This is a genomic window from Pseudomonas sp. Irchel 3E13 (assembly GCF_900187455.1).
In the GTDB taxonomy this organism is placed as follows: Bacteria; Pseudomonadota; Gammaproteobacteria; order Pseudomonadales; family Pseudomonadaceae; genus Aquipseudomonas.
The window spans coordinates 57,672-114,313 of the sequence record NZ_FYDX01000013.1 but is presented as its reverse complement, the minus strand read 5'-3'; the positions used below and the strand labels follow the sequence as shown (position 1 = coordinate 114,313).

52 protein-coding genes (2 of these 52 cut by a window edge) are annotated in these 56,642 nt (G+C 66.1%); 21 read left to right on the top strand and 31 right to left on the bottom strand.

Translation table 11 applies throughout. The features are described from left to right. Positions 1-9, bottom strand: partial view of a 4-oxalomesaconate tautomerase gene (locus CKW37_RS22610; RefSeq protein WP_095158489.1) — the start only. It extends 1,074 nt beyond the left edge of the window; only the first 9 of its 1,083 coding nucleotides appear in the window; it begins with the start codon at positions 7-9; the stop codon falls past the left edge of the window. 171 nt (positions 10-180) lie between these two features. On the opposite strand from CKW37_RS22610, the gene CKW37_RS22605 reads away from it, so the two are divergent. Further along, on the top strand, positions 181-1,071 hold the full coding sequence (locus CKW37_RS22605; RefSeq protein ID WP_095158488.1) for a LysR family transcriptional regulator: 891 nt from the start codon (positions 181-183) through the stop codon (positions 1,069-1,071). 48 nt (positions 1,072-1,119) lie between these two features. On the opposite strand, the gene CKW37_RS22600 is transcribed toward CKW37_RS22605, so the two are convergent. The 3 genes from CKW37_RS22600 to CKW37_RS22590 form a co-directional block, all read right to left on the bottom strand. After that, a complete protein-coding gene (locus tag CKW37_RS22600; protein ID WP_095158487.1) occupies positions 1,120-3,552 on the bottom strand; it encodes a TonB-dependent receptor in 2,433 nt (810 codons plus the stop codon). Between the two features lie 174 nt (positions 3,553-3,726). Then, entirely contained in the window at positions 3,727-4,704 is a 978-nt protein-coding gene (locus CKW37_RS22595; RefSeq protein WP_095158486.1) for a FecR domain-containing protein, read from the bottom strand. Then, on the bottom strand, positions 4,705-5,217 hold the full coding sequence (locus tag CKW37_RS22590) for a sigma-70 family RNA polymerase sigma factor (protein WP_095158485.1): 513 nt from the start codon (positions 5,215-5,217) through the stop codon (positions 4,705-4,707). Between the two features lie 127 nt (positions 5,218-5,344). On the opposite strand from CKW37_RS22590, the gene CKW37_RS22585 reads away from it, so the two are divergent. After that, positions 5,345-6,055 carry an ATP-binding cassette domain-containing protein gene (locus tag CKW37_RS22585; RefSeq protein WP_256587836.1) on the top strand — a complete coding sequence of 237 codons (711 nt, stop codon included), beginning with the start codon at positions 5,345-5,347 and terminating at the stop codon, positions 6,053-6,055. After that, a complete protein-coding gene (gene fetB / locus CKW37_RS22580) occupies positions 6,052-6,846 on the top strand; it encodes an iron export ABC transporter permease subunit FetB (protein WP_095158484.1) in 795 nt (264 codons plus the stop codon). Before CKW37_RS22585 ends, fetB begins: the two co-directional genes overlap by 4 nt. A 6-nt stretch (positions 6,847-6,852) precedes the next feature. Here the strand turns inward: fetB and CKW37_RS22575 are convergent, their stop codons facing one another. Further along, the gene (locus tag CKW37_RS22575; protein WP_095158483.1) at positions 6,853-7,941 is read right to left on the bottom strand and encodes an MBL fold metallo-hydrolase; all 1,089 of its coding nucleotides are present in this window, start codon (positions 7,939-7,941) and stop codon (positions 6,853-6,855) included. A gap of 291 nt (positions 7,942-8,232) precedes the next feature. Between CKW37_RS22575 and CKW37_RS22570 the strand changes: the two genes are divergently transcribed. The 5 genes from CKW37_RS22570 to CKW37_RS22550 all read left to right on the top strand — a co-directional run bounded on the left by CKW37_RS22570 (position 8,233) and on the right by CKW37_RS22550 (position 14,561). Then, positions 8,233-9,372, top strand: a complete 1,140-nt coding sequence (locus tag CKW37_RS22570) for a tyramine oxidase subunit B (protein WP_095158482.1) — start codon at positions 8,233-8,235, stop codon at positions 9,370-9,372. 33 nt (positions 9,373-9,405) lie between these two features. Then, positions 9,406-9,828, top strand: a complete 423-nt coding sequence (locus tag CKW37_RS22565) for a RidA family protein (protein ID WP_095158481.1) — start codon at positions 9,406-9,408, stop codon at positions 9,826-9,828. Positions 9,829-9,858: 30 nt separating this feature from the next. Next, positions 9,859-11,154: an FAD-binding oxidoreductase gene (locus CKW37_RS22560; protein WP_095158480.1), complete on the top strand. Its 1,296-nt coding sequence runs from the start codon at positions 9,859-9,861 to the stop codon at positions 11,152-11,154. A 228-nt stretch (positions 11,155-11,382) separates the two neighbouring features. Then, a complete protein-coding gene (locus tag CKW37_RS22555) occupies positions 11,383-13,008 on the top strand; it encodes a methyl-accepting chemotaxis protein (RefSeq protein WP_095158479.1) in 1,626 nt (541 codons plus the stop codon). 83 nt (positions 13,009-13,091) lie between these two features. Next, positions 13,092-14,561: a glycosyltransferase family 9 protein gene (locus CKW37_RS22550; protein ID WP_095158478.1), complete on the top strand. Its 1,470-nt coding sequence runs from the start codon at positions 13,092-13,094 to the stop codon at positions 14,559-14,561. Here CKW37_RS22550 and CKW37_RS22545 read toward each other — a convergent pair. The 14 genes from CKW37_RS22545 to CKW37_RS22485 form a co-directional block, all read right to left on the bottom strand. Next, positions 14,552-15,352: a glycosyltransferase gene (locus CKW37_RS22545; RefSeq protein ID WP_256587835.1), complete on the bottom strand. Its 801-nt coding sequence runs from the start codon at positions 15,350-15,352 to the stop codon at positions 14,552-14,554. The two genes, CKW37_RS22550 and CKW37_RS22545, sit on opposite strands and share 10 nt — an antisense overlap. Continuing rightward, positions 15,349-16,479, bottom strand: a complete 1,131-nt coding sequence (locus CKW37_RS22540; RefSeq protein WP_095158477.1) for a hypothetical protein — start codon at positions 16,477-16,479, stop codon at positions 15,349-15,351. The genes CKW37_RS22545 and CKW37_RS22540 overlap by 4 nt, the downstream gene beginning before the upstream one ends. After that, positions 16,476-17,342 carry a histidinol-phosphatase gene (locus CKW37_RS22535; RefSeq protein ID WP_095158476.1) on the bottom strand — a complete coding sequence of 289 codons (867 nt, stop codon included), beginning with the start codon at positions 17,340-17,342 and terminating at the stop codon, positions 16,476-16,478. The genes CKW37_RS22540 and CKW37_RS22535 overlap by 4 nt, the downstream gene beginning before the upstream one ends. Beyond that, positions 17,339-18,367, bottom strand: a complete 1,029-nt coding sequence (locus tag CKW37_RS22530; protein WP_095158475.1) for a radical SAM protein — start codon at positions 18,365-18,367, stop codon at positions 17,339-17,341. Before CKW37_RS22530 ends, CKW37_RS22535 begins: the two co-directional genes overlap by 4 nt. 90 nt (positions 18,368-18,457) lie before the next feature. Next, entirely contained in the window at positions 18,458-19,687 is a 1,230-nt protein-coding gene (locus CKW37_RS22525) for a hypothetical protein (RefSeq protein WP_095158474.1), read from the bottom strand. A gap of 26 nt (positions 19,688-19,713) precedes the next feature. Next, complete coding sequence (locus CKW37_RS33015) at positions 19,714-19,854, bottom strand: hypothetical protein (protein ID WP_177454471.1); 141 nt, start codon at positions 19,852-19,854, stop codon at positions 19,714-19,716. Between the two features lie 36 nt (positions 19,855-19,890). Next, on the bottom strand, positions 19,891-20,697 hold the full coding sequence (locus CKW37_RS22520) for a ubiquinol-cytochrome C chaperone family protein (protein WP_095158473.1): 807 nt from the start codon (positions 20,695-20,697) through the stop codon (positions 19,891-19,893). 38 nt (positions 20,698-20,735) lie between these two features. Then, on the bottom strand, positions 20,736-21,344 hold the full coding sequence (locus CKW37_RS22515) for a helix-turn-helix transcriptional regulator (protein WP_256587834.1): 609 nt from the start codon (positions 21,342-21,344) through the stop codon (positions 20,736-20,738). Positions 21,345-21,598: 254 nt separating this feature from the next. Beyond that, on the bottom strand, positions 21,599-22,438 hold the full coding sequence (locus CKW37_RS22510) for an alpha/beta fold hydrolase (RefSeq protein ID WP_095158471.1): 840 nt from the start codon (positions 22,436-22,438) through the stop codon (positions 21,599-21,601). After that, on the bottom strand, positions 22,431-23,654 hold the full coding sequence (locus CKW37_RS22505; protein WP_177454470.1) for an LLM class flavin-dependent oxidoreductase: 1,224 nt from the start codon (positions 23,652-23,654) through the stop codon (positions 22,431-22,433). Before CKW37_RS22505 ends, CKW37_RS22510 begins: the two co-directional genes overlap by 8 nt. Continuing rightward, positions 23,651-25,288, bottom strand: a complete 1,638-nt coding sequence (locus tag CKW37_RS22500; protein WP_095158469.1) for an ABC transporter ATP-binding protein — start codon at positions 25,286-25,288, stop codon at positions 23,651-23,653. The genes CKW37_RS22505 and CKW37_RS22500 overlap by 4 nt, the downstream gene beginning before the upstream one ends. After that, positions 25,285-26,133 (bottom strand): ABC transporter permease, encoded by an 849-nt coding sequence (locus CKW37_RS22495; protein ID WP_095158468.1) that lies wholly within the window; start codon positions 26,131-26,133, stop codon positions 25,285-25,287. The genes CKW37_RS22500 and CKW37_RS22495 overlap by 4 nt, the downstream gene beginning before the upstream one ends. Then, positions 26,130-27,122 carry an ABC transporter permease gene (locus CKW37_RS22490; RefSeq protein ID WP_095158467.1) on the bottom strand — a complete coding sequence of 331 codons (993 nt, stop codon included), beginning with the start codon at positions 27,120-27,122 and terminating at the stop codon, positions 26,130-26,132. The genes CKW37_RS22495 and CKW37_RS22490 overlap by 4 nt, the downstream gene beginning before the upstream one ends. Then, complete coding sequence (locus CKW37_RS22485) at positions 27,119-28,738, bottom strand: ABC transporter substrate-binding protein (protein WP_095158466.1); 1,620 nt, start codon at positions 28,736-28,738, stop codon at positions 27,119-27,121. Before CKW37_RS22485 ends, CKW37_RS22490 begins: the two co-directional genes overlap by 4 nt. 266 nt (positions 28,739-29,004) lie before the next feature. On the opposite strand from CKW37_RS22485, the gene CKW37_RS22480 reads away from it, so the two are divergent. Further along, a complete protein-coding gene (locus tag CKW37_RS22480; protein ID WP_095158465.1) occupies positions 29,005-30,372 on the top strand; it encodes a tetratricopeptide repeat protein in 1,368 nt (455 codons plus the stop codon). On the opposite strand, the gene CKW37_RS22475 is transcribed toward CKW37_RS22480, so the two are convergent. Further along, positions 30,359-31,363 (bottom strand): P1 family peptidase, encoded by a 1,005-nt coding sequence (locus tag CKW37_RS22475; protein WP_095158464.1) that lies wholly within the window; start codon positions 31,361-31,363, stop codon positions 30,359-30,361. The two genes, CKW37_RS22480 and CKW37_RS22475, sit on opposite strands and share 14 nt — an antisense overlap. A 307-nt stretch (positions 31,364-31,670) precedes the next feature. Here CKW37_RS22475 and CKW37_RS22470 point away from each other — a divergent pair, with 307 nt between their 5' ends. The 7 genes from CKW37_RS22470 (at position 31,671) to CKW37_RS22440 (ending at position 40,645) form a co-directional block, all read left to right on the top strand. Further along, positions 31,671-34,091, top strand: coding sequence for a TonB-dependent siderophore receptor (locus tag CKW37_RS22470; RefSeq protein ID WP_095158463.1), 2,421 nt, complete (start codon positions 31,671-31,673; stop codon positions 34,089-34,091). 61 nt (positions 34,092-34,152) lie between these two features. Next, on the top strand, positions 34,153-35,496 hold the full coding sequence (locus tag CKW37_RS22465; protein ID WP_095158462.1) for an LLM class flavin-dependent oxidoreductase: 1,344 nt from the start codon (positions 34,153-34,155) through the stop codon (positions 35,494-35,496). Further along, positions 35,493-36,431, top strand: a complete 939-nt coding sequence (locus CKW37_RS22460; RefSeq protein ID WP_095158461.1) for a 5'/3'-nucleotidase SurE — start codon at positions 35,493-35,495, stop codon at positions 36,429-36,431. Before CKW37_RS22465 ends, CKW37_RS22460 begins: the two co-directional genes overlap by 4 nt. Next, on the top strand, positions 36,428-37,444 hold the full coding sequence (locus CKW37_RS22455) for an LLM class flavin-dependent oxidoreductase (RefSeq protein WP_095158460.1): 1,017 nt from the start codon (positions 36,428-36,430) through the stop codon (positions 37,442-37,444). The genes CKW37_RS22460 and CKW37_RS22455 overlap by 4 nt, the downstream gene beginning before the upstream one ends. After that, on the top strand, positions 37,441-38,469 hold the full coding sequence (locus CKW37_RS22450) for an LLM class flavin-dependent oxidoreductase (protein ID WP_095158459.1): 1,029 nt from the start codon (positions 37,441-37,443) through the stop codon (positions 38,467-38,469). Before CKW37_RS22455 ends, CKW37_RS22450 begins: the two co-directional genes overlap by 4 nt. A gap of 39 nt (positions 38,470-38,508) precedes the next feature. Further along, complete coding sequence (locus CKW37_RS22445) at positions 38,509-39,522, top strand: LLM class flavin-dependent oxidoreductase (RefSeq protein WP_095158458.1); 1,014 nt, start codon at positions 38,509-38,511, stop codon at positions 39,520-39,522. Further along, complete coding sequence (locus CKW37_RS22440; RefSeq protein ID WP_095158457.1) at positions 39,512-40,645, top strand: LLM class flavin-dependent oxidoreductase; 1,134 nt, start codon at positions 39,512-39,514, stop codon at positions 40,643-40,645. The genes CKW37_RS22445 and CKW37_RS22440 overlap by 11 nt, the downstream gene beginning before the upstream one ends. Before the next feature lie 44 nt (positions 40,646-40,689). Here CKW37_RS22440 and CKW37_RS22435 read toward each other — a convergent pair whose 3' ends face one another. Beyond that, the gene (locus CKW37_RS22435) at positions 40,690-41,766 is read right to left on the bottom strand and encodes a sigma-54-dependent Fis family transcriptional regulator (RefSeq protein ID WP_095158456.1); all 1,077 of its coding nucleotides are present in this window, start codon (positions 41,764-41,766) and stop codon (positions 40,690-40,692) included. On the opposite strand from CKW37_RS22435, the gene CKW37_RS32595 reads away from it, so the two are divergent. The 4 genes from CKW37_RS32595 to CKW37_RS22420 all read left to right on the top strand — a co-directional run bounded on the left by CKW37_RS32595 (position 41,765) and on the right by CKW37_RS22420 (position 46,821). After that, positions 41,765-41,986 (top strand): hypothetical protein, encoded by a 222-nt coding sequence (locus CKW37_RS32595; protein ID WP_143502117.1) that lies wholly within the window; start codon positions 41,765-41,767, stop codon positions 41,984-41,986. The genes CKW37_RS22435 and CKW37_RS32595 overlap by 2 nt on opposite strands. A gap of 109 nt (positions 41,987-42,095) precedes the next feature. After that, a complete protein-coding gene (locus tag CKW37_RS22430; protein ID WP_095158455.1) occupies positions 42,096-44,381 on the top strand; it encodes a TonB-dependent receptor in 2,286 nt (761 codons plus the stop codon). A 9-nt stretch (positions 44,382-44,390) separates the two neighbouring features. Then, complete coding sequence (locus CKW37_RS22425) at positions 44,391-45,965, top strand: alkaline phosphatase (RefSeq protein ID WP_095158454.1); 1,575 nt, start codon at positions 44,391-44,393, stop codon at positions 45,963-45,965. 88 nt (positions 45,966-46,053) lie between these two features. Further along, positions 46,054-46,821 carry a hypothetical protein gene (locus CKW37_RS22420; protein ID WP_095158453.1) on the top strand — a complete coding sequence of 256 codons (768 nt, stop codon included), beginning with the start codon at positions 46,054-46,056 and terminating at the stop codon, positions 46,819-46,821. A gap of 50 nt (positions 46,822-46,871) precedes the next feature. Here the strand turns inward: CKW37_RS22420 and CKW37_RS22415 are convergent, their stop codons facing one another. From CKW37_RS22415 to CKW37_RS22370, 10 genes are all read right to left on the bottom strand, one after another. After that, entirely contained in the window at positions 46,872-47,759 is an 888-nt protein-coding gene (locus CKW37_RS22415; protein ID WP_095158452.1) for a transporter, read from the bottom strand. 93 nt (positions 47,760-47,852) lie between these two features. After that, on the bottom strand, positions 47,853-48,944 hold the full coding sequence (locus CKW37_RS22410) for a hypothetical protein (protein ID WP_095158451.1): 1,092 nt from the start codon (positions 48,942-48,944) through the stop codon (positions 47,853-47,855). An 18-nt stretch (positions 48,945-48,962) separates the two neighbouring features. Next, a complete protein-coding gene (dmpG, locus tag CKW37_RS22405) occupies positions 48,963-49,979 on the bottom strand; it encodes a 4-hydroxy-2-oxovalerate aldolase (protein WP_095158450.1) in 1,017 nt (338 codons plus the stop codon). Between the two features lie 7 nt (positions 49,980-49,986). Further along, on the bottom strand, positions 49,987-51,447 hold the full coding sequence (locus tag CKW37_RS22400; RefSeq protein ID WP_095158449.1) for a 2-hydroxymuconic semialdehyde dehydrogenase: 1,461 nt from the start codon (positions 51,445-51,447) through the stop codon (positions 49,987-49,989). An 11-nt stretch (positions 51,448-51,458) separates the two neighbouring features. After that, a complete protein-coding gene (locus CKW37_RS22395) occupies positions 51,459-52,382 on the bottom strand; it encodes a catechol 2,3-dioxygenase (RefSeq protein WP_095158534.1) in 924 nt (307 codons plus the stop codon). A 29-nt stretch (positions 52,383-52,411) separates the two neighbouring features. Beyond that, entirely contained in the window at positions 52,412-52,717 is a 306-nt protein-coding gene (locus CKW37_RS22390) for a 2Fe-2S iron-sulfur cluster-binding protein (protein WP_095158448.1), read from the bottom strand. A 130-nt stretch (positions 52,718-52,847) separates the two neighbouring features. After that, the gene (locus CKW37_RS22385; RefSeq protein ID WP_095158447.1) at positions 52,848-53,774 is read right to left on the bottom strand and encodes an acetaldehyde dehydrogenase (acetylating); all 927 of its coding nucleotides are present in this window, start codon (positions 53,772-53,774) and stop codon (positions 52,848-52,850) included. A 54-nt stretch (positions 53,775-53,828) separates the two neighbouring features. Beyond that, the gene (locus CKW37_RS22380) at positions 53,829-54,020 is read right to left on the bottom strand and encodes a 2-hydroxymuconate tautomerase (protein ID WP_095158446.1); all 192 of its coding nucleotides are present in this window, start codon (positions 54,018-54,020) and stop codon (positions 53,829-53,831) included. Positions 54,021-54,041: 21 nt separating this feature from the next. Next, positions 54,042-54,830, bottom strand: a complete 789-nt coding sequence (gene dmpH / locus CKW37_RS22375) for a 2-oxo-3-hexenedioate decarboxylase (protein WP_095158445.1) — start codon at positions 54,828-54,830, stop codon at positions 54,042-54,044. Between the two features lie 17 nt (positions 54,831-54,847). After that, the gene (locus CKW37_RS22370; protein WP_095158444.1) at positions 54,848-55,633 is read right to left on the bottom strand and encodes a fumarylacetoacetate hydrolase family protein; all 786 of its coding nucleotides are present in this window, start codon (positions 55,631-55,633) and stop codon (positions 54,848-54,850) included. A gap of 157 nt (positions 55,634-55,790) precedes the next feature. On the opposite strand from CKW37_RS22370, the gene CKW37_RS22365 reads away from it, so the two are divergent. Beyond that, positions 55,791-56,642, top strand: the 5' portion of a protein-coding gene (locus tag CKW37_RS22365; RefSeq protein WP_095158443.1) for a LysR family transcriptional regulator. It continues 42 nt past the right edge of the window; the window shows 852 of its 894 coding nt (coding positions 1-852); it begins with the start codon at positions 55,791-55,793; the stop codon falls past the right edge of the window.

Here is a 56,642-nt window from a genome sequence, read left to right as displayed (position 1 = left end):
TCGTTGCATGATTACCAACTCTTGCTAATCAATCAGGTTGTTTGATGTTCTGGGAGCAAGAGTGTCAGGGAAGTTACAGTCATTCAAATGCAAAGATCAGAGCGATTATTGCGATTGGCGCATGATTTGATTAAGGTGGGCCACGCGCTCCGCACGCCCTTTCTTCGTTGAGGCAACCTAATGGAATACGAGCTTCAGGACATTCGATCTTTCGTGAAAATCGCCGAACTGGGCAGCTTCCACGAGGCAGCGGACGCGCTACACCTTTCTCAGCCAGCCCTCAGCCGGCGCATCAAGAAGCTCGAAGAGGGGCTGGGCACTGCCCTGCTCGACCGCACCACGCGCAAAGTCAGCCTGACCAGCGTGGGCCGGGACTTCCTGCCCAAGGCGCGACGCCTGCTGGATGATTTCGACGACTCGATTCTCAATATCCGTGAACTCGCCGAGCGTCAGGTCGGCCAGGTCACCCTCGCCTGCATTCCCACGGCCGCGTTCTATTTCCTGCCGTCGGTGATTCGCCTGTACAACGAGCGCTACCCGAAAATCCGCATCCGCCTGCTCGACCTCAGTGCCAATGAAGGGCTGGAGGCGGTGCTGCGCGGCGAAGCCGACTTCGGCATCAATATGATGAGTGGCCAGCATCCGGACATCGAGTTCGTCCCGCTGGTCAACGAGCCGTTCGTGCTGGCATGCCGGCGCGACCATGAACTGGCCAGCCGCGCCTCCATCACCTGGTCCGAGTTGAGTGATTACCGCCTGATCGGCGTGGGTCGCCTGAGCGGCAACCGCATGCTGCTGGATCACGCCTTGTCGGGGTTGAGCTGGCGCCCGCAATGGTTCTACGAGGTGCAGCACCTGTCGACATCGCTGGGCATGGTGGAAGCAGGACTTGGGGTCTCGGCGATGCCGAGCCTGGCCATGCCGGCGGCAGACCACCCCACGCTGGTGAGCATTCCGCTGAGCGATCCGGTGGTCAACCGCACCTTGGGGCTGGTCTATCGGCGAGGAGCGTCGTTGTCGCCGGCGGCGGAAAAGTTCGTCTCGATCCTGCTGGAACAGTGGCCGCAATAATCCGGTAGCGGCGCATCGCGCCGGCTCGGCGCGATGCGCTGCGACGTATCAGAAATCGATCGTCGCCGACAATTGCAGGGTGCGCGGATAGCCCGGCGAGATCGCGCCATAGGACGCTACGCCCGACCAGTATTCCCGGTCGAAGACGTTCTGCACGGTGGCGCGGAAGGTAGTGGGCCGGCCTTCGATGCGGGTGGCGTAGCGGGCGCCGAGGTCGACGCGGGTCCAGGCGTCCAGTTCCTGGGTGTTGGCCTGGTTGATGTACTGGCTGCCGGTATAGATCGCGCCACCCGTCAGGGTGAAGCCTTCAATTGCCGGGGTGTCCCATTCGGCCCAGATGTTGGCCTGCACATCGGGCACGCCTACAGGGTCGTTGCCACGGTTGCTGGCCGTGGCCGAGTCGGTCAGTTCGCCATCAAGCAACGTGACGCCGCCAAGCAGACGAGTACCCGGCGCCACTTCGCCGAACAGGCTCAGCTCGACACCACGGTTGCGCTGTTCGGCCTGCACCGAAAACGCATTGCCCGCACCCAGCTCGCCGCTGGGTTTCTCGATCTGGAACACCGACAGGCTGGCCATGAAGGAGTCCTTCTCTACCTTCACGCCCAGTTCCTGCTGCTTGGACTCATAGGGCGCGAACGCCTGCCCGGCGTTGGCCGCAGTGGCGGGCGCGACGTCGCCTTTGCTCAGTCCTTCGACGTAGTTGTAGTAGAACGAAACGTTTTCCCAGGGTTTGACGACAAGGCCCACCACCGGGGTCGTCGCGCTGTCGTCGTAACGGGAAGTCACCGCGCCGGTGGCGGCGTAGTTGCGTGACTCGATGGCTTGCCGGCGCACACCCAGGGTCAGTTGCAGGCGGTCGTCGAGAACAGACAGGGTATCGGTGACGGCAACGCCGGACAGCTCCGACTCGGAAATCCGCAAAACCTTCGGCGCGGCGATGTATTGCCTGGGCACATCCACCGGGTGGTAGATGTTCGAGACGATTTCCGTGCCGTTGTTGATGCCTCGGCGCAGTTCATCCTGATACCGGGTGGCCATGACGGTGGTGGTATGGCTGACCGGGCCCGTTTCGAACAAGGCGCGCATCCCGACATCGACGGTCGAGCGATCGACGTTGAATTTGTAGTAGCCCGGCGTATTGCTGATAGTGCCGTCCTCGCTAAGGATCCTTGGCACCTGGTCGGACATGCGTTTGACATCGGCTCGACCGCCGCCAGCATGGGCGAACACCGTCACTGCATCGCTCAGGTCATATTCCCCGCCGACCAGCGCGGACTGCTCCCGGGTGTTGGACCAGCCCCAGTCCTGCGGCAGGTTGGTCCGGCCATTCGGCGCCGACGGCACCTTGACGCCGGCCGCCACCGTGAACGGTCGCGATGAGGCGTCCCACTTCTCTTTCTGGCTGAGGAAATCCAGGTTCAAACGCAGCCGTTCGCCTTGATAGTCCAGGGCGATGGCGCCGATATCCAGCGCACGCTGCTGGTCTTCGATGGCCGTGTCGCCCTGGGCCATGCTGCCGTTGAAGCGCACGCCCCACTGTTTCTCATCACCGAAACGACGGCTGACATCGATATGGCCGCCCAGTTGGGTGTTGGCGGCGTAGCTGGCGGTAAAGCGCGTCAGGTCCTCGGCCAGCGCCCGTTTCGGCACGATATTGATCACGCCGCCGACGCCGCTGTTGGGTGAAATGCCATACATCAGCGCGCCCGGCCCCTTGAGCACCTCGATCCGTTCGGCGTACTCGGTGAACACCCGGTAATTGGGCGCCACGCCATAGACACCGTCGAAGGCCAGTTCGCCAAGGTTGCCCTCGCCCACCGGGAAGCCGCGAATGAAGAACGAGTCGACAATGCCGCCCGCCTGGCCGGTGGAGCGAACCGATGGATCACGCTCCAGGGCGTCGGCGACGGTTACAGTCTGCAGGTCGGCAAGGGTCTTGGCGGTGTAGCTGGTGACGTTGAATGGCGTGTCCATCACATCCTTGTTGCCCAGCATCCCGACCCGGCCGCCGCGGGCCACCTGATCACCGGCGAAGGCCTCGGGCAGGCCGCCGAGACGCAGGCTCGACGCATCGACGCTGGTTGCGGCGAGTGTGAGTCCACCGTCGCCGGCCGCAGGCTGCTTGATCAGCATGAAGCTGCCATCACCGAGTTCCACCAGCTCCAGGCCGCTGCCCGCCAGTAGTTGGGCAATGCCTTCGCCAGCCGAGTAGCTACCCGTGAGGCCTGGGCTGTGCAGTCCTTCCGTCAGCGCGGGCTCGAACGACAAGGCCATCCCCGATTTCACCGCGAAGCTGGACAGCACCCGGCCCAGTGGTCCGGCCGGAATGTCGTAGGCCTTGCTGGCCACGCTGTCCGGTTGCTGGGACGTAGCCGCCCAGGCGCTGGTGCTTGCCGTGACCAGGGCAACACTCAGCAGGGCGGTACGGACGGCCATCGTTAACGTGCATTCGGCGCGGAGGCGACTTGCAACAGGCATGACAAGAAGATCCTTTTGACTGGGAAAGAGGTGGTTTCACTTCCTCTGCCAGCCGAGGCGGAAAAAAGTATCAGGCCGTAGCAAAAAAATATTGGCGTCCTTCGCGACGGTTCGGCGCCTTTCGCGAGCGAGCTCGCTCCTACAGGTTCACACCGCGTGGCTTTTTCGCGATGCTCAACGTGCCGCCAACAAAGTCCAGTACCCGCTCATATGCTCCGTCACCGAAATCGAATAGGTAGCTGCGAGCATGTTCAACGTCCGACGCCGGTCATTGATCGGGTAAGCGCCCGACACCAGCAGGTCGGCAATCGCCGGGTCGCAGCGCACGAAGCCGCGGCCGTAGCGCGCCAGTTCCGCGGCGAAATCTTCCAGGCGCATCTTGTCGGCCAGGAGCATGCCCTGGGTCCAGGCCGTGACGGTTTCGTCCACCCGGCTCACCGGTGCGGTCGCGCGGGCGTCGAAGTCGGTTTTTTCACCAGCCCTGACCACCAGCGGCGTAACAACGGCGGCGCTGCCCGCCTCCACTCGGATCGCGCCTTCCAGCACGGCCAGGTAGGTGCGCCCCGCCCGCTCGCGAACCGAGAACCGCGTGCCCAGCGCCTGCATCCGGCCTTCGCTGGTCGCGACGCGCAACGGCCGGGCCGGAACCGCGCTGTCCGCTGCCGTCTGCACCAGGATCTCGCCGCGAACCAGTCGGATGAGACGCTGATCGGGATCGAAGCGCACGTCGATTGCCGAGTCGGTGTTGAGAAAGACCTGCGTGCCGTCGACCAGGATGATCTCCCGGCACTCGCCGATGGCCACACGGTAATCGGCCATCCAGCCCTGCCGTTCGCTCAGGTTGAAGCCCAGCCAACTGGCCGGCGCCAGTGCCAGGAACATCGCCAGACGGGTGATGACGGCGCGGCGTCCCGGGTTGCCCGGACGATCCAGCGCAGACATCGCCAGCGCCGGCGGCAGGCCGCCCAGCTTGCCCATCAGCAACTCCGCCCGTTGCCAGGCGCGCTCGCGGTCCGGGCTGCTGCTGCGCCAGACGCGCCAGGCGGCTTGCTCCGCCTCGGAGACGTCGCCTTCGCCCATGCACATCAGCCACTCGGCGGCTTCTTCCAGTGCTTGCGGGCTGATCTGCGCTGCAGAGGCTGTCTCGGTCATTCAGTTCACCAGCGCCAGGCACTTGAGGAAGGCCTGTTTCATGTAGCGCTTGACGGTAATCAGCGACACGCCGAGTTCGCTGGCGATGGCTTCGTATTTCATGCCGGTCAGTTGCGACAGCAGGAAAGCGCGTCTGACCAGTGGCGGCAGCGTGTCGAGCATGGCATCGATTTCATGCAGGGTTTCCAGCACCAGCAAGCGCGACTCCGGAGAGGGCACCTCGGGCGCCGGAAGCTGCGCCAGGGCGGCCAGATAGGCGCGTTCCAGGGATTTTCGCTGGCACCAGTTGGCGAGAATGCCGCCGGCAACACAACTCAGATAAGCCCGCGGCTCGTCGAACACCGAGACGTTGGACGCCAGGATCCGGGCGAAGGTGTCCTGCACCAGATCGGCCGCATCCAGCGCATTACCCAACTTGCGGTGCAACCGGGCATAAAGCCATCCATGATGCCCGCTATAGAGCTCTTCGATATTTCGCAGGTGATTGCTGGGGGCGACCACAACTTCGCTCATAGGAGGCTTCAATTGTTGTAAGTGATAATGGTTTGCAATGCTAAGTTAACCGCGCCCCGCCTGCAATCGACAGATCGCCCGTGTTGAAGACAAACTGAATGACCCGCCGGATACCTGAGGAACGCCTGTGTCACCACCCCATTGCGCTCCGGGATCCGCGCCGATCCTGCTTGAAGCCCTGCGCCTCAGCCGTGTCGACCCGACAACCCATGCGGCGCTGCTCAACCCTGTCGATTTCTCCCTGCGGGCAGGCGAACGCGTGGTCATCACCGGCAGTTCCGGCTCGGGAAAAAGCCTGTTGCTGAGAGCGTTGGCGCTGCTGGACGCGCCCGCCGACGGCAGCCTCACCTGGATGAACCAGGCGGTACTGGCGCAGGACATCCCGCGTTTTCGCACTCAGGTCTGTTACCTGGCCCAACGTGCCGCGCTGGTGGAAGGAACTGTCGCGGACAACCTGCGCTTCCCGTTCACGTTGAAAGCGTTGCGCGAACGCACCTTCGATATCGGCATCGCGGAACGCCTGTTGGTGCAGGCGGGAAAGAACGCCGGCTTTCTGGACAAGCAGGCCGCCGACCTGTCTGGCGGTGAAGCGCAGATCGTGGCGCTGGTCCGGGTATTGTTGCTGGCGCCTCAGGTCCTGCTGCTCGACGAGCCCACCTCGGCGCTCGATCCGCAATCGGCCGCCGCAGTGGAAACGCTGGTGGTGCAGTGGTTCGAGCAACACCCCGAAGCCTGCGGCTACATCTGGGTCACCCATGATCAGGAGCAAGCCCGGCGCATGAGCAGCCGCTGGCTGAGCATGGATCAAGGCGTATTGCTGAACGAGAAGCCCGCATGAACTACCAGACACTTTCCTACACCGACCTGGGCATCGCCTCCGCGCTGATCCTGATCAACGGCCTGCTGTCCGTGCTGCTGAAACTGCAACTGGAGCGGCAATTGCTCCTGGCAGCGGTGCGTACCGTCGTGCAGTTGCTGGCGATCGGTTATGTGTTGGGCTGGGTGTTCCAGTCCGCGCATTGGTATGTGGTGCTGCCGCTGATGCTGGCCATGACCCTGATTGCCGGTATTTCCGCCGCCGGGCGCGGCAAACAGCGGCATGCCGGACTGCTGACCGACAGCGTCGTGGCCGTGGGGCTCAGTTCCTGGCTGGTCACCGCGCTGGGGCTGTTCGTGGTGTTGCGGGTGCGGCCCTGGTACGAACCGCAGTACGCGATCCCGATCCTCGGGATGGTGCTGGGCAACACCTTGACCGCCGTTTCATTGGGGCTCGACCGCATGACGCGGGAGCTGAGCGCCCGTCGCGACGTGGTGGAAATGGTTCTGGCCCTGGGCGGAACCCGATGGGAAGCGGCGCAGGCCGCCGCCGTCCAGGCGGTGAAAGCCGGAATGATGCCGACCCTCAACCAGATGACAGTGGTCGGCATCGTCAGCCTGCCCGGCATGATGACCGGGCAGATCCTCGCCGGACAAAGCCCGGCGGAAGCGGTGCGCTATCAGATCGTAATCATGTTCCTGATCGCTGCCGCCTCGGCGCTGGGTACCGTGTGCGCGGTGCTGATGACCTTCAACCGGCTGTTTTCCCCGGCGCACCAGTTCATGTCGCACCGGCTCACGCCAAGGAAGTAGCCGTCACTACGCCCCGCGCAAACGCCAGCGGCATTGCCGGCCTTTGCCCGCATCGCCCTGCTCCTGCTCCACTACCTCGCGCCACCAGCGCTCGCCGGTCTGCGGCGCACGGAGGTCGATGCGTTCACCCATGCTCGGTGTGGCCACGCTGACGCCCTGCTCGCCCGCCCACTCCAGTACGCTTTCGAACGGCTCGTACCAGGCGTGCATCGACAGGTCGAAGGTGCCGTTGTGAATCGGCAGCAGCCAGCGCCCGCCCAGATCGACATGGGCCTGCACCGTCTGGCGCGGGTGCATGTGCACGTACGGCCAGTGCTCGTTATAGGCACCGGTTTCCATCAAGGTGAGGTCGAACGGCCCGAAGCGCCGGCCGATCTCGGCGAAACCGTCGAAGTAACCGGTGTCGCCGCTGAAGAACATGCGCAGGTGCGGCGCCTCGATCACCCAGGAGCACCACAGCGTGCGGTTGCCGTCGCGCAGGCCACGCCCGGAAAAATGCTGGGCCGGCGTCGCAGTCAGGCGCAGGCCGTCCACCTCGATGCCCTGCCACCAATCGAACTGGCGCACCTTCGCCGCCGGCACGCCCCAGGCCAGCAGCCGGTCGCCCACGCCCAGCGGCATGACGAACAGTTCCACTTTCGGCGCCAGGGCCTTGATGGTGGCGCGGTCGAGGTGGTCGTAATGGTCGTGGGACAGGATCACGCCGCGGATCGGCGGCAGTTCATCGAGGCTCAGCGGTGGTTGGTGAAACCGCTTGGGCCCGGCGAAAGGCAGCGGCGACGCACGCTTGCCGAACACCGGATCGGTCAGCCACCAGCCGCCTTGCAGCTTGAACAACACCGTGGAATGGCCGAGGCGATAAAGGCTGGCGTCCGGCGCCGCGTCCAGTTCCGCCCGGGTCAGGCGGCGCACCGGCACGGCGGCCTTCGGCACAGTGTTGGCGGGTTTGTTGAAGAGGAAATTCCACAGCACCTTGGCATCGGGCTCAGGCATGTTCGCCGGGCGCGGGGTGAGGTTGTGGAAACGCCCATCCCTGGACTGGGGCGAATGCCCGTGGTCGGCGATGGGAGCACGCAGCAGCGGATGACGTTTCAAGGCGGGGAACCCTCAGCACTCTGTAGGAACACTCCCGAGTATAGGGCCGCGCCGCCCGACTGGATTGCCTGATCCTGCGAGGTTGATGCCTGATCTGGCGGCGCTTCGCGAGCAAGCTCGCTCCTACACGTCAATCCTCCACCTGTAGGAGCGAGCTTGCTCGCGATGCGCCCATGTCACGCACAGTCAAACCCTCTGGCGCTCAGGCTCAAGACAGCCTACCGCTCGTTAGCAAAACTTGTCCGACCGCTTTTCCTTGCACAAGCCCACCCGAAGCGCCTCGAGACAACAATGACCACCGACACCAGAATCGACTTCATCTACCTTTCCGAACAAGACATGATCCGCGCTGGCGTGACCGACATGCCGGCCTGTGTCGACACCATGGAAGAAATGTTCGGGCTGCTGTACCAGGGCGACTACCGCATGGCCGGGCCGAACAACGACTCCCATGGCGCGATGATCACCTTCCCGGAAACCTCGCCGTTCCCGGACATGCCCAAGCCCACCGCCGACCGCCGCATGATGGCCATGCCCGCCTACCTCGGCGGCAATTTCCGCACCGCCGGCGCCAAGTGGTATGGCTCCAACATCGCCAACCGCGAAAAAGGCCTGCCGCGCTCGATCCTGATGTTCACCCTCAACGATGCCGATACCGGCGCGCCGCTGGCACACATGTCGGCCAACCTGCTCTCGGCCTACCGCACCGGCGCGATTCCCGGGGTCGGCGCCCGTCACCTGGCGCGCAAGGACTCGAAAGTCATCGGTCTGCTCGGCCCCGGCGTGATGGGCAAGACCACCGTCGCCGCGTTCATGGCCGTCTGCCCGCTGGTGGACACCATCAAGATCAAGGGCCGCGGCCAGCGCAGCCTCGACAGCTTCATCAGTTGGGTCAAAGAAACCTACCCGCAGATCACCAACATCCGCATCGTCGACACCCTGGAAGACGTGGTGCGCGACTCCGACCTGATCACCTACTGCAGCACCGGCGAAGTCGGCGACCCGAGCACCTATCCGCTGGTTCGCCGCGAATGGGTCAAGCCGGGCGCGTTCCTGGCGATGCCGGCACCGTGCAGCATCGATGCCGGCATGGAGCAGGACGATGTGCGCAAGGTGCTCGACAACACCGGCATGTACAACGCCTGGTTCGAAGAGTTGCCCAAGCCCGCGCACAACTGCGTGCCGCTGGTGGGCGTGCGCTTCATGGACATGATCGCCGAAGGCAGCCTGCGGCCCGAGCAACTGGAAGACATCGGCAAGATCATCGCCGGTGACGCGCCGGGGCGCCTGAACGATGACGAGATCATCCTGATGTCGGTCGGCGGCATGCCGGTCGAAGACCTGGCCTGGGGCACCGTGGTGTACCGCAAGGCGGTCGAGCTGGGCATCGGCGTGAAACTCAATCTCTGGGACACCCCCGTCCTTAGCTGACCCTTCCCTTTTGAACCCTGTGAGGCATTCCCCATGACCCAGATCACCAAATTGAAAAGCGGCTCCATCTTCGAAGAAAAAGCCAGCTACTCGCGGCTGGTGGCCGTGGACAACTGGATCTTCGTGTCCAACACCGCCGGCCGTAACCCCGACACCAAGCTGATCCCGGAAGACGTGATCGAGCAGGCCGAACAAGTGTTCAACAACATCGAGCGCGCCCTGGCCGCCGTTGATGCCAGCCTGGCCGACGTGGTCTGCTCGCGGGTGTTCATCCAGGACCCGGCCGACGTGCCGAAGGTCATGGACTTCATCGGCGGCAAGTTCCGCGGCATCGACCCGGCCTGCACCGCGACCTGCCCGCCACTGGGCTCGACGGTCTACAAGGTGGAGCTGGAAGTCACCGCCTACCGCGGCGCCTCGAAAGCCGACGTCGTACAGATCAACCTCGGCCAGTAACCCGCTGAACCTTCATTCATAGAGCCCGCCATGTCGCCCACCATCGATCCCGTACAGACCAGCAACACGCTGCCGCCCGCCACCACCGTGGTGATCATCGGCGGCGGCATCATCGGCCTGACCGCCGCCCTGGCCCTTGCCGAGCGCAAGATCCCCGTGGTGGTGATCGAAAAGGGCCGGATCGCCGGCGAGCAGTCGTCGCGCAACCTCGGCTGGGTGCGCAAGACCAGCCGTCACGCTGACGACATTCCCCTGGCCCTGGCCGCGGATCGACTGTGGGCGCAAATGCCGGAACGGGTGGGGGCCGACGTCGGTTACCGCCAGGCCGGGATCATGTTCATCGCCCGCAATGAAACCCAGATGAACATGCACCAGAACTGGCTCAAGAGCGTCGAGCACCTGTCGCTGGATACCCGCTTGCTCAGCAACCGGGAAATCAGCGCGCTGGTGCCCGGTGGCCAGGCCAACTGGGCGGGCGGCATCTTCACCCCGTCGGACGCCCGCGCCGAGCCGACCCTGGCGTCCAGCGCCATTGCCAAGGCGGCGATGGCCAAGGGCGCGATCATCATCGAGCACTGCGCGGTGCGCACCTTGCTGACCAGTGCCGGCCGCGTCAGCGGCGTGATGACCGAGCGCGGCGAAATCCGCTGCGAACAGGTGCTGCTGGCCGGCGGCCTGTGGTCGCGCAAGTTCCTCGGCAACCTCGGCGTCAACCTGCCGACCCTGCCGCTGACCTGCTCGGTGCTGCGCACCAAACCCATGGACGGCCCGACCGACATCGCCGTCGGCGCGCCGGACTTTTCCTTCCGCAAGCACAAGGACGGCGGCTTCATCATCACCCAGCGCGGCAAGCTGGATGCCTTCCTCACCCTCGACCACCTGCTGCTGGGGCGCCGCTACCTGCCGCAACTGAAAGCCCAGCGCGATTTCCTGAAGATTTCCTTCGGCAAATACTTCTTCAATGACCTGAAGCTGGCCCGTCGCTGGCAAGCCGACAGCGTCAGTCCGTTCGAACAGGTCCGCGTCCAGGACCCGCCCGCCAACCACGGCCTCAATGACGACGCGCTGCGCAACCTGCGCGCCGCCTGGCCGGTGTTCGAACAGGCGCAGATTTCCGACGCCTGGGCCGGCACCATCGACGTGACGCCGGATTCCAATCCGGTAATCGGGCCGCTGGCGAGCATTCCCGGCCTGACCCTGGCCACCGGTTTTTCCGGCCACGGCTTCGGCACTTCGCCGGCTGCCGGGCAACTGGCGGCGGACCTGGTGTCGGGTGAAAACCCGATCATCGATCCCGCGCCGTACCGTTTCGAGCGCCTGGCCTGAGTTTTTCGGCGCCCGACTAAGGGCGCCGGCTAGGGCTCTGGAGTAAGGGGCTGAAACGAATCACTGGTTTGAAACAACTCTTCACGAATACGGGGTACTCTGCGGGGAACGATGTCTAACTGACATCATCGAACAAGGGCGTCAACGCATCGGCTCGTTATTTGGGTGCCGACGTTGCCTGTCCTGGCAGCCGCTTTCTGGCTGCCTGTTTTTTCCCAAGGAGTCCCCATGCAGTTCCGGCAAATGAAAATCGGCAAACGGGCCGCCAGCCTGTTCACCCTGCTCGGCCTTTTGGTCCTCGCCCTCGGCCTGATAGCGCTCTACGAGACTCGCCAGATGGACCGCGCCTCGGCTGAAATCCGGGTGACCTGGTTGCCCGCCGTGATCTCCCTGGGCGAAATCGGCACCGACGTCAACCGCGCCCGGGCCATCACCATGCGCAGCCTGCTAGAAGAACAGCCCGAGACCCGCGAAGCTTCCCTGCGCCGGGCGGCCGAGGTCAATCAGGGTTTGCAGAAGGCCCTGGACTTCTATGAAAGCACCATCATCGAACCCGAGGATCGCGCCTTGTTCGCGACCTTCATCAGCGCCCGCGAACGCTACGCCGGCATTCAGGCCAGCGTCGCCGAAGCGGTGCTCAACAACCGCCTCGACAACGCCCGGCAATTGGTCAACGGCCCGCTGGCCGATGCCACCGACGCCATGCAAAGCACGCTGCGAGCGCTGGTGAAGTACAACGCCGACGGCGCTGAAAAAGCCTCGCAACGCGGTGCCGATGCCTCCCGCGAATCCTTCTTGCTGATCATCATCGCGCTGGCGTTGATCATGACCGCGCTGGTCGCCATCGCCACCCTGCTCACCCGCAGTATCGTCGTGCCGCTGGCGGAAGCCTTGGCGGTGGCCGAGCGGGTGTCCACCGGCGACCTGACCCAGGCGATCAAGGTCGAGGGCCAGGACGAACCGGCGCTGCTGCTCGGCGCGCTGGCCCGCATGCAGAACAGCCTGCGCTCGACGCTGGCGCGGATCAGCGCCTCGTCCGACCAACTGGCCTCGGCCTCGGAAGAACTGCACTCGGTCACCGAGGACACCAGCCGCGGCCTGCAGCAGCAGAGCGCGGAAATCGAACAGGCGGCGACCGCCGTCAACCAGATGACCGCCGCCGTGGAAGAAGTGGCGAACAACGCGGTGAGCACCGCCGATGCCTCCAAGGGCGCCGACCAGACCACCCGCGATGGCCGCGACCGGGTCAATCAGGCGCTGCAGTCCATCCAGGCGCTGGTCGGCGAAGTCACCAGCACCGCCGGCGATATCGAACAACTGGCCGCCAGCGCCAATGAAATCAGCCGGGTGCTGGACGTGATCGGCTCCATCGCCGGGCAGACCAACCTGCTGGCCCTCAACGCCGCCATCGAAGCGGCCCGCGCCGGTGAGGCCGGACGCGGCTTCGCCGTGGTCGCCGATGAAGTGCGCGCCCTTGCCCACCGCACCCAGCAGTCCACCGGTGAAATCGAACAGATGATCGGCCAGATCCAGTCCGGCACCGAGCGTGCGGTCACCGCCATGCACAGCAGCCAGGGCCGCGCCGCCGGCACCCTGGATGTGGCCGAGGCCGCGGGCCAGGCGCTGGAGCTGATCGCCGAAGCCATCGCCGCGATCAACCAGCGCAACCTGGTGATCGCCAGCGCCTCGGAACAGCAGGCCCAGGTGGCCCGCGAGGTGGACCGCAACCTGGTCAATATCCGCGACCTGTCGATGCAGACCTCCGCCGGCGCCAACCAGACCAGCGCCGCCGCGCAAGACCTGTCGCGCCTGGCGGTGGAACTGAACGGGATGGTGGCGCAGTTCAAGGTGTGAGGCGGTAAAAATCAGGGCGCCGCGCTGGCAAAGGCCATTTGCAGTCAATAACATCGGCGCCTTGTCCACTCAGACCCAAGCACATGCGCATCACCGAGAAACACCGCAAGGCCGCCGCCCGTTTCCTCATGCGCGTGCTCACCGATCGCCGCCTCAGCGCGTCCCTGCCGGATGCGCCGCTGCACATCGTAGTCCCGCGCTGGGATGCCAAGCTGGGCGACGCCATCGTGTCGTCGTTCTTCTTTCGTGAAGCGAAAAAGCTCAATGCCCGGGTCACCGTGCTGACGGTGGAACCCCTGGCCGACTTGCATCAAGCGCATTTCGGCGTCGATCAGGTCCTCGTCACCGACGAGAACCCCGGCGCCCTGGCGCTTTGCCGGCTGGCCCGACAGCTGGGCCGGGTCGATGTGATGGTGCATATGGTGGGGCGGATCCAGCCGGCGGAGATGTTGTTCATTCGCCTGCTCAAGCCGGCGCGGGTGTATTCCCTCGATGATCAACTGCGCTGCGTCAACCGCAAGTTCGGCGCGGCCAGCGCCGGGCTCGACGTGGCCGGCCGTTTCGCGCGGGTGCTGGCCGACCTCGGCCTGGACGCGATCCAGCGCGACTACATCGTGCCCCTGGCGAAAACGGCGCCGCAGAATCCGCCGCGCCTGCTGGTCAACCCCTATGCCAGCCGCGCCGACAAAAGCCTGTCTCCCGCCAAGGCACGCCAACTGCTGCGGGCCCTCGCCGATGCGTGGCCGGGCAAATCGATCGGCATCCTGTGCAGCCCGGCCAGCCGCAAACAGGCCCGTCTATTGGCAGTCGAGACCGCGCGCGACAACGTTCGCTGTCTGGAGGACCTGAACACCCCCAAGGAGGCAGCCAGCTATATCAGCCGGGCGCAGGCGGTGGTCAGCGTGGACACGGCAATCGTGCACATGGCGGTGGGCTTGCGCACGCCGTTGCTGGCCCTCTATCCCGACAGCGGAGACGGGTTCAATCCCTGGCTACCGCCAGCCTCACCCCACACACGGGTCATTTTCAGCCGGCAGTGCCCGGATCACTATCGCCGCACGGGCAAGAAAGACATGAACGCATTCGCGGTCGAAGAGGTTATCGAGGGGCTCGCCGACCTGATGCCCGCATCAGCGCCGCGGCCGGCATTGGCACTGGATGCCCGGATCATTGCCGGGCTGGGCGTGGCTCGCGGCACCCTCGCCCGCCAGTTGCCGTTGATCAGCCGCGAGTTTCCCGAGGTCCACGCCTGCCATCCCGGCACGCTCAACCTGCAACTGGAGCATCCGCTGCACCTGCTGCGCCCGGATCACCGCACCGCGCCGCTGGCCTGGACACCCAGCGGACGCAGCACTGAAGTGTTCGACCTGCTGCGCATCGAGCTGGAATTCGCCCAGATGCCGGCACGCATCCCGGCGTGGCTGTATATCGCCCACGGTTCGGTACACCGGCAAACACCTTCGGTGCATGAAGTGATCGCCGGGCGCCTCGACCTGGACGGCGCCGGCAGTTGCCGGATGCATATTCCCGCTGATGCGGTGCGCTACGGCTGATCCCCCGTCAGCCGAGCCGTTTCCGCCAGCCAGTAGTGCCGGTCGGGCTCGATATGCAGGAACAGCCGCGCCAGCAGGCTGCCGCCGTCGAGAAACTGCGCCACCGACTCCGTGCGCGTGCTGGTGCGCTTGAAGTAGGTGTTGTAGAGCTTGAGCAGGCTGATATCGGCCAGCAGGAAGTCGGCGACGGCAACGTCCTCGCGGCGCATCACCTCACAGCCGTCGAAGTTGTAGCGCGGGCGATAACCGGGATCGATCAACTGCGCGGAGAGCGGCACCACCTCATCCGCCCGCTGCGCGACGATGTCCTTTATCCCGCCGGGGTTGCCCCAGGCGTGCACCCCGCCCGCCAGCGCCGCAGCCAGCGCCTGTTCCAGCATCGGGTTGCCGGCGCGTGAAGCGAACAGGCATTCGCTGTGCCAGTGCAGTTTGTCGCTGATGCCGTCGGGGAACACGTCCGCCGTCGGGTCCCGCAGCAGCAGGGTGTCGGCATCCAGCCAGACGCCGCCATGGCGGTGCACATAGGCCATGCGGATCAGGTCGCTCTTGGCCACGATCGCCTCGATTCCGGCGTCAAGGGTGAAGGCCAGCGGATGAAAACCCCAGGCTTTGTCGACGACTCGCGGATCGATCCGCGCCTCAAGGTCGTGCGGCGTCAGCAGCGTGAAGCGCTCGCCCAGCGCACGCTGGAACGACACCAGCGCCAGTGCGATCCACGGCGGCATGGTCTGGCCGGCGGCGGTTTCCCAATAGCTGACGTACTGCACCGGCGCGGTATCGCGGCTGCTCACCGGCGTACCACCCGGCCATCGGCGCGCAACAGCCCGGCTTCGACCAAGTGCCGGCGAACCAGGGCCAGCGACGGTACGCAGCCGTCCTGACGCAGAAACTCGTTGCCCAGCGCCGACCGGTACAACCGCAGCCAGTTACCCGCCGGCACCCGTGGCAGGAACGCCTCCAGCGCCGCGTGGTTTTCCGCGCCGAACACCAGGCGCAAGGTGCGCAGGATCGGCTGGTACTGCGGGTCGGACAACAACTGCGCGAGGTTATCGCCGAGTCCGCGTCCAATCTGGGTCATGTTCAGGCGCTCTTCGATGGTCGCGTCGCTGAGCGCGATGCGCGGATCGACGGCGACCGGATAGAGCGCCTGGAACGACTTGGCGCCAGCGCGCATGGAGTGATGGAACACCTTGTCCGCGGTCGATCCGGTGACCAGCACGTCATCGCCGAAGATCACATGCACCCCGCTCCAGCCATAGAAGTTCTCGGCGGGGATGACATGGTCCTGGACCAGGTTGACCCGCTCGCGCTCCTCGGTGCTCAGGCTCGCGTAGTTCTCGCAAGGCGGCGCGATGCGCGGCAGCTTGACGTTGATGATGGTCGGCAGGCCCTTGTGCGCGAGGGTGACGTTGATCTCCTCGACCACGATGTCGTAGAGCACGTTGGCCGTGGACGGCACGTTGCGCCAGCCGGTGGTCATCATCACCACGTTGTCGCCGTGGTCCCTGGCGTGGCTGAACAGCCGCGCCCAGTGCGACAGCGGGTCGTCGAGCTGGGCGTCGAGGTAATCGATCACCTGCCAGGCGAGGTGGCGGATATCGCCGATGCTGCCGTACTTGGCGCGGCTGTAGATCGCCGCCAGGTCGGCGGCCTCGCTGTCATCGGCCATGTCACGGAACACCCCCGGCCCCGCCGGGGTCAGGCAGGTCAGCGCATGGCCGGCAAAAACCGCCACGTACTGCGCCATGCTGATCAGGCCACGGTCCATCAGGTCCGCGGCGAAGGCGCGGAAACCGCCTGGCACATCCTCGGGACGGGCCAATACCAGCGCCTGATGGAAGGCCGCCAGTTGTTCGGCCTCGGGGGCGCTGCGCAGTTGGTTCCAGTCAGACGGCAGGCTGCAAGGGTTCAGGGTCATCGTGAAACGTATCCATTGATCAGGGATTCAGCGCCGGCCGTGCTGGCCAGCAGGTCCAGGGGCACGTCAACGCGGCGACGTGCTTCGTAGTAGCTGATGCTGCGCAGCCCGAGCGGCTGCAATTGCCCGAGCATTTCGCCGATGCCGGCGCCGGCATCACGCGGGTCATGGGTGTCCGAGCCCACCGTGAACGCCGCGCCGCGGTCGATCAGCAGCGGCAGCAAGCCGCGGCTGGGGTACGACCATTGCCCGTGCACTTCTTGCCCGGTGCCAGGGTCCAGGCTCGACTTGCGGATCCCCGAGGCATTCAGTTCATACGCCACGCCACCGTCGGCGAACAACGGCAGCAGCGGCTCGAAACGGCGCAGCACAACCTCTTCCGGCACCCCGCGCAACAACGTGTCGGCATGCCCGACCGCGTCGAACAGCCCGCACTGCAACAGCCCTTCGAGGTCGGCGAAATAGCGATCGAGAAACGCCTGCGCGGCCAGCCGCGGCAGCTCCCAGACTTTCACCATCGGTTCGCCGGGCACCTCGACGTAGTGGACCGAGCCGATGGCGAAATCCAGTTCATGGCGGGCGATCAACTCGCGGTTCCAGGCATCGGCGCCGGGCATGTAGTCGAACTCAAGACCGCGCAGGATCCTGATCTGGCCCTGATAGCGCTGCCGCGCCTGCTCGATGTCGGCGAAGTAGCGTTCGAGCTCGGCGTCCAGCAGGCGGTTGTGGGTGTCCACGGGAAACGGCGCGTGGTCGGTGATGGTCAGCACCTTCACCCCAGCGGCAATCGACGCGCGCACCAGCTCGTCCACCGTGCCCACGGCGTGCTTGGAATAGAACGTATGGCTATGGGAGTCGATCATGCCGGCACCAGTTGTTCGAGCAGGCCGTCGTGGTTGGCCATTTCCTTGACCAGCCAGTATGGGTTGTTGGCCTTGGCCAGGATCGAGCGCAGCAGGTCCGGTTTGTCCACCCGCGCCAGCAGGTCGGCCAGCGGCTGGCTGTAGAGCGCCCGCACCAGCGGCGTCTCGCGCACGTGGGACGCCAGGTGCTCCCAGCGGATGCGGTCGAAGTGAATATTGCCCAGGCGCTGGTGCTCGATGCCGTACAGGTAGACATCGCCGTTGGGCTTGATGGTCAGGTCCATGCCGTTGGCCGCAGGCGGCGGGTTCAGGCTGCCGAGGGTGAAGCGCTTGTTGATCTTGGCCTCGATCGCGCCGATGTAGCCGTGCAGGTCCAGGTAGCCGGCGGGCGTGTCCGCCGCCGGGTGCACGAGGTTTTTGTAGTCGATGCCGAACCGCGATTCGCCGACCACCAGCACATCTTCAAGGGCACTGCGCGGCTCGATGGCGGCCTGGATATCCCAGCGCGCCAGTTCTTCCAGCAGGTAGCCACGGGTGAACGCGCGGTCGGTGTCGATCGAGCGGAACGAGAAACTCAGGCCGTCCAGGCCCTGCCGGCGCTGGTAATCCAGGCTGAAACCGTGGGCCCGCCATTTGACCTTTTCAATATGGTGGCTGTCGGCACTCAGGCGAATGTTGCAGTGGTCGCCCCGCGCCGTGACGAGCTGCTGGGTGCTGTCGTAGAACGCCGCCATTTTGTCGTGGGGGAAGAAGCCGCTGGTGATGAACTCGAACTGCTTGCCGCCGTTGGACAGCCCGAGGATTTCGTGGAACACCTTGGCGTTGTTGAGCGGCTCGCCTTCGCCGCTGATGGAAATGCGCTTGACGTCCGCGGCGTTGATCAGCGCGGCGAGGTTTTCTCGGGCGAGGCTGGACAGTTCCATGCTCATCCCGGATTTGTGTTTGTCCGCGTACATGCAGAACGCGCAACCGATGCCGCAGATCTGGGTGATGTCGATGTACAGCAGGTGACCGTGCAAATCCATGTCGATGGGCTCTTCTCTGCCCGCGCAACGGCGCGGGCGTCTTTCTTCAAATGGCCCGCGAGCGCTATGCCTCGCGGGACCGCCTTGTGTTCAGTAGCACTGCTGCACTTCGAGTTGCGGGATCTGCACCGAGTCGGGGTGGACGATCGGCCGCAGTACCCGTTCCTCGCGCACGGCGGCGCGCTCGGGGTATTCCGCGTAGCGGTCGCCGCTGATGGCGAACACGTTCTGGTCGAACTCCGCCGCGCCCAATACCGCGTCATCGGCTTTCAAGCGGTTCGGAGCCACCAGCACCCGCGTTCCGGGAAACGCCGCCTGCAAGGCTCTTTCGTCCTTGCCGGTCAGCGGCGTGATACTGGCGTCGAACACCAGGGTGACCTCGTAGCTGGCGCACAGCTCCGGCACCAGCGCGCTCAGCGCGGCCAGGCCGATGAAGCGGCGCTCGCCATCGATGCCATCGGCGTAGCAGAGGTTGTTGCTGTCCAGCACCAGCCCGCGGATTTCCTTGTCCAGCAGGCGGGTGATATCGCGCAGCCGGCGATTGAGCTTTTCCTCGTCCCGGACAAGTCGACGCTGGTTCATTTGCGCCTCCCTGAGGACCGGGGCCGGACGCCCCTTGCCCGCGCCAAAGCGCCGTTCACACTGGCCATGAATGATCGCCCTGTCCCTGGGGCTTTGCGCATTGTCCAGCGCGTCGATAAAGCACTCGGCGTCGACGATGTCCTGCTCCAGCGCCTGCAACTGCTGCCTGACGTGGCTCCAGTGACGGAACACTTCGCCAGCCTTGGCTTCCCAGCGCTGACTCTCGCGGTACGTCCGCTCTAGGGTGTCGCGCAGGCGTTGCAGCTCTTCGCTGAGCTGCCCGACCACCGCCTGCGCCTGCAACGGATCGAAATCCCGGTAGCGCTGCAGTTGCAGGCTGACGTCTTGCGCCAGACGCTCGTTCTCGCTGAGCTCGGAAGCCACGGCGGCCTGGGTGCGCTGGAACTGCTTGAGGCGCCCTTCGAGGGTGGTCACCTGACGCTTGGCAACGCTGCGTTCAGTCGAGATCCAGTGCACCGGCGACCAACCGGCCGCAGCCGTGCCGCGAGCCTCCAGCAGCTCGGTTTTACTGCTGCGCACACTCTTTTCGAGCTGTTCCAGTTGTTCGCGAGCGCTGCCGGTGTCGCGCTTGAGCTGCGCCAGCCGCGAATGGCCGGCGGCGTTGTCGAATGCCTCGAACCAGCGCAGGTCGCTGCGCAGGTGGTCAAGGGTGGAGGTGATCCGGTCGGTTTCCCCTCTCAGGGCAACGAGCCTGCTGGCGTGATTGTTCCTGTACACGGCTGTGTTTCCTTTTCCTGGAGGCGTCAGGCGGCTTTCGCGGAGCGCTTGCCGGCGGCATAGGTGGCTTTCGCCGCGAGCTTGAGCGCGACCACGGTTGCCGCGCCGGCGGCGAAACAGATGGCATTGACCAGCAGAAATTCGAGGGGAGAAATCGTGTGGTTCATGGATAGGCTCCTGAATATCGACAAAAGGCGGCTGTCTCAGCCGTTCAAGCGCGTGCCGCACTTGCCGCAGAAATTGCTGCCGGGGCTGATCACCGAGTGGCAACCGGGGCAGATGGATTTGAGCAACATCTTCTGGCGCATGTGGCCGATCTGGATGACGCACGGCACGGTCACGCGATAAGCCGGGCTGGCCAGGTCGAAGGCGGTCCAGATACCGGTAATGGCCCAGCCCAGCGGGCCGGCGAGCACCGCCAGGCCGCGGCCGAGGGTGGCGGAACCGGCCAGCGCGACGCCGCGTCCGACCAGGCTGCTCATGGTTGCGCTGGCGACGATGGCCGCCAGGTTGTAGGACGCCAGCCCCGACGCACCCAGCGACGCGAGCCAGGCCGCCAGCGCCGCCGGGCCCATGCCCGGTTTATAGGCGGCGCCAAGGGACTCGAACAGGGTCGAGCGGTCTGCATCGCTCATGCGCCCCAGCGACTGGGTGAAGACCTTGGCGATGATCGCCATTTCCATCTCGGCGCAGGACGTGCTCGGCGTGGTGTCGGCACTGACATGGCTGGCGACATCGCTCAACAGCTCGCGGTAGGCCACGCCACTGCCGCCACGGAACAGGTTCATCAGCGAGTTGCCGCCGTAGCGGGTCAACTCTTCGGCGAGCATGGCGCGGCTGGCGTCATTGGCGCCGTTGCTCTTGGCCTCGGTCAATTGCCGGCACACCGACGAAGACAGCGAGATACGGCCATTGCCGTTGTCGGTGATCACGTCGATGAGCAAGCCGAGGTCATCGGTACTGGCGCTCATCAGCACATCGGCGAGATCGGGGTCGTGGATGATCGGCATCCTTCGAATCCTCTGGAGAAAAGTGGGGTCCGGTTTGTTCAGGACGGGTCGTTGGGCGTGGAACGGGTGACCAGGGCACCGGCGATCGCGGTCAACAGCGGACGCAGGTAAACCGAGCTGGCATGGCCCAGCATCAGCGCATCGAGCTTCAGGCAGGCGCGCCGGCGCCACTCATCGCGGGCCTTGGCCCGGAGCACTTCCGGCGAGGCGCTGGCCCCTCGGGGATGGACGTCCGGGTGGACCTTGCATTCACGCAGGACCAACTCGACCACGTTGATATCGGAGGGCTTGCCTTCCCGGCGCAGCTTTTCCGCGGCCGTCAGGTAGTCGCGGCTGTCGGCCACGGCCGCCGCCAGGTCCGCCCAGTCCTGCGGGCGCATCAGCAGGAACGCAGGCGGGACGCCGAGGGCGTCGGCGAGTCGGCTGATGGTGGCGAGGTCCGGGTTGGCATCGACACCGGGCGCCTTCAAAGCACGCAAGGTGCTGCGGGCAATGCCGGTTTCGCGCTGCATGCGCGCCGCCGGAAACGGCCCCGGCTTGTCGCCGTCGCGCGGCGCGCCGGCAACTGCCAGCACCGCCGAGAGGTTTGCGCTGAAGCATTGGCCCAGCGTCGGGGAAGGATCGGGTTGAAGGGAATGAAATTGCATAGCCATCATCCTGCCAGTAGGTGATGGCACTTTAACCAGGGTGTTGGGGGTTTCAAACTATTAATGGAGTGTTGACGCTCCATGAAATTTGTAATTTTGCAAATTGTGGAGTTTGTGCGCTCCATATCTGGAGTGAAGGGCCGCGTTTCGCTCCAACAGCGGGACGAGCAGTCTGGGTTTTCGCGAGCAAGCTCGCTCCTACAGAATTGCGCGGCTCATCCTCCTGTAGGAGCGAGCTTGCTCGCGAGGCGCTGTTAGGTGCCGGCCGCCAAGGCACGAAACGCCGCCAACACCTCACCCGGCTTCTCCAACATCAACTGATGCCCACACCGCTCCAGCAACTCGAACTCACCTCGCGGCAACTGCCGGGCCAACGCTTCGCCGCCGCTGGCGGGGGTCAGGCCATCGCGGTCACCCGACAGCACCCGGACCGGCAACGCCAGCCCAGCCACGGCATCCGCTTCCGGCCATTGCGCATTCGCCACCAGCGCCTTGAACACATCCAGGCGATTACGCCGGGTCAGGCCTTCTTCATACGCCACCAGCGCCGGGTCAGCCTCGGGATGCCAGGCCTTTTCGCGAAAGCCCTTCGACAGCAACGGCCGGATGATCTCCAGTACCCACGCCGGCAGGTTGAGCAATCCACCACGGGCCAGCGGCCGGTGCAACTGCGAGCCCAGCAACAAGGCGCCGTCGATCGTGACCTGTGCCGGCTCCAGCAAGGCGCTGAGGGTCACCCCGGTGCCAAAGGAATGCGCCACCACCAAATTGCGCGCGCCGGCATGGCGGCGGACGATTTCCCGTTGGTCCGCCACCAGCTCCGACCAGGCATAAGCCGCTGCCGCGCGTGGTTTGTCGCTGTCGCCGTGACCGAGCATGTCCCAGCCCACCAGGCTGTAGCCTTCTTCGCCAAGGCTGCGCCACAGTTCGCGCCATTGGTCCTTGTTGCCACCGCCGCCATGGGCGAAGAACACCACGGTGTCGGCCCGCTCGGTGCCGGGTTGATAAGCCACGCTCAGGCGCCGGCCGGGCCGGACTTCCAGCAGTTCGCCGCGAACCCGCGGCAGTTCGGAAAACGCAGGTGCATCAGCCATGGGCAGTCAGGGCCTCTTCGGATTCAAGGTAAGCGGGCCGCGACAGGCCCAGGTGATCGCGCAACGTGCGGCCTTGGTAGGCGCGGCGGAACAGCCCGCGCCGTTGCAGTTCGGGGACGACGCTGTCGACAAAGCGCTCCAGCCCACCGGGCAGGAACGGCGGCATGATGTTGAAACCGTCGGCGGCGTCCTCGCTGAACCACTGTTCCATGCGGTCGGCAATCGTCGACGGCGTGCCAACCACCACCAGATGCCCGCGCGCGGCGGCCATGCGCAGGTACAACTGGCGGATGCTGAGGTTCTCGCGGCGGGCCACGGCGATCAGCAGGTCGCGGCGGCTGACCCCGGAGTTGGTCGCCGGCAGTTCCGGCAATGGCCCGTCCAGCGGATACGCCGATAGGTCGCTGCCGCCGGCGATATCCGCCAGCAGCGACAAGCCCACCTGCGGTTGCACCAGCGCCTGCAATTGCTGGTACAGCGCCTCGGCTTCGACCTGGCTGTCGGCAACCACCGGCAGCAACCCGGGCATGATCTTCAGTTGCCCGGCATGCCGGCCGTAACGCGGCAGCAACGACTTGAGTTCGCGGTAGAACTGCTGGGCGCCGGCCAGTTCCGGCTGGGCGGTGAAGACCATCTCGGCGTGGGCCGCGGCCAGTTCGCAACCGGCCTTCGAAGCCCCGGCCAGCACCTGCACCGGCGCCACGTTGCGCGCTTTCCACTGTTCGCGCACCTTGCCCAGGAATTCCCGCGCCAAGCCATAGCGCCGGGCGTGTTCGAAGTGGGTCTGACGACCGAAGTTGAAGGCCTCCTCGGCATTGCTCGAGGTCACCAGGTTCCAGCCGCTGCGCCCGCCGCTCAGGGCTTCCAGCGAAGCAAAGCCGCGCGCCACGGTATCGACGCTGTTGTACGAGGTGGTGACCGTCGCCACCAGGCCGATGCGCTCGGTCACCGCCGCCAACGAGGCCAGCAGGGTCAGCGGCTCGAAATGCTCGGTGCGAGCCATGCGGCTCAGGGCGTCGAGGTTGCCCGGCAACATCGCCAGGGTGTCGGAGAGGAACAGCGCGTCGAAACAGCCGCGCTCGGCGGTCTGCGCCAGGCGCCGGTAATGCTCGATATCCAGGCCGCCATCGGCCTGGGCGTCGGGGTGCCGCCAGCCGGCGACATGGTGCCCGGTGGCCATGAGAAAGGCGTTCAGGCTCATCATTCCACGGCTCATGACGCCACCTCCGCGCCGCTCGGGCGGTTGGCGGCGGGCAATGCCAGCGACACGCCGCTGAGCAGCGCGCGGGTGTAAGGGTGCCGCGGCTGGGTCAGCACCTGCGCCGTGGCGCCCTGCTCGACCACCTGGCCGCCCTGCATCACCGCGATGCGGTCACACAGCCGCGCCGCCACCCGCAGGTCGTGGGTGATAAAGACGATGCTCAGTTTCAGCCGCCGCTGCAGCGATTCCAGCAATTCGAGGATCTGCACCTGGATCACCGCATCGAGGGCCGACACGCACTCGTCGGCGATCAGGACCTTCGGCTCCACCGCCAACGCCCGGGCGATGCCGATACGCTGCCGCTGGCCGCCGGAAAACTCGTGGGGAAAACGCTCCAGCGCGGTCGCCGGCAGGCCCACCAGTTCCAGCACCTGCCGCGCGCGCCGCGCCGCCTCGGCCTTGCCCACGCCCTGGGCGAGTGGCCCGGTCATCAGGAGGGTGTCGATGCGCTGGCGTGGATTGAGGGAGGCAAACGGGTCCTGGAAGATCATCTGCACCTCGCTGCGCAAGCCGCGCAGCCGGCGCTGGGACAAGTGCGCGACCTCGCGCCCCTGCCACTCGATGCTGCCGGATTCCACCGGCAACAGCCGCACCAGAGCACGGCCCAGGGTCGATTTGCCGGAACCCGATTCGCCAACGATGCCCAAGGTCTCGCCTTCCACCAGTTGCACATCGACGCCGGCCAGCGCCCGGGTACGCCGGCGTTTCCACCAGCCGCCACGGCTGGCGAAGCTCTTTTCCAGCGCCCGCGCCTGCAACACCACGGGGGCTTCGTGCAGCACAGGCCGGGCTTCCAGCGGGCTGGCCGCCACCGCCGCGATCAGTTGCCGGGTGTACGGCTGACGCGGCGCATCGAGAACATCACGGGCGCTGCCCTGCTCCACCAGATGGCCCTTTTCCAGCACCAGAACACGGTCGGCGATGGCCTGGACCACGCCGAAGTCGTGGGTGATGAACAGCATCGCCATGCCCTTCTCGCGCTGGATCCGCCGCAGCAACGCGAGAATCTGCGCCTGGGTGGTGACGTCTAGCGCCGAGGTCGGTTCGTCGGCGATCAGCAGCGCCGGATCGAACACCAGCGCCATGGCGATCACCACCCGCTGGCGCTGGCCGCCGGACAGCTCGAACGGATAGGCATGGCGCAGCCGCTCCGGGTCTGGCAGACCGACATAACCGAGCAGCTCGATCACCCGCTGGCGGCGAGCGCGGGCGTTCTTCACGCCATGGGCCTGCAAGGTTTCGTCGATCTGCCGGCCAACGCTGAGCAACGGATTGAGGGCGCTCATCGGCTCCTGGAAGACCATGCTGATATCGCGGCCGCGCAACTGGCGCATGGCGTCTTCAGCGTGGCCGGCCAGGTCCTCGCCGCGAAACAGCACGCGCCCGCCCTCCACCTGCAACGGCGGCGGCAGCAGGCGCAACAGCGCCTTGGCCAGCATGGACTTGCCCGAACCGGACTCGCCGACCACGCACAGGCATTCGCCGCGTTGCAGCGTCAGCGACAGGTCATGCAGCGCATGGCTGCGGTCGGCACCGGCCGGCAGCGCGATGCGCAGGTGTTCGATGTTCAGCAAGGGGACCTCGCTCATACAGAATCTCCTGGCCGGCGGGCGGGTTCGAACGCGACCCGCAGGCCCTCGCCAACGCGATTGACCGCCAGCACGCACAACAGAATCGCCAGGCCCGGCAGCAGGCTCATCCACCAGGCTTCGCGCAGCAGGCCGCGGGAGGCGTTGATCATGTAGCCCCAGCTCATGGCTTCGGGGTCACCGAGGCCGAGAAAAGCCAGCGCCGCCTCGGTGAGGATCGCCGTGGCCATAACGAAGGTCATGGTCACCAGCAGCGGCGCCAGGGCATTCGGCAAGATCTGCTGGAACACGATCGCCAGCGGCGACTGCCCGAGCACCCGCGCCGCCTGCACGAACTCGCGTTGGCGCAGGCTGAGGAATTCAGCGCGCACCAGCCGCGCCACCGCCGGCCAGGCCACCAGCGAAATCGCCAGGACGATGGAACCCAGCGATGGCTCCAGCACCGCCACCAGAATCACCGCCAGCACCAGTTGCGGAATGATCTGGAAGAACTCGGCGAGGCGCATCAGCACCGCGTCCAGCCAGCCGCCGAAATAACCGGCGAGCGCGCCGACCAGCAGGCCCGTCAGCAGGGTCGCCAGGCTGGCCAGCGCACCGACCGCCAGCGACACCCGGGCGCCGTACAACAGGCCGCTGCCGAGGTCGCGCCCGAGCAGGTCGCTGCCCAGCCAGTGGCCGGCGTCCTGCAACGGCTTGAGCATCGGCTGGGCGTTCATTTCCCAGGGCGAACCCTGGCTGATCCACGGCGCCGCCACGGCCAGCACGGCCACCAGCAGCAGCCAGGCGGCGCCGATCAGCGCCGACGGTTGCGCGAGAAAACGTCGCGTCACGCTCGACTGGCTCATGCGCCCTGCCCTCCGGCGCCAATGCGCGGATCGAGCAGGCGGCAGGCCAGGTCGGTCAGCAGGTTGAAGCCGACCACCAGCAACGAAATCACCAGAAAACCTCCCATCAAAACGCCGTAGTCCCGCTGGGCCAGGGCGTCGTACATCAGCCGGCCGATGCCCGGCCAGGAATAGACCACTTCCACCAGCAACATGCCGCTGGCCAGTTGGCCCAGTTGCAGGCCGGCGAAGGTCACCACCGGCAGCAGCGCGTTGCGCAGCACATGCACCAGAAGGATCCGTCGCGGCGCCAGGCCCTTGGCCCGGGCGGTGTAGACGTACTCCTGGTTCATCGCTTCAAGGGTGGCGGCGCGGGTCAGGTGGATGTACAGCGCAAGAAACAGAAAACTCAGCGACAGGCACGGCAGCAGCAGATGGCGCAGGCGGTCCGCCAGCCAGGCGCCGCCGTGCAGCTCGCGGGCCACGGTTTCCATACCGAACGCTGGCAGCCAGTCGAGGCTCACCGAGAACAGCAAAATCAGCAGCATCGACAGCCAGAACGTCGGGATCGCATACAGCAACAACGCGCCCTGGGAAATCACCCCGTCCAGCCAGTGCCGCCGCTGCCGCGCGCGGGCCGCCAGCACACCGAGGCTCACACCCAGCAGCGACGACAGCAAGAATGCCGAACCCATCAGGCTCAAGGTCGCCGGCAGACGCTCGGCCAGCAGCGTCCACACCGGGGTCTGGTTGCGGTAGGAATAACCGAGGTCCAGGTGCGCCACGTTGCCCAGGTAGATCAGCAACTGCTGGCCCAGCGGCAAATCGAGGCCCATCTCCTGGCGCAGGTTGGCGATGAACCCGGCGTCATCGACCCCGGCCTCGCCCGCCATCAGCAGCGCCGGATCACCCGGCGCCAGGCGGATCAGCAGGAACGCCAGCACCAGCACGCCGAGCACCATCAACCCGGCGCGGCCCAGGCGCGCGCCGAGGAACAGCAGCGCGCTCATGGCGCCGGGGCGTCGAGGTAGACGCTCTCGTAGTCTTCATTGAGGCTGGTGGCGGTGCGCAGCAGGTTGTGCACCTGCTTGTGGAACAGCGTCGGGTAGCGCATCTCGAAGATCGGCGCGATCGGCAACTCGTCGTTCAGCACGCGCTCGAGCTGGCCGTAGAGCTTCTGCCGCTCGGGACCTTCGGCGGTATCGGCCACCTGGTTCCACAGGCGGTCCACCTCGGGGTTGCTGTAGCCGCCGACATTGGCGAACGGCGACGTCTTGAGGATGTAGTCGGTGCGGTACAGGTAGGCGTTGGTCAGGTACGGGTCGCCGATCTGGAAGATGAAGTTGTAGGTCAGGTCGAAGTCCCAGTCGCTGACCCGCTGGAACCAGGTCGCGGCGTCGGACGTCACCACCTGGACCTTGAAGCCCAGCGGCTGCAGCACCTGCTTGGTGTACTCGGCCAGGCGTTCCCAGGCGCCGCCCTTCTCGCCATTGAGCAGGCGGATGCGCACCGCGCCGACATCGACGCCAGACTCGGCGATCAGCGCCTTGGCTTTTTTCAGGTCATTGGCGTATTGCGGCAGTTGCGGATCGTGGTACGGCGACGCCGCGGCGAACGGCCCCTGGGCCACCTGGCCGGCGCCGAAGAAGATGTTGTTGACGATAAAGTCGCGGTTCAGCGCGTAGAGGATCGCCTGGCGCACCTTGGGGTTGTCCAGCGGCGGCTTGCGCGTGTTGATCTGCAGGAACGCCAGCCCGGCGTACAGCTCCCAGCCCTTGTCGGAGGCGGTCACGTCCGGCAGCGCACTGAGGCGCTTGAGGTCGGAATAATCGGCGTCGCCACCACGCAGCACCTGCACGTCATTGCGCTCGAACGCCGCGGCCCGCGACGAGCCGTCGGGGATCACATGGAAGATCACCGCGTCCAGGTGCGGCAGGCCTTTTTTCCAGTAGTCGGGGTTCTTCGCCAGCTTGATCCAGGCGCCGCGCTTCCATTCCTGGAAGACGAACGGCCCGGTGCCCACCGGCTTCAGGTTGTACGGGTTGGCGCGAAAATCGGTGCCTTCGTAGAGGTGCTTCGGCACCACCGGACGCAGGCCGCTGCCCAGCAGCGAGAGCAAGGGCGCGAAGGGCTTTTTCAGGTGGAAGGTGACGTGCAGCGGCGCGCTCGAATCGATCGACGCCACGTACTGCTCGAAGATGCTCGCCACCCGCTTGTCCACCTCCGGGTAGAAGGTGTTGAAGCTGAACAGCACGTCCTGCTCGCTGAGCGGCTTGCCGTCATGCCACTTGACGTCCGGCTGCAGCTCGAAGGTGTACGTCAGGCCGTCCGCCGACACGTTCCAGGATTTGGCGAGCACCGGCTGCGGCGTCAGCGCGGTGTCGAAGGTCAGCAACCCTTGCAGCACCTTGCCGCTGACGTACTGGGTCGAGACATGGGTGACCACGCCGTGCATCAGCGAGGGCGGCTCGGGCTGGGCGACCAGGTTGAGGACGCCGCCGTCGCGGGGTTCGGCGTGGGCGCTGCCGGCAAGCAGCGCGGCGCAGGCCAACAGGGCGACGCCCAGCCCCTTGAGCCGATGACGCGGCCCGACCCGGGGTGACTGACGATGAGGGTGACTGGGCATGGTGACTCCTTGGCAATGGTCCAGCGACTGTGCCAAGGGTTTTAGCAAGCGCTGTGCCACGGCCTCCGCACCCCGTAAAGCCTGGCGCTACGCCGGGTTGCCGGCGCCGGACTGATGAAAAAGCCACACCTGCGGCTGGCCGCTGTGGAAAAAGCAACAGTGCCGGTGCCGGCCCGCCCGCGAAGGGCCGCGCAACACGGGCCTGGCCGCGCTGGCACAGGGTTTGCCCTGTTTGCTGACTTCGAACCATTGAAAATGTGAGCGCCATGTCACTGGACTACCTGGGCAACCCCATCGATACCGACGACCACGACGCGCGTCAGGGCCTGGATGATTTCATCGCCGGCTTCATCGGCTACCAGCCCCGCGCCGAAGCCATCCTCGCCAGCGCCGACCGCCACCCCGAATCCGCCCTGAGCAACGCCCTGGCGGGGATCCTGCTGATGTTCGTCGAATCACCGGAAGGTCCGGTGCTGGCCGAGCGTTATCGGCAACGGGCGGCCAGCGTCGAGCCACTGCACCCACGGGCGGCGCTGTACCTGGCGCTGTTGCAGGCGTGGATCGCCGACGACCTCGACCGCGTGCTGCTGCTCGCCGGGCGCGTGCAGGCGCAGTACCCCCGCGACCTGTTCGCCGCCAAGCTCAACCAGTACGTGGAATTCAACCGTGGTAACTGGCCGGCGCTGCTGCGCGTCGGCCTGAGCGCGGTGGCGGCGGCGCCGGACATCGCCCAGAGCCACGGCATGCTGGCCTTCGCCTACGAGCAATGCCACCTGCTCGACGAGGCCGAAGCCAGCGCGCGCCAGGCCTTGGCCCTGCAACCGAGCGAGCCCTGGGCCCAGCATGCGCTGGCCCATGTGATGCTGACCGAAGGCCGCATCGATGAAGGCATCGCCTTTCTCGAAGACGTGAAGGCGCACTGGCAGGGCCTGAATTCGTTCATGTACACCCACAACTGGTGGCACCTGGCGCTGTTCTACCTGGCCCGGGGTGAGGATGCGCGGGTGCTGGAAATCTATGACCGGCATGTCTGGGGCATCCTCCCCGAGTACTCCCAGGACCAGATCGGCGCGGTGTCGCTGCTGGCCCGGCTGGAACTGGCCGGCATCAATGTCGGCGAGCGCTGGCAGGAACTGGCGCCCTGGCTGCAGAAACGCCACGCCGATACCGTGCAGCCGTTCCTCAGCCTGCAATACCTCTACGGCCTGGCCCGGGCCGAAAAACCCGAGGCGGACCTGCTGCTGCAAGCGCTGCGGCTCCACGCCCATCAGGCTCCGGTCTTCAGCCGGGCGGTCTGGGCCGACGTCACCCTGCCGGTGGCGGAAGCGCTGCTGGCCCATGCCCGTGGCGATTTCCCGCGGGCGGCGCGGCTGCTCGCCGGCAGCCTGCCGCGGCTCAACGAGATTGGCGGCAGCCATGCCCAGCGCGACCTGTTCGCGCAGATCGAGCTGGATGCGCGGCTGCGCGCGGGCGAATGGGAAGTCGCCCAGCAAACCCTGGAATTGCGCCGTCGCTACGACGCCCTCGACGTACCGACCAACCGCAGCCTGGCGCGGGTCTACCGCGAACTGGCCTTGCCGGCCCTGGCCCGGCAGGCCGAGGACCGGGTCGAGCAGGTGCTCAGCCAGCGTTAGCCCGCCGCGCTTCGTACACGCCCCGGGCAATCGCCCGGGCCACACAATCGGCGGCGGCCGAACCGATGCTGCCGATCCGCACCTGACGCTGGGCGCCGCTGCCCAGTTCCACCGCGCCGGAGGCCAGGGCGAACACCGTGTCGCCATCGAACGGCAGGTGCGCCGGACGCACCGCCCGGGCGATGCCGTCCTGGGCCATGATCGCCACCCGCTTGCATTCGGCGGTGTTCAGCCGCGCGGTGCTGGCCACCACCACCAGCGTGGTATTCGCCCCGGCTTGCAGGCGGCCCATGGAATCCAGCCGCGACAGCTCCGGGATCGGGTCGCTGCAATCCTGGTCGCCTTGCGGTCGGGCGCCGCCGAACTCCCCGGCAATTTCCCAGGGCCAGGCCCAGAACGTCTCGCCGTCGGGCATGTACACCGAGCCGATAGGGTTGGCGACCACCAGCGCGGCGACCATCAGGCCGTCGCCGAGGTCCAGCGACGCCGAGCCGAGGCCGCCTTGCAGCACCCCGGCCATGGCGCCGCGCCCGGCACCGACGGCGCCGAGGGCGAAGTCACTGGCGCTGTTGCCCAGTGCTTCAAAGCCGAGGCGGCGGTATGGCGGCTCCAGGCCCCAGTGTTTGTCGCCGCCGTTGGCCAGGTCGTGGAGCACCGCGGCGGGGACGATAGGGATCGCCGGCGCGCCGGCTTTCAGGTGCAGGCCGACGCCTTCGACCGACAACGCCGCAGCCACGGCATCCGCCGCGCCGAGGCCGAACACCGAGCCGCCGGCGAACACCAACGCATGCAGTTGCCCGACCATGTTTTCCGGTTCCAGCGCCGCCGTCTCCCGCCCGCCCGGCCCGCCGCCGCGGATATCGACGCTGGCGGTCCAGACGCTGTCGGTGCGGATCACCGTGACCCCGGTGTCGACCCGCGTATCGGTGGCGTGGCCGACGGTCAGGCCGGGAATGTCAGTGAGGGCGTTGCGGGGACCGGGGAGCGGCATAAGCGGGAATCCTGAAAATCGATGTGGTGGTGCCAAGGTCCTCAGCAAGTCATATGCCATGTGGGACAGGTGTGCAGCTCATCACGATGGCTCGGCGCCCCGACACGTCCGCGCTGGCCTGATCACTGTAGAAAAACCAACACCCTGCCCCCGACACCGCTGAAAAATCACCAACCACCCTCGCCGCCCCGCCTCAACCCCCTGTTTTAAAAGCCCTTTCCCGACTGGCACAGCCCTTGCTCCTGCCCCATCACCAGAGCTTGCCCCAACAAGCCGCCCCTACTGACCTCATCGGAGTAAGCCCCTCATGCGTTCCTCGAATTTCGGCGGATTGCGGCCGCCTCACAAAGTCTTCGCCTTCAGCCTGCTGTTCCTCGCCCTGAGCGACGCGGCAACCCCGGTGCTGGCCGCCGACAGCGATAACCCGCTGGACACGGTGGTGGTGATCGGCAACCGCGGCCAGGCCCGCACCCTGGCGGAAAGCCCGGCGCCGGTGGATGTGATTTCCTCCAAGCAACTGCTCGCCACTGGCCAGGGCGACCTGACCCGTGCCCTCAGCCGGGTGCTGCCGTCGCTGAACCAACCGGCCTCGTCGGGCTTCGGCTCGACGTCGGTGGTGCGCCCCATCAGCCTGCGCGGGCTGAACGGCGATCAGGTGCTGGTGCTGGTCAACGGCAAGCGCCGGCACAACAGCGCCCTGCTCAACAACGGCACCTACCTCAATTCCGGCTCGCAGCCGGTGGACCTGGACACCATCCCCACCGCGCTGGTGGACCACGTCGAAGTCCTGCGTGACGGCGCCTCGGCCCAGTACGGCTCCGACGCCATCGGCGGCGTGGTCAATATCGTGCTGAAACAGACCGACCACGGCGGCAGTGTGTCCACCACCTACGGCCAGAACTACGAGAACGGCGACGGCGAAACCACGCGGCAGACCGGCAACGTCGGCCTGGCCCTGCCCAACGACGGCTTCATCAACCTCGCCCTGGATGTGAAACAGCAAAAGATCTCCGACCGTTCGGACAAGGCGCCGTACACCGACAGCGCCGGCAACACCAGCCTGCAACACACCTACTACGGCACCGGCCTGCCGGAAGCGCGCAATTTCAGCCTCGGCTACAACGCCGAACTGCCGGTCAGCGACGCCCTGAGCCTGTATTCGTTCTCCACCTACACCCGCCGCAACTCGGAAAAGCCGCTGGCGTTCCACCAGCCGGCCAGCTTCGACGGCATCGCCACGCCGTTCCCGGAAGGCGTGGAAGACACCCTGCGTTTCATCGAAAACGACTTCCAGGTGGCCTTCGGTGGCAAGGGCAATGTCGCCGGCTGGGACTACGACCTGTCCACCACGTACGGCCAGGACCACGCCGAAGCCACCCTGCGCCACACCTACAACCTCAGTTACGGCGCCAACTCGCCGACCTCGGTGGACACCGGGGTGAAAACCTTCAGCCAGTGGACCAACAACCTCGACCTGACCCGCGCCTTCGACCTTGGCCTGGACAAACCCACGCAGATTTCCTGGGGCCTCGAGCACCGTTACGAGAACTACAAGATCGGCAAGGGCGACTACGCCTCCTATGCCAGCGGCCCGTTCACCACCGGCGCCAGCGGCAACCCGATCGCCCCGGGGACCATCTCCGGTGCCGGCACCACCCCGGCCGACGCAGCCGAAAAAGGCCGCACCAGCCTCGGCGCCTACGCCGAGATCGGCCAGGAACTGACCGACAAATGGCATGTCGACCTGGCCGGTCGCTACGAGGACTACAACGACGGTTCGGGCACCACCAGCAACGGCAAGTTCTCCACCCGCTACCAGTTGACCCCGATCCTCGCCGTGCGCGGCACCTTCAGCACCGGCTTCCGCGCACCGTCGCTGGCCCAGCAGATCTACAGCTCGACCTCGCAGAGCAACGTCAACGGCAACCTGATCGACTACCGCAACGTCGCCGTCGATTCCGCCGTGGCCAAGGCCCTCGGCGCCACCACCCTGAAACCGGAGAAATCCACCAACATCGGCTTCGGCCTGACCCTGCAGCCGAGCGACGCCACCAGCGTTACCCTCGATGCCTACCAGATCAAGATCAAGGACCGCATCGCCCAGACCGGCTACCTCGGCGGCACGCCGCAGATCAACGCCATCCTCGCCGCCGCCGGCCTGGCCACCAACCAGTCGGTGACCTACTTCACCAACGCCCTCGACACCACCACCCGTGGCATCGACCTGGTCGGCGACTACCGGCAGAACCTCGGCGCCTGGGGCGGCCTGCGCTACACCCTCGGCTTCAACTGGAACACCACCGAAATCGACGACATCCACGCCTCGTCCGTGGCCCAGCAAGCGCTCGGCCCGACCGGGGGCTACGACCGCCAGCGTCAGGGCAACCTCAAGCACGGCCTGCCGGAATCCAAGCTGTTGCTGGGCGCGACCTGGACCTTCGACAAGATCGACCTGAGCCTCAACCTGACCCGCTACGGCGAATACACCCAATACGGCACCGTGGAAATCTACGACCGCACCTTCTCGCCGGCGTGGATCACCGACCTCAACCTCGACTACCACCTGACCCCGGCCCTGACCCTCACCGCCGGCGCCAACAACCTGTTCAACAAATACCCGGAGCGCACCAATCTGCCGAGCAGTTCGGGCGCCTTCCCTTACGGCAACTTCTCGCCCTACGGCACCACCGGTGGCTACTGGTACACCGGCCTGAGCTACAACTTCTGACCCGCCGCCCCGCCGGCGTCGTCGCCGGCGGGGCTTTCGTCGCAACACGGGAGCCGATTCCATGACCCGCCGTACCGATCAACTCAAGCTGGGCGCGTTTCTGGCCAACAGCGGCCATCACGTCGCGGCCTGGCGTCATCCCCTGGCCCAGGCTGATGCCAGCCTGGATTTCGACCACTTCAAGGCCATCGCCCGCAGCGCCGAACGCGGCAAGTTCGACGCGCTGTTCGTCGCCGACGTGGTCGCCCTCTGGGGGCACCACCTCGACGCCCTGAGCCGCACCGCCCGTGGCGAGCACTTCGAACCGCTGACCCTGATGGCGGCGCTGGCCGCGGTCACCGAGCGCATCGGCCTGATCGCCACCGCCACCACCAGCTACAACGAGCCGTACCATATCGCCCGCAAGTTCGCCTCCCTCGACCACCTGTCCAAAGGGCGCGCGGCGTGGAACCTGGTGACCTCGGTGGTCTCCGACGAGGCCTGGAACTTCGGCCGCGAAACCCACATCGAGCACGCCGACCGCTACCAGCGCGCCGAAGAATTCCATGACGTGGTCAAGGGCCTCTGGGACAGTTGGGACGACGACGCCTTCCCGCGGGACAAAGCCAGCGGCCAGTACTTCGACCCGGACAAGCTGCACACCCTCAATCACCGCGGCGCGCATTTCGCCGTGCGCGGCCCGCTCAACGTCGCCCGCCCGCCACAGGGCCATCCGGTGCTGGTCCAGGCCGGCGCCTCGGAGCCGGGCAAGGCCCTGGCGGCGCGGGTCGCCGAGGTGATCTTCGCCTCGCACCACGAACTGCCGGCGGCGCAAGCCTTCTACCAGGACATCAAGCAGCGCGCCGCGGCGCTGGGCCGCGACCCCGAGCACATCAAGATTCTCCCCGGTGTCACCCCCTTCATCGGCGAAACCCGCGCGCAGGCCCAGGCGCTGTTCGACGAGTTCCAGGCGCTGATCGACCCGGTGCTGGGCTTGCGCCTGCTGGCCGACACCCTCGGCGAAGACATCGACCTGTCCGGCCATGACCTCGACGGGCCGCTGCCGGAAACCCCGCCCGGCCAGCGCGGCAGCCGTCGCGACCACGTGCTGGAACTGGCCCGCCGCGACAACCTGAGCATCCGCCAGTTGTACCTGCGCCTGGCCGGCGGCAACCCGGTGATCGGCACGCCCGAGGACATCGCCGACAGTTTCGAAACCTGGTTCCAGGCCCGCGCCTGCGACGGTTTCAACGTGTTCTTCCCGTATTTCCCGGGGTCGATCGACACCTTCGTCGATCAGGTGATTCCGCTGTTGCAGGCCCGCGGGCTGTTCCGCCGCGAATACGAGGGCCGCACCCTGCGGGAAAACCTCGGCCTGCCGCGCCCGGCCAACCGCTTCAGCGCGGCGACGGAGGTCAGCGCATGAACAAGCTGCCCTGCCTGGTCCTGGCCCTGTGCGGCCTGGCCGCGAGCCCGGCCTTCGCCCTGAACATCCTGCTGAGCAACGATGACGGCTATCGCCACCCGAATATCCGCGCGCTCTACAGCGCTCTGAAAAACGCCGGCCATCAGGTGAAGATTGCCGCTCCGCAAAGCGAACAGAGCGCCCGTGGCGGCGCCTTCATCTATGGCCGGGAAGTCACCGTCGGCCGCGACGACGACCCGGCCTACCCCGACAGCTACTACATCAGCACCCACGAAACCGGCCTGTGCAGCAGCGCCGCCTGCGCCGGGCAAGAGGTGCAGATCGAGATCAGCGGCACGCCGGTCATGGCGCTGCTGATGGGCCTGAAAAAGGTGCAGCCGCAACCGGACCTGGTGATCGTCGGGCCGAACCCCGGCAACAACGTCGGCGCGATCAATAGCGCCTCCGGCACCTTCAACGCCGCCAGCTTCGCGGTGCGCGCCGGCTACCCGGCGCTGGCGGTGAGCACCGACCTCAAGGACAAGGACCCGCAGCGCATCGCCACCCAGGTGGTGAAGCTGGTGGATGCCCTTGACCGCCATCGCCAGCCCGACGGCAAACTGCTGCCGGCCGGCCTCGGCCTCAATATCAACTTCCCCGCCGACACCAGCCTCAAAGGCGTGCGCCTGACCCGCATCGGCAGCTACGTAGGCTTCGACACGCGCTACACCGACGACCTCGGCAAACTGTTCCCGAAACTCGCCGGCAAGCCCGGTATCAGCTTCGAATACAGCGTGCCGGCCACCCCGGCCCAGCAAGACGACGAAGCGGTGTGGCTGGCCAAGGGTTACCTGACCATCAGTCCGTTCAACGGCCTGCTGGAGTCCAGTGATCAGGCCGGTGCGGCCAAGGCCCTGGCCGGTTTGCCGCTGATCCCGCAGGAGCAGCGACCATGAGTGGCGGATTTTCCCTGGGCTTTCTCAACCGGGTCTATCACCCGCATTTCGACGCCAAGGTCTACCGCGAGACCCTCGAGCTGTTCCAGGTCGCCGAAGAGCTGGGCTTCGACAGCGGCTGGGTCGCCCAGCACCACTTCGCCAGCGAACAGGGGCGCCTGCCCTCGCCGCTGGTGCTACTCGCGGCGGTGGCCCAGCGCACCCGGCGCATCGCCCTCGGCACCGGGATCATCGTGCTGCCGCAGGAATTGCCGCTGCGCCTGGCGGAAGACGCCGGGGTGCTCGACCTGCTCAGCAATGGCCGGCTGGAACTGGGCCTCGGCGCGGGCTTCGACCCGGACAGCTTCCGCGCCTTCGGCCTGCCCCACGAACAACGCCACCGCGACTACGAAAACCACCTGCAAGTGCTGCAGGCGGCCCTCGGCAATGCGCCGCTGAACGCCGAAGGGCTGCGCCTGCAACCGCTGTCCCCCGGCCTCGGTGGCCGGCTCTGGGAAGCGACCTCGCGGGTGGAATTGGTAGCGGCCCGCGGCAACGGCCTGATCATGGCGCCCAACCCGCACCTGCCGGCCGAAGCCAGTATCGAGGCGGTGCAGCGCTACCGCGCCGCCTGGACCGGCGACAACGGCACGCCGCCGCGGGTGGCGCGGGTCCAGGGGGTGTTCCCCACCGCTGGCATCGGCGGCGATGACAGCGCCCTGCGCCGCGATATCCACACCTACCTCCAGCGTCAGCACAGCATCGGCGTCTACCACGGCCCACTGGACGCTGACTTCGGCGACACCCTCACGCGCCTCGGCGTGCTGCATGGCCCGGCGCAGTCGATCATCGACGGCCTGCGCGGCGGCCCGCAACTGGGCGTGCATGACCACCTGATCGTCCAGGTGCAAAGCGCGAGCACGCCGCTGCGCGACGCCATCCGTGCCCTGGAAATCATCAGCGAGCAGGTCGCCCCGGCCCTGGGCTGGCGCCGCGCTGCCACAACCACCGTCAAGGAAGCTGCCCTGTCATGACCGTCGCCCGTTCACGCCCGCTCAAGCTGGGCTTTCTCACCCACGCCTTCGGCGAAGAGCCGAAGCAGGTCTACAACGACCTGCTGGAGCAATTCGACGTCGCCGAAGCCCTCGGTTTCGACGGCGGCTGGATCGCCCAGCACCACCTGAGCAACGGCTTTGGCCGGTTGCCGTCGCCACTGTTGTTCCTCGCCGCGGTGGCCGAGCGGACCCGCCACATCGAGCTGGGCACCGGGGTCATCGTGCTGCCCTTCGAAGACCCGGTGCGCCTGGCCGAAGACGCCAGCGTGCTCGACCAACTCAGCGGCGGCCGGGTGCAACTGGGGCTGGGCAGCGGCGGCGCCAACCTGGACAGCTTCAGCGCCTTTGGCCGCGACGCGGAACAGCGGCAACAGCGCTTCAGCGCCGATCAACAGCGCCTGCAACGCTTGCTCGAAGGCCAGCCCGCCAGCCCCGACAGCGAGCAGACCCTGCAACCGCCCGCCCCCGGCCTGAGCCAGCGCCTCTGGCATTCCCATGGCAGCGTCGAAGGCGCGGCCTACACCGCACAACAAGGCAACGGCCTGCTGCTGGGCACCGCCACCCACGACCCGCTGACCGTACAAAAACCCTTGGCCGAGGCCTATCTGCAGGCCTGGGACCATCCCGAACGCGCCCCGCGAATCGGCGTGGTGCGCGCGGTGTTCCCAGCCAACGACCGCGCCACGGCCCAGGCCGAACTGGCGCCGGACATCGAGCGGCATATTCCGCGCCTGCAACGCGAAGGCCTGATCGACGAAGCCATCGACCTGCAAGAACACCTGCGCCTGATGAACGTGCACCACGGCCACCCCGACGAGGTGATCGACAGCCTGCGCCAGGACCCGTCGTTGCTGCCTTACGCCGACTACCTGATCGTGGTGGTACAGGCGGAAAGCTCGACCCAGGCCCAGGTGCTCAAGCGCCTGGAAATCATCGCCCGGGAGATCGCCCCGGCGCTGGGCTGGCAACCCCGCGCTACCCAGACCCCGACGGCGGTGGGATGATGGCCCACCCTGTTTCCTTCACCCTCGCGGAGTCCGTGCATGGCCCGTGAGTTCAGTTGGCAATTGCCGCTCTGCGGGCCGGATGGCGCCCGCGACTGGGGCGCGCGGCCGGGCCAGTGGATCCAGTTGGCCCAGGCGGTGGAGTACGCCGGCATCGACGGCCTGTGGATCCCCGGCGGCGCGCCCTGCGCCGACAGCCTCGGCGTGGCGGCGGCATTGTGCGCGCATACCCGTCACCTGCACCTGACCGTCAGCGTGCCGCCGGAAGTGGTGTTGCCGGCGGCACTCGCCGCCACGCTGCAGAGCCTGCAATCGATCAGCGCCAACCGCGTGCGCCTGCACCTGCCGGACAGCGAACGCGACAGCCTGCGCCACGCCTTCGGCGAATGGCTCAACCGCGACCAGCGCAGCGAGCGGATCGGCGAATACCTGGACATCCTCCAGCGTCTGCTCGGCGGTGGCGAAGCCGGTTTCAACTACAGCGGGCGCTACTTTCAACTGGAGAACGCTGGCTTCGCCCGCCGCGAACTGCCGGCCCCGCCGCTGCTGCTGGACGACAGCCAGAACACCGCGCTGATCGCCGCCCATGCCGGCACCTGCCTGCTGCGCCCGTCGGCGCCGGCCTGGCTCGAACAGGAAATCCAGCGCCTGCGCGGCGCGCAACCGGCCTTGGCTTTCGCCTGCACCTTCGGCCTGATCCAGGGCGACAGCGAAGCACTGGCCTGGGACGCCGCCGCCCAACACCTGGCGGTGGATGTCCAGGCGCTGCCGGCCACGGCCGCGCTGCCGAGGTTGTCCCGCGACCGTCATCCGCTGCGCCGCTTCGAAATCCACCCCAACCTGCTGCAACTGCACCCCGGCCAGCCGCTGTACCTGGTCGGCACGCCGCAGCAGATCGCGACCCGCCTGCAGGAACTGCATGGCCTGGGCATCGAACACATCGTTATCCAGGGTCAGCCGGCGGTCAGCGAAGTGCTGCGCTTTGGCGAACGGATCCTGCCCCTGCTGCATGAGCAGGGCCTGCGCAAGGAGCGCCTGCACCATGGCCAGTGAACGCCGCCCGCCGATCGAACTCGACTGGTTCCTGCCCACCAACGGCGATGGTCGCCACCTGACCAGCAGCGGCCTGCCCAAGGTCGGCCTGTTCCAGCAGGGTGAACGCACGCCGACCCTGGATTACCTGCGGCAGATCGTCCGCGCCGCCGAGCTGTCCGCCTTCGACGGCATCATGGTGCCGACCGCCAGCGGCTTCGAGGACCCCTGGCTGATCACCGCGGTGCTGGCCCAGGAAGTGCGGCGCCTGCGTTTTCTCCTGACCTTGCGCCCGGGCCTCGAACTGCCGGCCTGGAGCGCCCACCGCGCGGCGACCTTGCAACTGCTCAGCGACAACCGCCTGGACCTGCATGTGGTCAGCGGTTCCAGCCGTTTCGAACAGCGCTCCCTCGGCGATTTTCTCGAACACGACGAACGCTATGCCCGCACCGCCGAATTTCTCCAAGCCTTCCAGGCGGTCTGGGCCGGACGTCGCCAGCCCCATCACGGGCGCTACTACCGCTGCGCCGGCGACAGCCCGATCGACCCGCGGGCGCAGGCGCCGGCGATCTATTTCGGCGGTGCCTCCAGTGCCGCCGAACAAGTCGGTGCCGCCCATGCCCAGACCTACCTGATGTGGTGCGAACCGCCCGCGATGATCGCCGAACGCATCCGCCACATGCGCGAACTGGCCGCGGCCGGTGGCCGCACGCTGCGTTTCGGCTTGCGCGTGCACGTGTTCGCCGCCGCCACCGATGACGCGGCGTGGAGCCATGTCGAGCGCTTGCTGGACGAAATCCCCAAAGAAGCCATCGACCGCGCCCAGGTGCAGATGGCGGCGTATGAATCGGTGGGTCAGTCACGCCAGACCGAACTGGTCAAAGGCCGTGGACGACGGGCGCGGGAACTGGAAGTGTCGGCCAACCTCTGGGCCGGCGTCGGCCTGGTGCGCGGCGGTGCCGGCACCGCGCTGGTGGGCAGCTACCAGCAGGTGGCGGAGCGGATCGAGGAATACCATCAGTTGGGCGTCGATTGCTTCATCCTGTCCGGCTTTCCCCACCTGGAAGAAGCAATCCACCTCGGGGCGGAGCTGTTGCCGCAGTTGCGGCGGCTGGGGGCGGGACGGGCGCGGCGCAAGGGGTGATTCTTCGACAGCCTTGAGGGCGTCATCGCCCTCAAACAGCAACCTCAGCTCGAGGAGCGCCCCTTCAACATCCCATGGTTCACCAACAAGGTCCGCATGGCATTGCGGGTAATCCCCAGCAATTCTGCCGTGCGCAATTGGTTGAAACCGCAATGGGCAAACGCCTCGCGCACGATCAGGTCCTCGATATCGTGCAGCAACGCGTCCCCCGGGGTTTCGAACAGGCGCAGCAGTTGTTCGCGAATCACTTCCTGCGGCAGCTTCGGCGCGCCTGAAGGCCCTGCCTGCAGGGCGCTGAGCCCCGCCGAGAATTTCAGGTGCTCGGGCCGGATCGGTTTGTCGCCCGCCACCAGCAAGGCCAGGTGCACGACATTCTCCAGCTCGCGGATATTCCCCGGCCACGGGTAATCCAGCAGCGCCTGGGCCGCTGATTCCGACAGCATCGGTTCGTTGATTTTCAGCCGCGCGCTGTAGAGCTTCCGGAAGTGCTCCACCAGCGGCAGGATGTCCAGCGGCCGCTCGCGCAACGCCAGCACCGCGACCTGGGCGACATTGATGCGGTAGAACAGGTCGAGACGGAAGTTGCCCGCCTCCACCGCCTGCTCCAGGTTGACGTTGGTGGCGGTCACCAGGCGGATGTCGATTTTCACCGGCTTGCGCGAGCCGACCCGCACCACTTCCTGCTCCTGCAGCACCCGCAGCAGTTTCACCTGCAACGGCAGCGGCAGGTCGCCGATTTCATCAAGGAACAGGGTGCCGCCGTCGGCCTCTTCGAACCAGCCGGCACGTCGGCCGGTGGCCCCGGAGAAGGAGCCTGCTTCGTGGCCGAAGAACTCGCTCTCGGCCAGGTTTTCGCTGATGGCGCCGCAGTTGACGGCAATGAACGCGCCCTTGCGCCCGCTGGCGGCATGGATATACCGCGCCACCAACTCCTTGCCGGTGCCCGTCTCACCATTGATCAGCACCGGCGCGTCGCTCGGGCCGACCCGTTGCAGGTATTCCAGCAACTGGCGCGAGCGCGGATCGGCGAAGACCAGCGCCTTGGCGCGGATCGACAACGGGTCCTTCTCACCCTGGGGCAAGGTCAGGATGGGGTTCAGATGTCCCTGAGAACCGCTCATGGCAAATACGTCCCGGTGTCAGCGTCTGGTGGGTAAGGCTGTACTCTACTGGCGCTTGCTTATAGCCAGAAAGATTAAAAAAGCATTAGAAAATAACCGCTTGAACAACCTGCTGATTCCGCAACAACCTGCGCCGGGCGCTGTTGCTAATCAACCGCGCGCCCCGCTCCACGTCCCGCCAATTGGCAAAAATTCTTTCAGAATCATGACAAAACGATGATGGCATAGCGCTTGCTATGGGCTCGTCTGCTTACTCTTCACAGAGCGGCCCTTACGCGATCCGGCCCTGAAGCCGGCGTTCGCCTCGCATTTTTCAAGGGATACCCGCCATGCCCACACTGCTACGCAACCGTCATCCACTTCGCCCACTCGGCCGTCGCCCGTTACTGCTCGCCAGCGCGCCGCTGCTGTCGCTGCTGGCCAGCGATGTCTTCGGCCAGCAGACTGATGCCGAAACCACCACCGCCTTGCCGAGCGTCACCGTCACAGCCCAGCGCCATGAAGAATCCGCCCAGGACATCGGCATCGCGCTGACCGCCCTCAGCGGCCAGGACCTGCAGGACAAGGGCGTCACCGAGGTCAACCAGTTGCAGAACTACGTGCCCAACCTCGACATCGCCCCGCAATACGGCAGCGGCAACCCGCTGTTCCGTATTCGCGGCGTCGGCCTCAAGGATTACGGCAGCAACAACACCTCCACCGTCGGCGTGTACCTCGACCAGGTGGCGCTGCCCTACCCGATCCAGACCCAAGGCCAGCTCTTCGACCTGGAGCGGGTGGAAGTCCTGCGCGGTCCGCAAGGCACCCTGTACGGACGCAACAGCACCGCCGGCGCGATCAACTTCATCACCAACAAGCCAACCCGCGAACTGCACGGCGGCCTGACCGGCAACTACGGCTCCTACGATGCCGGCAGCGTCGAAGGCTTCATCTCCGGGCCATTCAGCGACACCCTGCGCGGGCGCCTGTCGTTCATCACCGAACAGGGCGGCGCCTGGCAGGACAACCGCGTCACCGGGCAGAGCCTCGGCGACAAGGACACCACCTCGCTGCGCGGGCAACTGGACTGGGACGCCAGCGACAGCGTCAACTTCAACCTCACCGTGCACGGCGGTCAGGACAAATCCGACAGCCGCGGTTCGTACCTGTATCAGGGGCTGAAACCCAACGCCACCTACGGCGGGCGCTACGCCACCATCGCCCCGGAAAACAACGGCAAGAACACCGGCTGGGGCCTGACCCCGGGCTTCGCCGGGCTGACCGGGCTGTCGGTGAAAGACAAGCCGCACCGTGACAACGACAACACCGGCTTCGCGCTGACCGGCACCTTCGACCTCGACGACCACCTGACCCTCACCAGCGTCACCGCCTCGGACAGGTTCAGCCGCCGCGAATACATCGACTGGGACGCATCGGAGATCCCGCAATCCGACGAGTTCTTCGATTCCCAGGTCGAGGTGTTTTCCCAGGAACTGCGCCTCGCTTCCCACGGCAACGAGCGCTTCAACTGGCAGACCGGCCTGTACTTCGCCAAGGACCGCCTGGACGAAGAGTTCTACTCCGACTTCAGCGCCAACCTCGGCTATGGCACCTTCACCTCCTACGGCCAGCGCTCGCGCACCTACGGCGTGTTCGCCCAGGGCGACTACCGCCTGACCGACGACCTCAAGCTGATCGTCGGCCTGCGCCAGGAAAAGGAAAACCGCGAACTGAACGACTTCAGCACCCGGCGCATCCTGGTCAACAACGGCGCCTACAGCTACGGCCCGAGCACCTTCCCCGCCGCCGACAGCGATCTGGACAGCAACTCCACCTCGTGGAAGCTCGGCCTGGAATATCAACTGACGCCCTCGACCCTGGTCTATTCCACCGTCAGCCGCGGCATCAAGTCCGGCGGCTTCACCGCCTACAACTCCAGCTATGTCGAGCAGATCGCCCCGGTCAAACCGGAGAAACTGCTGGCCTATGAAGTGGGCTTCAAGAGTGACCTGAGCAACACCCTGCGGCTCAACGCGGCGGCTTTCTATTACGACTACCGTGACCAGCAATACCAGTCGCAGGTGTGGATCAGCCAGCAGGTGGGCAACGTCGGTCGCCTGGTCAACATTCCCAAGTCGAAAATCTACGGCTACGAGCTGGAACTGCAATGGGAACCGCTGGCGGGCCTGACCGTCGGCCAGTACTTCGGCACCAAGAAAGGCAAGTACATCGACTACGAAGGGCTCAACAGCACCGCCACCCGCGCGGTCAACTTCGCCTACCCGGTGTTCACCGACTTTTCCGGTTCCAGCCTGAGCAACTTCCCCGAAACCAGTTACGGCGGCCAGGTGGAGTATGTCTGGGAGATTCCCGGCTTCATCCTCAGCGCCCAGAGCGATTACTCGTACCACGACAGCATCGCCGGCAGTAACGGCACCACCACCGAGGCGTATTGGCTGGCCAACGCCCGTCTCGGCCTGAAACCGGTGGGCGGCAACTGGTCGGTGGCGCTGTGGGCACGCAACCTGTTCGACAAGAAATACGACCTGTACCACGGCTCGTTCCTCTCCAACGCGCAAATGGCCACCCCCGGCGATCCGCGCTCGGTCGGCGTCCAGGCCGGCTACAGCTTCTGAGGAGAACTCATGACCCGTGATCTGCACCGCCGGCAGGCCTTGCGCCTGCTGGCCGGCGTCGCCGCGGCGCCCTTGCTGCTGCGTTATGGCCGGGCCCTGGCCGGCGTGAGCACGCCTTTCAGCCTGGGGGTCGCCAGTGGCGATCCCTGGCCGGACGGCTTCGTCATCTGGACCCGTCTCAGTGCGGGGCTGCCCGTTCCCGGCAACGAGCAGAACCTGCCGTCGAGCATTCCGGTGGACTGGGAAGTCGCGCTCGACCCGGATTTCCGCCGCATCGCCCAGCGCGGTCGTACGCAAGCCCTGGCGCTCAACGGCCATGCCGTGCATGTCGAACTGCGTGGGCTGGCTCCCGGACGCGAGTACTGGTACCGCTTTATCGCCCTCGGCGAGCGCGGCCCGGCGGGACGGGCGCTGACCCTGCCGGCGCTGGGTGCGCCGGCCGACCGCTTGCGCATCGGCGTGGCCTCCTGCGCCCATTACGAGCGCGGCCTGTTCAGCGCCTATCGGCACATGGCCGAGGAACGGCCGGACTTGGTGCTGTTTCTCGGCGACTACATCTACGAGTACAGCAACGCCCCCGGCACACCGGGGCTGGCCCGCTCGTACAATGCGCCGGAAGCCACCGACCTGGCCGGCTATCGCTACCGCTACGCCCTGCACCACAGCGACCCGGACTTGCAGCAATTGCACGCGGCCGCACCGTGGATCGCCACGTGGGACGACCATGAAGTGCAGGACGATTATTCGTCGATCTACTCCAAAGACCCGGCCATCAACGTAGCCCGTTTCCAGCAACGTCGCGCCGCGGCCTATCAGGCGTTCCTGGAAAACCTGCCGTTGCGCCGACCACGGCTGGGCAGCAATGGCAGCCCGCTGATCTACCGCCGCTTCGCCTGGGGCGATCTGGCCAGCCTGCCGGTGCTGGACGGCCGTCAGTACCGCTCGAAACAACCGTGCTATCAGGCGCCGGCCTTCGGCAAGGGCCATATGGAAGTGGAAAGCTGCCTCGACCTCGCCGATCCCAAACGCACCTTGCTCGGCTTCGAGCAGGAGCGCTGGCTGTACGACGGCCTCAAGCGCAGCGACGCACGCTGGAACCTGCTGGCGCAGAACCTGTTGGTGGCACCGTTGCGCGCGCAGCGCCCGGACAGCGGCGAAGCACGCTACTGGACCGACAACTGGGACGGCTACCAGGCTGCCCGTGGCCGCCTGATCGAAAACCTGCGCGACAGCCGCGTGGCCAACCCGGTGGTACTTAGCGGTGACTATCACTCGTTCTGGGCCAACCATCTGTACGAACGCCCGGAAGACCCGGCGTCGCGGCTGGTGGCGGCGGAATTCGTCGGCACCTCCATCACCTCCAACGGACCAAGCTACGAAGCCATCCAGTCGATCCTGCCGGCCAATCCACAGATTCGCTTCTACGACAGCCGGCCGCGGGGCTACCTGTCGCTGGACCTGAACCGGGAGCGGCTGGAGGTGAAGATGCAGGCGATTTCGGACCGGCTCGACCCGCATGCCAGCGTTTCGACCCTCAAGCGCTTCGTAGTGGAAAGCGGCAGTCCGCAGGTGCTGGAGGCGTGATGGGCAGGCCAGCGGCCCATGGCCAGCCATGGGCCGCAAAAACAGGTATCCTGCACAACCGTTTCCGCGCACTTATCAAGGATGTTTCGTGTCGAACAGCCTGTCCCGCTTCTACCGCCCCGCCCTTGTTCCCCTCGCCCTTGGCCTGACTCTGCTCAGCGCTTGCAGCACCTCCCCCGATAAACCCAAGGTGGAGGTCGATCCGAAAGTGATGCAGCAATTCCAGAGCGATTTCCAGACCGCGCTGCGCCGGACCATCGCCAACAACGTTCTGCAGGATCAGGTGGGCACCACGCGCCTGCGTCTGATCGTCAACCGCGAAGGGCGCGCGGTCGCCTGCGAGACCTTGCCGGCCAGTCCCAAAGTGGCGCAAGGCATGTCCGGGCAAATACCGTTCACCAACCGCGCGGCGTTTGATCAGTTCATCGAACAGCAATGCTCGCGGGCGATCTTCCCCCCAGCGCCGGACGCGCTGTACGACGAAAAAGGCCAGGTCGAAGTGGTTGCCCCGGTAGGCGTGTCTTTCAGCAGCACACAGCCCGCGCCATGGTTGCAGCAAAATGCGCAACGCGCGTTCTTCCGCAAGCAATTGCTCGGCAACGAGCGGGTGAACAGCGTTGGCGTGGCGGTGGCCAGCTACCAGGCCGACGCCAAGGGCAAGACCACCGGTTGCCTGGTGTACCTGATCCCCGCTGAAGTGCGGCCAAACGACTTCAAGCTGGACGGCGACCTGCAAAGCCGGCTCAACAGCGCCTGCATGAAGCTTGACCTCAGCCAGATGCCGGGTTTTGAACCGGGGAAAGCGCAGGGGATGTTTTCGTTGGAATATGCACCCTGGACGGTAGGCATACAGTGACGACTTCGCGATGGTTCGGCGCCCCGAACCGTCGCGAAAGCCTCGGCTCCCTACAACGGCATCGTCAATTTCAGCCAGTACGCATCCCCCTCAGGCCGATTGCGCACATCGGTTTCATGCTGCCATTTGGCGGTGATGAACCACCCCGAGGCATCGCTGTACTTGATCGAGGGCCCGATCGCGAACGCCTTGCCCTTGTTGTCTTCGACCCGGTCGCCGTGCTGCCGGTCATCGGTGACCTGCTGGTAGATATACCCGCCAACCCCCACCACCCAGCCATTACCCAAGCCCCAGCCCAGTGCGTAGTCGGCATGCGCTTCCTGCCCGGAGCGGTAGTCGGTATCGCGGTTGCGGCCGTTGAAGTCGTACATCAGTTTGACGTCCAGGTTCGGTCCGTTCGGGTCGACATAGCTGAACGCCGCCACCGGTTCGGCGGCCCAGTAGTTGCGGCCGATATTGGTCTGGCGGTCGCGGTCGTAGCTGCCGGTCGGGGCGATGATGTCCAGCGCGTACACGGCATGGAATTTGTCGCTGTAGTGGTAGCCGAGCGCCGGGCCGAAGATCACGTCGCCGAGGCCGCGACGGTGGTCGCGGTTGCCGTTGACGGTCACGCTCAGGTCCACCAGCGGAGCGATGGCCTGGAACGCCAGGCTGCCGCCCAACACGGTTTCCTCGGTCACCCACACCAGACGCGGTGCGACAACGTTGGCGCGCAGGCGGAAGTCCAGCGGCAGCGCGTGGCCGTCGTTGCCCATCAGGTCGTCCGCCGCGTAGTGCTGGGCATAGACCTGGGCGTACCAGCCCGGCGGCGGCAAGGCGCCGGACATGTAGTTTTCCGCGCCCATCGGGTACGACGAGCCACCGCCCTCGGTGGCCCAGCCCGACGTAGCCACGCTCAGCAGCGATGCAGAAACAGCGATCAGGATCTTGTTGTTCATGAGGTGAGTCCTTTATTCAGGGCGAACGCCGCCCACGCGCAAGCCGCGCGGCTGCGCACCACGGCGTTCAGGAAGAAATGGGAAAGCGGGAAATCAGCGCCGGCGCAGCGGCCAGAAATCGAGGAACTGGCTGAGCACCACCAGCAGCGGGAAGGTCAGCGCCAGCAAGGCCGAGGCCAGCCAGAACTCCCTCGCGTAACCTGGCGCGCCGCTGTCCAGCGGTCCGCTGAGCCACGGCGCCAACGCCCAATACAGCGACGACAGCAGCGCCCCGGCGACAATCGCCACCAGCAGTTGCAGCACGCCGCGCCCTGGCCGGCCGGCGAATAACTGCCCCTCGAACATCAGCAGCGGCACCAGCACCCCGAACAGCAAGGCAATCGCCCCGCGAGCCATGAACGGCACCGGCTCGATGCCCAGCCCGCGAGTGCCGGCGAAGTACAGCGCGGCGCTGACCAGCAGCACCCAGACGCTGCGGGCGAGCCCGGCCCAGGGTTGTCCGCTGATCCGCGACACCGGCCAGAAACCCAGCAACAGGCAGGCGAAGGTCACGGCCACGGTGGTCACCGAGAACGCCAGTATCTCCAGCGCCGGCAACGCGCCATGCGGATCAAGGCGATCAAGGTAGAACGGCGCCCCGGCCAGGGCCGAGAAGTCGAACAGCAGGCTGAACAGCCCGTAGCCCAGCAAGTACGCCACGACGAGAATGCCCAACCCCAGCGTCAACGGCTGACGCACGAGCGCCGCCAGCGGCCAGCATTCCCAGACCAGCACCAGCCAGAAGGTCACCAGCACGCAGAAGATCACGTACATCAGGGTGAACGGCGTCGGCGGCCCGACCTGTTGCGCCTGGGTGACGAATACCAGGCTGGCGATCAGCGCCGCCGCGAGCAAGGTCAGCGCCAGTTGCGCGAGCCCCCGCCACGGCTGGCCCAGCCCGTTCAGCCAGCCCGGATACTGGTTGCGCCAGACCATCGCCAAAACGATTTGCGGCGGCACGCAACAGACCAGGAAAAACGTCGCCCAGGTGGCGAAGAATCCGGCGCTGACACTGCCGATCGCCGCCCACGACACCAGCACCACCAGCGCCAGCCCGAGCAGGCCGGTCAGCGGCTGGCGGGACGGCACGGCGGCCGCCCCGGGGTTTTCTACAACGGCCACATCGATATTGTTCTTGTTGTTCATGTGCGTTTCCCGTTGGCCTCAACCGGCCTTTTTCAAGAGATCCAGCGCCACGTCGACGATCATGTCTTCCTGACCGCCGACCATGCGCCGCTTGCCCAACTCCACCAGGATGTCCAGGGTCTTCAGGCCGTGGCGCGCGGCGGCAGCCTCGGCGTGCCGGAGGAAGCTGGAGTAGACCCCGGCGTAACCCAGGCCGAGGGTTTCCCGGTCGACCCGCACCGGGCGGTCTTGCAGCGGCCGGACGAGATCGTCCGCCGCGTCCATCAAGGTGTAGAGGTCGGTGCCGTGGTTCCAGCCCAGGCGCTCGGCGGCGGCGATGAACACTTCCAGCGGCGCGTTGCCGGCGCCCGCGCCCATGCCGGCGAGGCTGGCGTCGATGCGATCACAGCCCTCCTCCACGGCGACGATGGAGTTGGCCACGCCGAGGCTGAGGTTGTGGTGGGCGTGCATGCCGGTCTGGGTTTGCGGGTCGAGCACCGCCTTGAAGGCGCGCATGCGCTCGCGAATGTCCTGCATGTTCATCGCGCCACCCGAGTCGGCCATGTAGATGCACTGGGCGCCGTAGCTTTCCATCAACTTGCCCTGGGCCGCCAACTGCTCGGCCGGAATCATGTGGCTCATCATCAGGAAACCGACGGTGTCCATGCCCAGCTCGCGGGCGTATTCGATGTGCTGGCGGGACACGTCCGCCTCGGTGCAGTGGGTGGCGACGCGCACCACCCGCGCGCCGGCGTCGTAGGCCGCCTTCAGGTCGTGGACGGTGCCGATCCCCGGCAACAGCAGCGTGGCGATCTTCGCGTGGCGGACCACATCGGCCACCGCCTCGATGTATTCGAGGTCGGAATGGCGGCCGAAGCCGTAGTTGAAACTGGAGCCTTGCAGGCCGTCACCGTGGGCCACCTCGATGGAATCGACCTTGGCCGTGTCCAGTGCCCGGGCGATGTCCCGGGCGTTGTCGAGGGTGTACTGATGGCGGATGGCATGGCTGCCGTCACGCAGGGTGACGTCAGAGATATAGAGTTTCTTGCCGTTCATGGGCGCCTCAGAGTTTCACGCAGATGTTCTTGAGCTCGGTGTAGAACTCAAGCGAATGGACCCCGCCTTCGCGGCCGATGCCCGACTGCTTGCTGCCGCCGAAGGCGGTGCGCAGGTCACGCAGGAACCAGCTATTGACCCAGATAATCCCCGCCTCCAGTTGCCCGGCGACACGGTGGGCGCGCCCGAGGTTTTCCGTCCACAGCGTGGCCGAGAGACCGTAGTGGGTGTCGTTGGCCAGGGCGACGGCTTCGTCCTCGCTGTCGAACGGACGGATGTGGCAGCACGGGCCGAAGATTTCCTCGGTGACCACCGACGAATCGTCCGGCAGCCCGGTCCAGATCGTCGGCTGTACCCAGGCACCGCCGGCCAGCGCCGCCGGCATGTCCGGCACGCCGCCGCCGGTGATGACGGTCGCGCCCTGGTCGCGGGCCTGCTGGTAATAGGACAGGACCTTCTCGCGGTGGGTCAGGCTGACCAACGGCCCAAGGGTGGCTTTCGGATCATCCGGGGCGCCGATCACCAACGCTTCGGCACCCGCTTTCAGGCGGGCGACAAAGGCGTCGAACACCGGCCGCTGCACATACAGCCGCTCGGTGCCCAGGCACACCTGGCCGCTGTTGGCGAACACCGAACGCAGCGTGCCTTCCACCGCCTTGTCCAGGTCGCAGTCGGCGAAGACGATCCCGGCGTTCTTGCCGCCCAGCTCCAGCGACACCGGGCGCACACCGTGAGACGCGGCGCGCATGATGGTTTCCCCGGTGCCGGTTTCGCCGGTGAAGGTGAAGGCGTCGACATCCGGGTGCGCGGTGAGGAACGCGCCCGCGGAATTGCCGCCCAGGCCCTGCACCACGTTGTACACGCCCTTGGGCACGCCGGCGGCGTTCATCACTTCACCCAGCAGCGCGGCGGTGCTCGGGGTTTCTTCCGACGGCTTGACCACCACGGTGTTGCCGCAGGCCAGCGCCGGGCCGACTTTCCAGGTCATCAGCAGCAGCGGCAGGTTCCACGGGCTGATCACCCCGATCACGCCCCGCGGGCGCCGCACCGCATAGTTCAGCGCGCCCGTGCCGTCGGGGGTGTCCATTTCGAAGGTCTCGGCGGCGACGTTCTTCACCGAGTCGGCGAACACCTTGAAGTTGGCCGCGCCCCGCGGGATGTCGATATGGCTGGCCAGCGAGCGCGGCTTGCCGGTGTCGCGGCACTCGGCGGCGAGGAATTCCTCGAAACGAGCGAGGATGCCGTCGGCGACCTTGTGCAGGATCGCGCCGCGCTCGGCCACGCTCATCCGCGCCCAAGGGCCTGTGAGGGCGGCGCGGGCGGCGCGCACGGCGGCGTCCACTTCCGCTTCGCCGGCTTCATGGACCTTGGCGAAGACCTCGCCGGTGCTCGGGTCGAGCTTGTCGAAGGTACGGCCGCTGGCCGAGGCGACATAGGCGCCGTCGATGAAATGCTTGATCTCTTGCATGGGGACAGTCCTCAGGTCAGTACGGTCAGGAAGCGTTCGTTCAGGATGCGGTCGTGGTAGAAGATCGCCTTGCCCAGTTCATCCGCCGACCAGGTCTGCGGCTTGTGGTCCGGGTAGTTGTAGTCACCCCCGGCGAACACCTCGTTGCGGTTGCCGGACGGGTCGAAGAAGTACACCGTCTTGCCGTGGGTCAGGCCGTGACGGGTCGGGCCGATGTCCAGCGACGAATTGGTCATGGAGATCAGGTCGGCGGCGCGCAGCACGTCGTCCCAGGTTTCCAGGTAGAACGACACGTGGTGCAGGCGGCCCTGCTCGGCGTGCTGGATGAACGCGACATCGTGGGCCTTGGTGGCCAGGCTCATGAACTGGGCAATGCGGTTGCCCTGGTCGTCCACCACTTGCTCGGCGAGGTAGAAACCGAGCACCTGGACCAGCAGGTCGTAGGTGGCCTGCAGCTCGCCGCCGTACAGCAGGCAGTGGTCGAATCGCACGGCGCGCATGCCTTTCAGGCCGCGAGGCCAGGCTTCCGGGTTGAAGTCGGAGACGCCCCACTTGCCGGTGTATTCCTTGTCCGCGTACAGCTCGAAGACATGCCCGGACGGCAGGTCGAACTGCACCCGCCGCCCGCAGCCCAGCAGGTCGCCGGCGGGCAGGTTGCGCACCGTGCAGCCCCAGGCGCGCAGCTCGCCTTCGAGGGTTTCCAGGGTCGCTTCGTCGCTCACCTTGTAGGCCATGAAATCCATGCCGGCCTCGTCGGCTTCCACCAGCACCACGGAGAATCTGTCCACTTCGGTCCAGGCCTTGAGGTAGACCCGGCCCCGCTCGTCACGCCCGGTCTCGATCAGACCGAGCAGGTTGATGTAGTGCTCCAGTGCCTGGGCCATGTCCAATACCCGCAACTGGACGTGGCCGGGACGCAATACGCCTTTCTTCATGATGAACACCTGTTGTCGTTGTTATGAATTCACCTGGCGACCCGGCGTACCGGGTCAGCCGTCTGTTCAATCAGCAGGTCACTGCGCGGATAAGTCCGGCAGGCCAGCGCATAGCCCTGCTCGCGTTCCTCGGGGGTGACCCGCGCGGTGCTGGTCGGGCCGCGATGGACCTCGCCTTCGAGCACGCGAATCTTGCACACGCCGCAGCCCCCGCCGCGGCAACCGACCTCGATGCAATGCCGGCCCTGGCGCTCCATGGCGCCGAGCAGCGATTCCTGCGGTTGCACCCGGAAGCTTTCGCCACTGGCCAGGCGCACCTGAAAGCCGTCGTCCATGCCCGTGCCTCCACCGTGTTGTCGTTATGGTTGTGGGTCCTGTAGGAGCGAGCTTGCTCGCGATGAGCGCGACGTCTGGTCTGGCGCCATCGCGAGCAAGCTCGCTCCTACCGGGGGGGGGCAGGGTTCTTTAAATACTCGCGGCAATTCGCTCGGCGCACGCCAGCGCCGCCGAGGTCATGATGTCGAGGTTACCGGCATACGCCGGCAGGTAATGCGCGGCGCCCTCCACTTCGAGGAACACCGACACTTTCAAGCCCTGCCGCCAACCCAGACCCGGCACATTCACCGGCGCCTCCAGGTCCTCGAACTGCACCGCCTGCTTGAGCCGGTAACCCGGCACATAACCCTGCACCCGCTCGACCATGGCCTGGACACTGGCGCTGATCGCGTCGCGGTCCGCCGGCTCGCACAGGACAAACACGCTGTCGCGCATGATCGGCGGCGGCTCGGCCGGGTTGAGGATGATGATCGCCTTGCCGCGCTCGGCCCCGCCCAGTTGCTCGATGGCGCGGCTGGTGGTTTCGGTGAACTCGTCGATATTGGCCCGGGTGCCGGGACCCGCAGAGCGGCTGGAAATCGAGGCGACGATCTCGGCGTAATGCACCCGCGTGACCTGGGACACCGCCTTGACGATGGGGATGGTCGCCTGCCCGCCGCAGGTCACCATGTTCAGGTTGCCGGCGTCGAGCTGGTCGTCCAGGTTGATCGCCGGGATCACGTAAGGGCCGAGCGCCGCCGGGGTCAGGTCGATGACCCGCACGCCGTGGGCCTGCAGCACCTGATTGTGGCGGGCATGGGCCTGAGCCGAGGTGGCGTCGAAGACGATGCCGATGTCCTTGAAACCCGGTAGCGCGAGCAGACCGTCGAGGCCGCCGTCGGTGGTCGCCACGCCCAGGCGGCGGGCCCGGGCGAGGCCGTCGGAGGCCGGGTCGATGCCGACCATCGCGGCCATCTCGACGTGATGCCCGTGGCGCAGCACCTTGATCATCAGGTCGGTGCCGATGTTGCCCGAACCGATGATCGCCACTTTGCTGCGTGTCGTGGTTGCGTTCATGGGATTCCCTGTGGTTGTCATTGTTCAGGAACCGCGAGGCTGGATTTCAAAGCCCTAGCGTCCGCGTTGCTTGGCGGTCTGCCCGGCGATGCCGAAGTGGCTGGCGGGGATCTCGTTGATGATGACCCGCACCGACTCCAGCGGCGCATCCAGCGCCTCGACCGCCGCCGCCGACAGCGCTTCGATCAGGCGCGCCTTCTGTTCCTCGCTGCGTCCGGCAATAAGGTGGACCTGCATGATGGGCATGGTGAATGCTCTCCGGTGAATTCAAACGAACCGCATGGACACGCTACCCAGATGCTGGAAGCGCACGTTGATGTTGTCGCCGGCTTCCACCGCTACCGCTTCGGTGACGCCGCCCGTGAGGATCAGGGTGCCGGCGGGAATTTCCCGACCGCGCTCGCCGAGCATGTTCGCCAGCATCGCCACGCTCTGCGCCGGATGGCCGAGCACCGCGGCGGCCGAGGCGGTGGCGACGATGCGCCCGTTGCGCTCCATGACCACGCCGAGGTTGCGCAGGTCCAGGCCCTGCACCGGCAGCGGCTGGCCGCCCAGCACATAACGCGCCGAGGAGGTGTTGTCGGCGATCACGCTCTTGAGGTCGAAGCGGAAGTTTTCATAGCGCGAATCGATCACTTCCACTGCCGGCAAGACGAATTCGGTGGCCGCCAGGACCGTGCCGATATGGCAGCCCGGACCGGACAGCGGCCGGTTGGTGACAAAGGCGATTTCCGCCTCGACCTTCGGGTGGATCAGCTCGCGGGTTTCGATCGTGCCGCCCTCGGGCACCGAGCCATAGTCGGTGATAAAGCCGTGGATCGGATCGATCACGCCCATCTGGCGCATCTTGGCGTGGGAGGTCAGGCCCATTTTCAGGCCGGCGATGCGCACGCCGCGTTGTTCCTTGATCGCGCGGATGGCGTCCTGGATGGCATAGGCGTCCTGCCAGTCCATGTCCGGGTAATCGTCGGTGATCTTGTGCACCGCGCTGACCGAACGCTCGGCGTTTTCCAGGTGGCGCGCCAGGTGTTCGATGGTCTGGGTATTCAGTGACATGTCGGGTTCCCCGTCGCTCAGATGAATCGCACGCTGGCCGAGCCGATGCCGCCCAGGCTCATGCGCAGGTTGTCGCCGGCCTTGACCGGCACCATGGCCGACAGTGCGCCGGAGAGGATCACTTCGCCGGCCTTCAGGCCCATGTCGAAGCGCCCCAGGGTGTTGGCCAGCCAGGCCACGGCGTTGGCCGGATGACCCAGGGCCGCGGCGCCGGCGCCGGTGTGGGCGATTTCGCCGTTGAGCTCCAGGGTCATGCCGGTCAGGCACAGGTCGATGGCATGGGGCGACACCGCCGCGTCACCGAGCACGAACAGCCCGGACGAGGCGTTGTCGGCGATGGTGTCCTGGATGGCGATTTTCCAGTCGCGAATGCGCGAGTCGACGATTTCGAAGCACGGCATCACGCATTCGGTGGCGCGCAGTACATCGGCGACGGTCACGCCCGGGCCGGACAGGTCGTGCTTGAGCAGGAAGGCGATCTCGCCTTCGGCCTTCGGTGCGATCAGGCTGGCGGCCTCGATGGCGGCGCCGTCTTCGCGCAGCATTGCCGAGGTGAGGTGGCCGAAGTCCGGCTGATCGACCTTCAACTGGGCCATCACCGCCGCGCTGGTGACGCCGATCTTCTTGCCGATGACGGTCTCGCCGTCTTCTTCCTGGCGCCGCGCCAACACCCGCAGTTGCAGGGCGTAGGCTTGTTCCAGGGTGATCTGCGGGAAGCGCGCGGTGAGCGGCTCGATCGCCTGGTTGTGCTTGAGTGCGCGGTACAGCTCGTCACTCACGGATTCAAATTGATTTGACTGCATGGGTACCTGCCATGGATGCCGTTTTGGGCCTGCCGCGGTCAGCGGCGGTGAAGCCAAGGTACGGTGGAGCAACAATGCAGTCCAATACTGTATAGTCACCGAACGATGCGTTTCATGCATTGTTGAATGTCGCATAAATCAGCCAGGGACATTGCGGATGGAAATCAGGCAGTTGCGTTACTTCGTCGCCGTTGCCGAGGCGCTCAACTTCAACCGTGCGGCCGAGCGCCTGCACCTTTCCCAGTCGGCCCTGAGCCGGCAGATCCAGCAATTGGAAGAAAACGTCTCGGCGGTGTTGCTGGAGCGCAACTCCAAGCGCGTGGCGCTGACCGAGGCCGGCGAATCCTTCTATCACCATGCCCAGCGCATTCTCGGCGAGCTGCAGTTCGCCGCCGAAGAATCGCGGCTGCTCTCCTCCGGCCAACGCGGCAGCCTGGCCATCGGCATTTTCGGTTCGTCGATCCTCGACCTGATTCCCCAGGTGCTCAAGCGCTTCACCGCGGCCTACCCTAGCGTGCACATCTCACTGCACCCGATGGACAAGGACGCGCAGATCCAGGCCCTGCGCGAACGGCGCCTGACCATCGGCTTCAATCGCCTGGTGCCGGTCGAGCCGGATATCGAACAGGAAGAAGTGCGCCAGGAGCCGCTGATGCTGGCCCTCGGCGAAGGCCATCCGTTGGCGGGCGAAGACTGCATCGACCTGGAGCAGATCCTCGACCAGCCGATGATTCTCTACCCCCGCGGCGTGCGCAGCAGCCTGGCGTTGCAGATCCGCGAGATGTTCGGCGAATACGGCGCGCAGCCGCACATCGCCCATGAAGTCACCGACGTCACCACCGCCATCGCCCTGGTCGGCGGCGGCATGGGGCTGAGCGTCGTGCCACGGGCGGCGACCAACCTGCGCTTGCCGGGGGTGGTCTATCGCGAGCTGGCCTGTCGGCGGCCGTCGCTGATCGAGTTGATCTGCCTGTACCGCAAAGGCGACCAGTCGCCGGTGTTGCAGGCG

Bases quoted from the DNA above. Each gene is read 5' to 3' on its own strand.
- CKW37_RS22385 (WP_095158447.1), bottom strand. From the start codon at position 53,774: ATGAACGCAACCACGACACGCAGCAAAGTGGCGATCATCGGTTCGGGC.
- CKW37_RS22480 (WP_095158465.1), top strand. From the start codon at position 29,005: ATGTCACTGGACTACCTGGGCAACCCCATCGATACCGACGACCACGAC.
- CKW37_RS22590 (WP_095158485.1), bottom strand. From the start codon at position 5,217: ATGAGCGAAGTTGTGGTCGCCCCCAGCAATCACCTGCGAAATATCGAA.
- CKW37_RS22490 (WP_095158467.1), bottom strand. From the start codon at position 27,122: ATGAGCGCGCTGCTGTTCCTCGGCGCGCGCCTGGGCCGCGCCGGGTTG.
- CKW37_RS22550 (WP_095158478.1), top strand. From the start codon at position 13,092: ATGCGCATCACCGAGAAACACCGCAAGGCCGCCGCCCGTTTCCTCATG.
- CKW37_RS22500 (WP_095158469.1), bottom strand. From the start codon at position 25,288: ATGAGCGAGGTCCCCTTGCTGAACATCGAACACCTGCGCATCGCGCTG.
- CKW37_RS22470 (WP_095158463.1), top strand. From the start codon at position 31,671: ATGCGTTCCTCGAATTTCGGCGGATTGCGGCCGCCTCACAAAGTCTTC.
- CKW37_RS22460 (WP_095158461.1), top strand. From the start codon at position 35,493: ATGAACAAGCTGCCCTGCCTGGTCCTGGCCCTGTGCGGCCTGGCCGCG.
- CKW37_RS22570 (WP_095158482.1), top strand. From the start codon at position 8,233: ATGACCACCGACACCAGAATCGACTTCATCTACCTTTCCGAACAAGAC.
- CKW37_RS22370 (WP_095158444.1), bottom strand. From the start codon at position 55,633: ATGCAGTCAAATCAATTTGAATCCGTGAGTGACGAGCTGTACCGCGCA.
- CKW37_RS22395 (WP_095158534.1), bottom strand. From the start codon at position 52,382: ATGAAGAAAGGCGTATTGCGTCCCGGCCACGTCCAGTTGCGGGTATTG.
- CKW37_RS22415 (WP_095158452.1), bottom strand. From the start codon at position 47,759: ATGAACAACAAGATCCTGATCGCTGTTTCTGCATCGCTGCTGAGCGTG.
- CKW37_RS22390 (WP_095158448.1), bottom strand. From the start codon at position 52,717: ATGGACGACGGCTTTCAGGTGCGCCTGGCCAGTGGCGAAAGCTTCCGG.
- CKW37_RS22555 (WP_095158479.1), top strand. From the start codon at position 11,383: ATGCAGTTCCGGCAAATGAAAATCGGCAAACGGGCCGCCAGCCTGTTC.
- CKW37_RS22455 (WP_095158460.1), top strand. From the start codon at position 36,428: ATGAGTGGCGGATTTTCCCTGGGCTTTCTCAACCGGGTCTATCACCCG.
- dmpG (WP_095158450.1), bottom strand. From the start codon at position 49,979: ATGAACGGCAAGAAACTCTATATCTCTGACGTCACCCTGCGTGACGGC.
- CKW37_RS22410 (WP_095158451.1), bottom strand. From the start codon at position 48,944: ATGAACAACAAGAACAATATCGATGTGGCCGTTGTAGAAAACCCCGGG.
- CKW37_RS22560 (WP_095158480.1), top strand. From the start codon at position 9,859: ATGTCGCCCACCATCGATCCCGTACAGACCAGCAACACGCTGCCGCCC.
- CKW37_RS22475 (WP_095158464.1), bottom strand. From the start codon at position 31,363: ATGCCGCTCCCCGGTCCCCGCAACGCCCTCACTGACATTCCCGGCCTG.
- CKW37_RS22505 (WP_177454470.1), bottom strand. From the start codon at position 23,654: ATGAGCCGTGGAATGATGAGCCTGAACGCCTTTCTCATGGCCACCGGG.
- CKW37_RS22515 (WP_256587834.1), bottom strand. From the start codon at position 21,344: ATGCAATTTCATTCCCTTCAACCCGATCCTTCCCCGACGCTGGGCCAA.
- CKW37_RS33015 (WP_177454471.1), bottom strand. From the start codon at position 19,854: ATGAACCACACGATTTCTCCCCTCGAATTTCTGCTGGTCAATGCCATC.
- CKW37_RS22535 (WP_095158476.1), bottom strand. From the start codon at position 17,342: ATGATCGACTCCCATAGCCATACGTTCTATTCCAAGCACGCCGTGGGC.
- CKW37_RS22440 (WP_095158457.1), top strand. From the start codon at position 39,512: ATGGCCAGTGAACGCCGCCCGCCGATCGAACTCGACTGGTTCCTGCCC.
- CKW37_RS22450 (WP_095158459.1), top strand. From the start codon at position 37,441: ATGACCGTCGCCCGTTCACGCCCGCTCAAGCTGGGCTTTCTCACCCAC.
- dmpH (WP_095158445.1), bottom strand. From the start codon at position 54,830: ATGTCACTGAATACCCAGACCATCGAACACCTGGCGCGCCACCTGGAA.
- CKW37_RS22595 (WP_095158486.1), bottom strand. From the start codon at position 4,704: ATGACCGAGACAGCCTCTGCAGCGCAGATCAGCCCGCAAGCACTGGAA.
- fetB (WP_095158484.1), top strand. From the start codon at position 6,052: ATGAACTACCAGACACTTTCCTACACCGACCTGGGCATCGCCTCCGCG.
- CKW37_RS22430 (WP_095158455.1), top strand. From the start codon at position 42,096: ATGCCCACACTGCTACGCAACCGTCATCCACTTCGCCCACTCGGCCGT.
- CKW37_RS22495 (WP_095158468.1), bottom strand. From the start codon at position 26,133: ATGAGCCAGTCGAGCGTGACGCGACGTTTTCTCGCGCAACCGTCGGCG.
- CKW37_RS22540 (WP_095158477.1), bottom strand. From the start codon at position 16,479: ATGACCCTGAACCCTTGCAGCCTGCCGTCTGACTGGAACCAACTGCGC.
- CKW37_RS22435 (WP_095158456.1), bottom strand. From the start codon at position 41,766: ATGAGCGGTTCTCAGGGACATCTGAACCCCATCCTGACCTTGCCCCAG.
- CKW37_RS22565 (WP_095158481.1), top strand. From the start codon at position 9,406: ATGACCCAGATCACCAAATTGAAAAGCGGCTCCATCTTCGAAGAAAAA.
- CKW37_RS22400 (WP_095158449.1), bottom strand. From the start codon at position 51,447: ATGCAAGAGATCAAGCATTTCATCGACGGCGCCTATGTCGCCTCGGCC.
- CKW37_RS22605 (WP_095158488.1), top strand. From the start codon at position 181: ATGGAATACGAGCTTCAGGACATTCGATCTTTCGTGAAAATCGCCGAA.
- CKW37_RS22425 (WP_095158454.1), top strand. From the start codon at position 44,391: ATGACCCGTGATCTGCACCGCCGGCAGGCCTTGCGCCTGCTGGCCGGC.
- CKW37_RS22530 (WP_095158475.1), bottom strand. From the start codon at position 18,367: ATGGATTTGCACGGTCACCTGCTGTACATCGACATCACCCAGATCTGC.
- CKW37_RS22520 (WP_095158473.1), bottom strand. From the start codon at position 20,697: ATGCCGATCATCCACGACCCCGATCTCGCCGATGTGCTGATGAGCGCC.
- CKW37_RS32595 (WP_143502117.1), top strand. From the start codon at position 41,765: ATGGCAAATACGTCCCGGTGTCAGCGTCTGGTGGGTAAGGCTGTACTC.
- CKW37_RS22465 (WP_095158462.1), top strand. From the start codon at position 34,153: ATGACCCGCCGTACCGATCAACTCAAGCTGGGCGCGTTTCTGGCCAAC.
- CKW37_RS22510 (WP_095158471.1), bottom strand. From the start codon at position 22,438: ATGGCTGATGCACCTGCGTTTTCCGAACTGCCGCGGGTTCGCGGCGAA.
- CKW37_RS22600 (WP_095158487.1), bottom strand. From the start codon at position 3,552: ATGCCTGTTGCAAGTCGCCTCCGCGCCGAATGCACGTTAACGATGGCC.
- CKW37_RS22485 (WP_095158466.1), bottom strand. From the start codon at position 28,738: ATGCCCAGTCACCCTCATCGTCAGTCACCCCGGGTCGGGCCGCGTCAT.
- CKW37_RS22380 (WP_095158446.1), bottom strand. From the start codon at position 54,020: ATGCCCATCATGCAGGTCCACCTTATTGCCGGACGCAGCGAGGAACAG.
- CKW37_RS22445 (WP_095158458.1), top strand. From the start codon at position 38,509: ATGGCCCGTGAGTTCAGTTGGCAATTGCCGCTCTGCGGGCCGGATGGC.